This is a genomic window from Siphonobacter sp. BAB-5405 (genome assembly GCF_002872335.1).
Classification (GTDB): domain Bacteria; phylum Bacteroidota; class Bacteroidia; order Cytophagales; family Spirosomataceae; genus Siphonobacter.
In genome coordinates this window covers 57,672-115,342 of the sequence record NZ_NJAG01000044.1, presented here as the reverse complement: position 1 = coordinate 115,342, position 57,671 = coordinate 57,672, and the positions used below count along the sequence as shown (strand labels likewise).

The window sequence follows — 57,671 nt, the reverse complement described above, 5'->3', positions numbered from 1 at the left end:
CAATCGTTGCCTGAATCGTATCAAACATCTGGCCATTCAGGCGGAATACCAGCAGTATAAGTTTGCCGAAGCCAACGCCTCGGAAGCTCCGGCCCAGGCGTTGATGGCTTCCGAACTGTCCGAACGCCTGCAAGCGGCCATCGAGCGGCTTCCCGAACAATGCCGGCTCATTTTTACGATGAACCGCTTTGAAGAACTGAAGTACCAGGAAATTGCCGATCGGCTGGGTTTATCCGTAAAAACGGTCGAAAATCAGATTGGTAAGGCGTTACGGATCTTACGCGTCGAGCTGGCCGATTATCTGCCTTTGTTCATCCTGTTAGGCATTCATGCATATGATTAACTTGTACTCTAAAACACGGGCTTAAGCCATGGATAGCGATTCTCACGAACCCATTGAGGATGGGCTCATTGGCAAATACCTGGCGGGCGAAACCAATGAGGAAGAGACCCAGCGGGTTCGGCAATGGCTCAATGAACCGGATGCCGAACGGGAAATGCAGCGTTTCGAAAAAATCTGGGAAACGAGCCGAACCCTCCAAACCCGCCCGCCCGTCGATGCGGATGCGGCCTGGGAAAAATTACGAAACCGAATTCAGGAACCCGCCCCGGTAGCCGATACCCCCATACGTCGCTTCACCTCCTGGCGTACTTCCATTGCGGCGGCCGTGGTACTGCTGGTGGGCCTGGGCTGGTTATTCTGGACGCTCCAGCGAAATGCTTCCGTACCCCAACTGGCTTTTACGGCTACGGATCATTCTACGGTACATGAATTGCCGGATGGCAGCAAAGTATGGCTGAATCGTAACAGTAAGCTCGAGTACCCCGAAACCTTTGCCGACGATTCCCGCTCGGTGGTATTGACGGGAGAAGCCTTTTTCGATATTACGCCCAATAAAGAGAAACCGTTCCGTATTCAGGCCAGTCAGACGACCGTGCAGGTGGTAGGTACCTCGTTTAGCGTTCGGGCCTATGATCCGAATGTACGGGTAGCCGTGCGAACGGGGAAGGTTGTATTCAAAGCCCGCAATGCGGAAGTGACGCTTATGAAAGATCAACAGGCCACGTTTGATGCCCAGGCGGCTACGATGCAAAAAACTGAACGCCTCGACCCGAATGTGTTTACCTATCAAACGGGTAAAGCGGTTTTCGATAACGCGACACTCCGTGAAGTGATACAGATAATCAACGAGGTGTATCAGGCCGAGGTGCAGCTTGGGAACGAATCCCTTCGAAACTGCCCCACCACAATCGCGTTTGATCGTACCAAAGATACTTTGGAAAATCTTCTTCAGGCCATCGCCGACTCGCACGGACTGACCATTCGTCGCCAGGGTACGGAGTTCATTTTTGAAGGTACGGGTTGCTCGCCTTAAGCAGCCCTGCCTTCGCCTACCTTCCTTCAATCTTCTGAAAATGATTCGCCTGTTTTTCATCCTGTTGGTGGCCTGGGCCTGTACCCCGGCCCGTGGGGAAGTACCCCCGCTGGAGCGGCTCGTTTCCCTGGATGTTCACAACGAACGCCTCCCCCGGGTGCTCCAGGTGCTTAGTCAGCGGGGAAATTTCAACTTTTCGTATCACTCTGCCCTTATCTCCGAAAACCGATTGGTGACGCTGCGGGCTACGAACGTCAGTGTACGCGAAGCTCTTAATCAGCTGTTCAAAGGCACCCTTCAGTACCATTCCCGGGGTAATCACATCGTCCTACGGACCAGTCCAGAACCGGATACCGAGGAAACGCCCAAACATTTTTACCTCGAAGGATACATCACCGACGAACACACGGGCCACAAAATTACTCAGGTTTCCGTCTACGAAAAAACTACCTTCACCGCTACTCTCACCGACGCCTACGGCTTTTACCGGATCAAGCTACCCACTAGTCTTCCGCAGCTTTTACTCGAAATCCGGAAACAAGAATACGTGGGGGAAACCGTCCGGGTACGTTCCCGGCAAAGTCATACCTTGAATATACGCCTCGCTCCGTTCGTCATCACCCGTACGCTGCCGCCTTTACCCATCCGACAGTCAACCGACACCAGTACCCGGCGAACTGTTGCTACGCCACAGATTATACGGCTTAGTTCACCGGATTCCGTACCAAGATCCCGCATTTCGCTTTGGAAACGCAGTAAAAACAGATTTACCGACTGGCTGATGTCCACGAAATCGGCTATTCATGACAGTAACCTATCCGGCGACACGCTGTACCGTCAGACTCAGGTTTCGGTACTTCCTTTTGTGGGAAGCAACGCAACGCTGAGTGCCCGGGCCATCAATGATTTGTCGTACAACGTGCTGCTGGGTTATTCGCTGGGCGTGAATGAAGTAGAAATTGGGGGTTTGGGCAACGTAGTACGTGGCAATGTTCACGGGGTACAGGTAGCAGGTATGGCGAACCTGGTAGGCGAACGGGTGGAAGGTACGCAACTAGCCGGTATGGGCAACATCATCCGCCGCGATATGCGGGGTTTCCAGGGTGCGGGAATCGGAAACATCATAGGGGGCGATCTCTCAGGCGTACAACTAGCCGGAGTTGGAAACTTACTGATCGGTAGCCTGCATCACGGCGTACAACTCAGTGGCGTAGCAAACCTGATTGGGGGCGAAAGTCTGGGTACGCAGGTCGCGGGGGTGGGTAACATTCGGATAGGTCCGGCAACGGGTGTCCAATTGGCGGGTGTTCTGAATATTGCGACCAGCGACCTGAACGGATGGCAACTCAGTAGTGCGTTGAATTACAGCCGACATATCACCGGTGGCCATCAGATTGGCTTGCTGAATATGGCCGGATACGCCGAAAAGGCCCCGTATGGCCTCTTCAGCTACGTGCACCGCAATGGGTATCGGCGACTGGAAATTTCCATCAATGAAGCCAGTCGGGCCAATCTGACGTTTAAAACGGGCCATCGGGGCTTCTACAATATCCTAACCATAGGTTCCAATCTCGATGCGGAACCGCGACCCGCCTGGAGCTTTGGTTACGGCTTCGGAACAGCCGTTGATTTGAAAAAGGGTTGGATGCTCAACGTTGATTATACCACGAACTTCCGCCTGCCCGCCCAGTGGCAAAACTTTGAAGAAGGCCGCTTCCTGGGCCGATTTGAGCTGGCTGTCGAAAAGAAAATCAGCCGCGGGCTGGCCTTGGCCGTAGGACCAACGTTCAACCTGTCTTCGTTTGATGCGGACAGTCGGCATGAAATCCGGCCCACGTATAGCCTACCCGCGTTTTCGGCGTATACCCTTTTCCCGGATTTCTCCGTACAGGGATGGGTAGGATTCCACGTCGGTCTACGCATTTGCAACCGGAAGTAACGTTGCTTTCCATACGTTACTTCCGGTCAGCAGCTCAAGAGGGCCAAAAAGGATGGCAAACGCCTGCCGGATACTCTTGCTACGTCGGACATCCTTCCAGAGATCGACCCATTCGTGACCGTACTGAAATGGGCAGCCAGTGCCGCCTATAGCTGCGTATGGTTTGAGGATTCAGGGCTGAAACGGAAAACTTACGGGATTTTAGGGAATGATGCGTTCATAAACGGCTCGCCCACTTTCCGGGTCCACGCCGAACATTTCTACGTACTTGACTTTAGGTACCAACCGGGCTTTGGGATCCAGTTGTACGAAGACTTTTTGCAGACAGGCCCGCTGCCCACTAATCGTTGTCATAGCCACGGCTTTCCCCTGATGGTATTGGACCTTCAGGACCCGTTCGGGAAAAGCATTCAATCGTACCTCGTAGGATTCACCGGCAATCGGCTGGTGTGTATAGCCGTAGGCCAGTTGCCATTGGATGCGGGAGAGATCTTCCCGTTGGCCCTGCTCGGCGTAGCGAATCCAGTATACTTCGACGGGCTTACTCGGGTTCAACTTTCGGTCCGCCGATTCGTTGGCTTCGTAGACTACCGTATTGGCATCTTTACTGCGTTGCAAATAGAACAATTGCCGCGATGCCGTTTTCGCTGAGAAAGTCGCTTTGGCGGGAACGATCGTCGTGGCCTGAGCGAAACTGTGAAGAATCAAACCGAGTACGAGGAGAAAAGAAACGAATGTTTTCATGGCTTATGGATTTACGATTGAAAGGCGTTAACGAAGGATTCCGCGTTGAAACCAATCGATCGTATCACGAACGGAATCCTGAAAGGGAGTACTCATCAGTCCCAGTTCCTGCCGGGCTCGCTGACCACTGTAGTAATTGTCCTGGGTAACGAGTACGGTATTGATGTAATTAAGTCGCAGCGGATGCCCAAACAACCGTTCAGCAAAGGTCCCTAGTCGCCCCGCCGATCGCATGAGTTGGCGGGGAATGGGAATCAGGGAGCGTTTTTCGGGAAGTAGACTCGCTACGGTTTCAAAAAATACTTCGTACGGTACGTTAGTAGCAGCCAGTAAATAACTTTCCCCAATTCGACCCTTTTGAAGAGCTTGTACGGTAGCCTCCGCCGCGTCCCGTACGTCGATAAAATTCTTACCCCCACTGCCCGGAAAAAAGACGCGTCGATTGTTTAATACATAACTGATCAATGCTCCCGAGCTGGGTTTGAAATCGTAGGGTCCCAGCAAAAAGGTGGGATTCACGATGACGATAGGAACTCCTTCCGCAACCGCTTCGAGCACTTCCTGCTGAGCCTGATACTTGCTGGCAATGTAGCCCGACTGCATCAAGTCAAAAGCGAAGGGACTTTCTTCCGTAGCTGGATTCTCATACGTTCCTGGCTGATAAATAGCCGCTGTACTTACATACACCAGTCGTTGCATGGACAGGCGACGGGCTACTTCCAGAATCTGCCGTGTAGCTAAAACATTGGCGTCAAAATAAGCCTCAACGTTCGACGGATACGGCTCCGTGCGAGCAGCGGCGTGAACGATTCCCTGACAATCGTAGGCTGCTTTTTCCAGATCTGGCAACGAAGTCATCTGTCCCTGCACCCATTCTACCTGAGTGTACCAGGGTAACTGACTGATCGCTTGGGGCAGGGAACGGTACATAGCCTTTACGGCGTATCCCTGCCGTAACAAAGCCCCGGCAATATGACTGCCCAGCAGTCCCGTAGCACCCGTGAGTAAAATTTTCATGCGGAGATTTCTTTACGAAGCATGGATACCAGAAGGGGTTCTCGCCAGGACCAGGGAATCCAGCGGGCGGCCCAGTACCCTACTTTATTCAATGTACCCGGAATGATAATCGATTGGCCTCGGCGAACCTGTTTTAAAGCAATCTGGGCGACCTCTTCGACGGATAAGCAACTCAGTTGGCCCAGCCAACCATGTTTTTGTAAACGATTCAGGTTTTCCGCTGAGGTGGGCATCGGTCCCGGATGCAATACGCTGACCTGCACGCCTTTCGCACTCAGCTCCGCCCGTAAACTAAGGGAAAACGAATATATAAATGCCTTGGATGCCGGATATACGGTTTTGTAGGGAATGGGGGTAAATGCGGCCAGACTGGAAACATTGAGAATATAGGACTTGGGAAATTTCAGCAGAAAGGGTAATAGTAATCGGGTCAGGAGTGCCGTTCCCGTTACGTTCAACTGAATGATATTTTCGATCTGCTCTGACTCAGCCGTATCGAACGCTTTCGAGCCACCAATACCCGCGTTGTTAATGAGGAAATCGACCTGAAATCCGGAAGCTTCCAGCCAGCGAATAAGCTGGCGAATGTTCTCCGCCTGCATTAGATTAGTTTCGTAGGTTCGTACGGTTACACTATACGTTTCGGAAAGCATTTGGGCGAACAGAGGAAGTCCTTCCTGGGGAAGGGCGACCAGGATTAGGTCCCGGCCCTGGCTGGCTAACTCCAGGGCCAGGGCCTTCCCTAATCCTAAACTCGCTCCGGTAATCAATACATACTTTTTCATGGCTTTTATGGATGGTCTCGATTGAACGTTACTAGGACAGTTCAGTCCAGACTTCCCCCTACGATGCCCTGAAAATTTTAAATACAAAATTGCATTTGCTGTAATCTCATTGTCTCTGGTATCTAACGATCAGGCCTTTACAAATAAAACCCCACGCTGAACATTCAGCGTGGGGTTAGTACGATCACGTGACCTTATACCTGGCAAGAGCTACTCCATAGCCCGTCGCCAAAGTTTCATGAACAGGGGTGAAACGTTTGTCTTAGGCAGGTTGAGCGTGAAGCTTCATCAAACCTGCCATTTCGTTCCAAACCCGATCCCAGGAATTTTCATTCAAAAAGGTATCTACTTCTTTCCGATGCGTCATGCCTTTGTCGGTCAGAGCCTGCTCCAGGGCCGCTTCAAAGCGTTCGGCAGTATCGGCAATGTGTACCCAGTTGCGGCTTCCGTAGTTTCGGATTACGTCGTGAATCGGCGTGGAAACAACGGGTAAGCCCGATGCCAGATACTCCGGCGTTTTGGTGGGACTGATGTATCGCGTGGCCGGGCAAATCGCGAAGGGCAAAATAGCCGCATCCCAGTGAGCAAAGTACCGGGGAATTTCCTGATACGACTTCATACCCAAATAATGGACATTGGGAGCCTTCGGCAAACTCGCCGGATTGATTTTCACGACGGGTCCCAGGAAAATGAATTGCCAGTCGGGGCGACGCTGAGCCAGTTCTCTAACTAATTCAATATCGAATCGTTCGTCAATCACGCCACAAAAACCGATACGGGGGTGGGCAAATTGCCGCTGATCGTCCGGATCGGGTTGTGGTTTACGAGACTGACTGAAGTGGAGAAAATCAATACTGCTGGGGAACGCGTAGGTATGTGCGTGCTTATCGCGTTTAGCCTCGTACAAACTATGGCCGCCCGTAAATACCACGTCCGCCTGCTCAATCAACCGTTGTTCCAGATCAATCAGTTGGCGGGGAGCCCCCAGAAAGGCACTTAACTCATCCATGCAATCGTAAACCGTAAGTTCCGGTGCAACTTCGGGACTGAAAGCAAGAGCCATGGGTGTGTAGTACCAGGCTACGTAAGAAGAGATACCTTCGCTGGCGATGAATTCGTCAATCAATCGTTTTTGCTGAGCGATTACTTCCTCTGGCTTTAAGCCGTGCGGCATACAGGGTACGAGTACACAGAGCTGGGATTGTATTTCGTGTTTTTCCAGCCGAATGGGACCCTCTTTAAATACGGGTTCTTCCAGAAACCACACCTGCCATTCCTTACTGGCACGGCTTAGTAAATGTTGGGGTCGCTGGTAAACGAAATTCCAACGCAAATGGGAGAAGCACACTAAATTTTTTGGATTGACAGAGGTCGGTGGAGTAACGGTCGTACCAATAGGTTCGGTCCAGGTGGTCGTCGAAGAGGCAGTGGAAGCAACTTCTTTTTCTTGAAGTTTCATACGTTTAAAATTATTGGAATGGCTATACGCTATAGACCGTTGGTAATTGTGTAGTGTGATTTATGCATTTAGAAGAAGTACACTAAGCATAAAATCCTACTTTACGTTTACTGCCCAAGTCACTGTAAATGAGTATGCTAAAAAGTGTAGCCAGCCGCATTCAATAGGCATTTCAGACCATCAGTGACCCTTTCAAAGCCTCATAAATGAGAATGTGTAGAAAGGTTTCCTCTAGGCGGGCTACAGGGTTGATCAGTGCCTCACCCCCGCGTCCCAGTATCCTGAGTAAAAAGTACCAACGTTCGAAACGTTTGGTCTGACACTAGCGAAACATGGCTGATACTAAATGTTTTACCGAAATTTCTTTCGGGCTGTGAAGCCCGCTCCCTAAGACGGTAACATTTGGGGTGTTAATTTCTTAAAATTGAACGTATAGTCTCCTACGAAGGCTAATGGAACGAATTTTACCCCTGATAGACCTGATGAATACGAACACTAATCCTTCCGTAACGAATGAATCCGGCCCGCGTCCCGTGGTTTTGCCGGTAATCGAAGAACAGCTGAAGGTTGATACGCAGCTGGAAGAAACGGGTCGAGTAACCGTAAGTAAACGTGTGCACGAACGCGAAGAACTTGTGGAACTTCCCCTTACGCAGCAACAGGTAAAGGTAGAACGCGTACCCATCAACCAATACATTGATACGCCTCCAGCGGTACGGTACGAAGGTGAAACCATGATCGTGCCGGTCGTGAAGGAAATCCTTGTTAAACGCCTGGTACTGGTGGAAGAAGTTCGTATCACCAAAGAAGAAGTACAGACTACTACTCACCAGCCCGTCGTGCTGCGGCAGGAAGAAATTGTAATTACGCGTAGTACTGGTCCGGAAGCATAGATTTCGTATTCATCGTAAAAAAATTCCATCACAACCCAAATGTAAGAATCATGTCAAAGACTGTTATTGGCCTGTTTGATACGGCCCTGCAAGCACAAACGGCTGCTGCTCAACTCATCCAACGCGGATTTTCAGAAGAAAACGTAGATATCTCCGCTTCAGCTACGGGTAGCGTAGACGCTACGACTACCGCACACGAAAGCGATAATGACACAGGCATCGGTAATTTCTTCAAATCGCTTTTTGGTAGCGATACCGATGATGCCGACAAATATTCACACGTAGCCCGTCGGGGTTCGATTGTCACGGTACACAATGCATCGGATGTACAGGCTCGTCTGGCTTCGGATATTCTGGATGAACACGGAGCCGTGGATATCGACGAAAAAGCCAACGAATATGGCTACGTAGCCACTACGGCTACCGGTTCAACGCCCTACCCGGCTGACTATCAACCTACGGAAGATTCATTAACGGTTGATCCCTTACAGCCTCATTCAAACGCTGACATTGTGAGGGATGAATTTACTGCCGACAACCAGGCCGCTTCTGCCAAGGTCATTGAAGAGAATCTGCAGGTAGGCAAACGTAGCATTGAAACGGGTGGAGCCCGCCTCCGCAGCCGTATCGTGGAGCGACCGGTTGAAGAAAACGTCCGTCTGCGTCAGGAACGCGTGGTAGTAAACCGTACCCCCGTGGACCGTCCGGCTACTGATGCGGATTTTGCAACGTTCCAGGAAGGCCAGATCGATGTGGTTGAACACGCCGAAGTACCCGTTGTTTCGAAAGAAGCCCGGGTCGTGGAAGAAGTTACCTTAGGCAAAGAAGTGGATGAACACGTAGAAACCGTCCGTGATACGGTCCGTCATACGGAAGTAGACGTCGATACGCTGAATACGGATGAACGTGGGGTGTCTCGTAATCTTTAACAGCCTGCAAATGCAATACAGGATTAACTCAAAAAAGGCTAACCGATCGAGTTAGCCTTTTTTGGGTCTAGTGAACTTTAAACCCGAAGCATGGAAGCCATTGCCCAAACGAAAACGAGTCCGCGTACCTGGGAACAAACCGTTGCCAGTTTAACCCGACTTAGTTATTTAACCAAAGGAATTTTATACGGTTGCGTCGCTTTCTTTGCCATCCAATTTGCTCTGGGGCAACGAGGCCCGGATCCCGGACGAAAAGCCGTTTTGCAGGAATTCATCAAAACCGACGTGGGAGCCGTAGTGTTAGTCTTAATGGCCCTATCCTTAGCGGGGCATACCGTCTGGCGGATGGCTGAAATTTATTTTGATCCGTATAAGAAGGGCAAAGGTGTACTAGGGTGGATTTATCGGTTAAATTATTTCCTCAGCGGTCTTACGTATACAAGTCTGGGTATAACGGCAGTAAAACTTTTAATGGGACAGGCGGATGATCAAAATCAGAAGCAGCTTTGGGTTTCCAAGATACTAATGGTCAAGGGCGGGGACTGGCTCATTATCCTCGTGGGTGTTTTTCTGATGCTCTGGGCGGGATTACAGATGTACAAAGGCATTTCAGGCACTGTCTACAAGAGTCTAAATAAAGAGGCTTTCCCTACGTGGCTCCATGGCTTTCTTTGGGTGTGTAATCTGGTGGGCTTCCTGACCGTGGGTGGCATACTGGCCTCTACGAGCTGGTACCTGATTAAAGGGGCCTGGAAAGAAAACCCGCACTGGGTCATGAACATGGACGACCTCATCAAATCACTACAAGCTTTTCCCGGCGGGCAGTGGATTCAAATGACTACCGCCATTGGCTTAACCTGTATGGCCCTATTTATGCTGGCCATGGCCCGGTGTTTCCCCATCAAAACGACGTCTTCGCAGGCCTGCTAATTGCCCGTCTCCTGATGCGGAGCATCAACGGGTTTTGATTCAGGTGAGCCTTTTTGCCGTAGGAAGATGGACAGGACTACGATAGAAAATACCGATAGGAACTCACTCTGCCAGTTCTGAAACGATTGAAACCAGAACTCACTCGATCCCAGAAATTCACCTAAGCTCATAAAGTCGGCTTTCCCCTGTAGCTGCTGCTCTTCATTGTGGGCCTGTACCCCACCAATGGCGTGTAACACAAACGATAGTCCAAAGAGTACGAAAAAAGCCAGACTCAGGGAATTCTGATATAACTTGACTACCCAGCCCCCTTTCCGGACGGGCCAGGGTGCTCCTGCACGGGTCGGCGAAGGTTCGCGGTCTACTTCCTCCTCTTCGGTCAGGCTTTTGGATTCGGACGAGCCCTTTTGGTACAGCGATACCGTCAGCAATACGTACAAGGCCATCTGGAGAAATTCGCTTTCCCAATTTTCAAAAACCGATTCTATGCAATGGCCACTGCCGAAGTACTCACCCAGCGTAAGTGGGTTTGGCCAAAATCCTGTCGTTCATTATTTAAATCCTGCCATCCCGTAAGCAGGTGAGCCAATAAGGTAAGGAGAGTAATAAGGGCCAGGATTAACGACAATCCGTTTTCCCGAAAAAACTTTTTCATAGGTGGCTGAAGTAACAGTTTAGACTCCGCAAGAAGGCAATAAAAAAGAATGCCAATTTTTTAGCTCAACTCACGGCAAAAAAGGTGCCTTGCATTCTTAATAACCATCCCTTTTAGCCTTTCTACGTACCTGAATCTGATTCAGACGTATATTCGTGCAAAAAAAGCTCGATGAAAGGTTTATTGACCCTTGCATTTCAATTCCTCTTCTTTCTTTCCTACGCTCAACAGAATCTGGTCCCCTACGTTCGCCCCCTGATTGGTACCGAAAAAATGGGCCATACCTTTCCGGGAGCTACAGTTCCCTTCGGAGCCGTCCAGCTTAGTCCGGATACGGATACCATTTCTTACGAACGCAACGGTAAGTATAATGGTGATGTGTATCGATATTGTGCGGGCTACAAGTACGAAGACAAAACCATTGTGGGTTTCAGCCATACGCATTTCAGCGGTACGGGTCACTCGGATTTGGGCGATTTTCTGGTGATGCCTACGCAGGGACGGCTTCAGCTGAATCCCGGCGTGGCTTCCGATACCAAAACTGGTTTTCGTTCGGCCTTCTCTCACGACCATGAAGTAGCCGAGGCTGGATACTACCGGGTGAAGCTGGATGACGACAACATTCTGGCCGAATTGACCGCCACCAACCGCGTGGGCGTACATCAATATACGTTTCCAAAATCGGACGCTTCACACATCATTCTGGACATGATGGCGGGGATTTATAACTACGACGAAAAAGTAGTCTGGACTTACATTCGGGTGGTGAACGATACGCTGGTAACGGGATACCGTCAAACCAACGGCTGGGCTCGTACCCGGACCGAGTATTTCGCCATGACCTTCTCCAAGCCTTTCAAATCGTACGGTCAGCAGAACTTCGACAAGCCACAGGTATACCGGGGTTTCTGGCGGAAGTTTGATCAGAACCATAATTTCCCCGAAATCGCCGGAAAGCGTCTTCGGATGCACTTCGATTTTGATACGCAAGAAGGTGAAAAGATTAAGGTGAAAATGGCACTCTCGCCCGTTAGTCAGCAAAATGCTCTGGAAAACATGCGGGCGGAAGCGACTCACTGGAATTTTGATGGGTACAAAAAACAGGCTCAGTTGCAGTGGAATCAGGAACTGAATAAAATCCAGATCGAAGCTTCGGAAAACGAGAAAATCAATTTCTATACGTCACTGTACCACACCTTCATTAACCCGACGGTTTACATGGATGTCAATGGCCAGTACAAAGGTCTCGATCAGAATGTTCATAAAGCCGAAGGCTTCACCAACTACACGACTTTTTCTTTGTGGGATACCTATCGGGCGTTGCACCCCTTCTTCAATTTGATGCAGCCCGGTCGTAACAACGACATGGTGGCTTCAATGATGAAGCACTACGACCAAAGCACCTTAAAAATGCTGCCCGTCTGGTCGCATTACGCCAACGACAACTGGTGCATGAGCGGGTACCACAGCGTTTCGGTACTGGCCGATGCCATCATCAAAGGCGTGTACAAGGGCGATCCCATGAAAGCCCTGGAGGCCTGTATCGCTACATCTAATCACCGCGATTACGAAGGCATTGGCGTATACATCGACCGGGGATATATTCCGGCGGAACAAAACGGCACTTCCGTATCGAACACGCTGGAGTACGCCTACGACGACTGGGCCATTGCTCAGCTAGCGAAGAAACTCGGATGGACGGATGTGTACGAAACGTATCAGAAACGTGCTCAGAATTGGAAAAACGTCTTTGACAGTTCGATCCGGTTCATGCGTCCCCGGCTGGCGGATGGTTCCTTTAAAAAAGACTTTGATCTGCTCAGTACGCACGGACAGGGATTCATTGAAGGTAATAGCTGGAATTTCAGCTTCTTTGTACCCCAGGACCCGCAGGCTCTGATGCAGGCTATGGGTGGGGCGAAAATCTTCGCGGCCCGGCTCGATACGCTGTTTTCCATGCACCTGCCCGATCAGTTTTTCGCCGAAACCGAAGACATCACCCGCGAAGGAATCATTGGTGGATACATTCACGGCAATGAACCCGCTCACCACGTGGCTTATCTGTACAACTGGGCGGGCCAGCCCTGGAAGACGCAGGCCCGCGTACGGATGATTCTGAACATGCAGTACAAGCCCACATCCGACGGACTCGGCGGAAACGACGACTGCGGTCAGATGAGTGCCTGGTACCTGTTCTCGTCGATGGGTTTCTACCCCGTCGCTCCGGGATCGGATGTGTATTCGATTGGTAGCCCGCTGGTGAAAAATGCCAAAATTCAACTGGAAAACGGGCAGACCTTTACCATTGAAGCCATCAACCAGAGCGACAAACACGTATACGTAGAGAAAGTATTGCTAAACGGCAAGCCCGTTACTAACTGGCAACTTAGCCACGCGGATGTGCTGAAAGGTGGAAAACTCACCTTCTACATGTCAACGAAACCCGCTCGGAAATAATCGGAATCGGGGCTCATACGTTCATGTATGAGCCCCGATTTTTTTCTGGTGTGGCATCCGTTTATTTTTGAATCGATTATAACCTTCTTGTTACCCGTATTGCCATGTCATTAAAAGTAATTGCCTTCGATGCCGACGACACCCTCTGGGTAAACGAACCGTACTTTCAGGAAACCGAACGAAAATTCTGTGCGTTACTGGAAGATTTTCTGCCGCATCACACCGTTTCCCAGGAGCTTTTCAAAACTGAAATTGCCAATCTTGCGATCTACGGCTATGGCGTGAAAGGCTTCATGCTGGCGATGATTGAGACGGCACTGACGGTTACGGATTACAACGTCCGACCCGAAGTGATCGCCAAAGCCATTGAATACGGCAAAGAATTGTTACAAAAGCCCATCGAATTGCTGGACGGCGTGCAGCAGACGTTGTCCTTGCTCAAAGATTCCTACCGATTGGTCGTAGCCACGAAGGGGGATTTGCTGGATCAGGAACGGAAACTTAAAAAGTCCGGACTGGAGCATTTCTTTCACCACATCGAAATCATGAGTGACAAGAAGGAGGCCGATTACCTGAAACTAATCAAGCACCTGGATATTAAGCCCGAGGAGTTTATGATGATTGGCAATTCGATTAAATCGGATGTACTACCCGTGCTGAACATTGGTGGGCAAGCCATTCACGTTCCTTACCATACTACCTGGTTACACGAACAGATTGAACATAAGCTGGAACACCCTAATTTCCGAACCGCTAAGCATCTCAACGAATGCCTGGCCTGCATTACTTTACTATAATCGACTAATAAAAAAGGGCCTTCGTACGAAGGCCCTTTTTTGTGGATCGGTATTCTATTTCGTCCGTCCGCCCAACCAGAATAACCCATCCAGGATGAGCTGATTCTGAATTTCGTTTTCGAACGTGAAGGAAAGTTCTTCGTTGGTTTTGTGCTCGTAATCTAGGTCGTTATGGCCCATGTTGACGTAGAGCATTTTGTATTTCTTGTTTGTCCACACGACCGGATAATAGCCGCTTTTCCAGATTTCATTGGGTTTCGGGCCCGTTCCTAAGGGAAAGCTTTCCGGATCGATGGAGAGTAAAATCTGAATGTTTGGATTTTTCCGCAAATCATTTTTCCAGCTGTACCACTCGTTGGGCGAGGAGGTAAAGGTTTTAGGCAGGTTTTTAGTCGCCGGATGTTCCGCATTTTCTACGCGTAATACAGCCTCCGTGGGTCGCCAGGTATTGCTTTTGTATTCACCCGAACCTAAAAACTGCTGGTGGTACCAGGGCCAGTTCTGAGGGTATTTCGAGGGTGTTAGAGCAAAGGCCGAAAAGTGAAAGCCGAGCCAAGCTCCGCCTTTTTCTATGTACGTCTGAAAAGCCTTTCGCTGAGCGGGGGCTTCCGGACGGGTATCCAGGAAAATCACTACCTTATAATTAGCCAGAAAACCAGCATTAAGGTTGGCCCAGTTGCTGGTCGAATCGTACGTAAACGCGTGTTGTTTGGCTGCTTTGGCAAACCAGCGGTTGGCTTCGTGCACAAAGCTGATATGGGCAGGATCGTTTTTGGCCGTATAAAAGGCAATGACTTTAAACTGCTGAGCCTGTACCGTTAGGGTCAGTATGCTAAACAATGCAAGTAATGCGTATCGAATCATCAAACTCAGGGACTTAGGGGTGTTCATCGGGATTATATAACGACTTTTAGGGACAAGGGCTGGCGTAAACCAAGATTTGTTTAAGAAACGGTTGAGTAAGAATCATCCCGCAACCGTAATGCATATACGTTAAAAATATTCAGCTAATTTTTAGTGAAACCCCTGGCTGACAAAGTTTAGTACCTCTGGCAAAGCCGATCGCCAGTAAATCCAAGTATGGCCTCCATCACGTACTCGAAACTGATGCGGAATATTCCGATCCATCATTGCTGCGTGCAGACTCATGTTTCCTTTAATCAGATGATCGTCATCGCCACAATCTACGTAAAAGCGAACGGATTTTAGTGCGTCCGAAGATGTAGTTTCCAGGATTTTAAAAATGGAATTCTGATTCCAGTCCTTACTTAACCGTTCTTTCCCTTTTTGCTGGGTAGGATATACGTTGGTGAAGCGGCGTTTCCAGTCAGATTCGGGCATAGCCACTACCTCGGCATCCGTGAAAATCGCCGCACTCAGGGGAGCCGCCGCCGAAAAAAGATCGGTATGTTTACTCGCCAGCAGCAGGGTACCGTGCCCGCCCATTGACAAACCCGCAATGGCCCGAAACTGTTTGCTCGTACGGGTTCGATAGCTAGAATCAATGTGGGGAATCAGCTCGTTTATAAAGAAGTCTTCGTATCGATTTTTGCCATCTGCACTGTTCACGTACCAGCTTTTTCCGGCATCAGGCATTACGATGATCATGGGTGGAACCTGTCCGGAAGCCATCGCCTGACTGGCAATCGTTTCTACATCACCCATCTGCGTCCAGCCCGTTTCGTCATCGCCGAAACCGTGCAACAGGTACAAAACCGGATATTTTCGACTGCCTGCTTCGTATCCTTCGGGCAAAAACAAACTATACTGCACCGGACGGCCCAAGGTGGTACTGGACAGGGAAAGACTTTCGCGGAGCGTTCCCCGCTGAGCGTATAGTTGAATACTCAGACTAAGCAAAAGAAGAACTAATAACTTTTTCATACAGCGTATTTCTACAGAAACGCACAAAATTCGTCATTTGAACCATTTTTCCTGAATTACGTAAAAGAAAATTAATTATGGATTCCACGCATGCCTGGGATACGTCATCGATTCGGGAGAATCGCCTTACCCCTATCGGTACCAATGATGGTTTTCAGCTGACGATTGCAAGGATTTGAAGCTACTCGTTTCGTTGGACTTTATTACTGATGAAGCTTTTTCAACGAGTCCTGAGGTGCTTTATCTTTAAAATCCGTAATAGTTTTTCCGTCATACCGATACACTCCATGTATCGATCCAAACCAGATACTTCCATCCTCAGCTTCCAGAATCCCACAAAGCATTTTTTCTATGGACATGATTTCAGTTACAGTGGGATTTTGACTGGATAGGGACTTCTGATCATACCGGAGCAATTTCCAGGCCCCGACCCCATTGGGCTGTACGTCACCGGTCGTCCAGAGATTTCCTTTTCTATCTTCGATAATCGCCGAGGCACCCCGCTGATTTATTTTGGTAAAGGTGCTGCCATCATAGTGCCAAAGACCAGTGGTAACAACCAGCGTATCGCCTTTTTTCGCTTTGATGATTGTTGCCCCGAACCAAATATGACCCTGTTTATCCTCCGTGATCCCCCAAACGTTAGTAAAGGCTTTTCCTTCTTTCGTTCTGGGCACGGTAAATGTTTTTCCATCGTAAACACAGGTCTCGCCTCGGGTACCGATCCACAACTTCCCGGTTTTGTCTTGCATGATCGTCGTGATGTTGTTGTTGGGAAGCCCGTCTTTCGTGGTAAAATTTCGAAACGATTGCCCATCGGCCTGACTGGGGTCATAACGACTTACGCCTCCCCCCGTAGCGAACCAGAGGATGCCAGCTTTATCTTCATACACCGCCATAACTGCGTTATTGGCAAGCCCTTCGTCGGTGGTGAAATGCTGAAAAGATTTTCCATTAAATCGATACACCCCTGCATCGGTGGAAGCGAACCAGAGGTTTCCCTGACGATCTTCCAGGACATCCCAGAATCGGTGTGAGCCTATCTTAGTGGTGAGATTTGTAAAACGTTTTTCAACGGCCCGTTTGGGATCGTACCGAAACACACCGCCCCATGAAGCCGCAATCAAAATGGTGCCGTTTCTGCCCTTTTTTACGTTACGAACCATGGTGGCAGGTCCGAAACCCGTGACGGTGTCCTGGGTTACGGACTTGATACGGTCTATTCCTTTTTGATTTTGTCCACAGGAAATGAGAAAGACAGCGAGTAGGGATAAAGCATATACGCGGGAGTAGTACATCATTTTTTTAACTAGTAATTCGGTACGTCATTCTTGTATACCGAGCGAACAGAACCTGATTTTTGTATTCAGTTCTGTCAAACCTAGCGGGTGCGGATGTGACGAGCGTAAATCGCCTGTAAAAAAGTGTTAACGAAATGTAAAACCTGAAATTCATCCCCTATTGAGGCCTATTTTTGATTGATGAGACACGCAATCCTTACCCTGTTACTACTGCTATTTATCCGTCTGCCTGGTTACAGCGAGGGGGGAAAGATGCTGGTGACCATGCGGAAGGTCGGTCACGAAGTACTGCTGGCCTCGGGCGATTCTACTTCCTGGGTATTGCCCATTGAACAAGTGGATAATCATACGTTCTTGATCCGGTTTGAGCGTCCCTTTGCCTTCACACCCGCATCCCTGGTTGAAACCATCCAACGTCATATACCAGAACTGGATTATCTGGTAGAAGTCAGACAAGAGCAGTCAAACACCGTAGTGTATAGCTATGAAGTTCGTCAACCGTTGCATCGAAAATCGATTGCCTGTTTAAGCCGAACGCCGCCCCGAGGGGACTATAGCATCCAAATCCAGTTTGCTGACCCGCCCGTTCAGATAGCCTCAGTGACTAGTGCGATCAAGTTTGCCTGGCTTCTTCTACCAGTTTTACTGGTCGGGTTTGGTTGGCGTTTATTCAGACGGAAAAGGCCTGCTGCGGCCAAACCTGTAACACCTACGACGTTGGTCCACTTGGGGCCGCTTACCTTTTGCCGCGAAACGCAGGTGCTACGGTTGGGTGATGAACGCATTGAGCTTTCGGCCAAAGAGTCCAAACTACTGAACGTATTCGTCGGTGCTCCCAATACGGTGATTGATCGGAGCCAGCTTATGAAACAGGTTTGGGAGGACGAAGGCGTATTCGTAGGGCGTAGCCTGGATGTATTTGTATCCCGACTGCGAAAAAAGCTACAACCCGCTCCCACGGTACGCCTTGTGAATAGTCACGGCAGAGGATACAAGCTGGAAATTGACTCGCCTCATGGTTAAGTCTAGCTTTAGGCAGCTACCCGTACTAATTACCCTGGGAAATTAGATTACAGGTAAAATGGTCCGTCTCAGGAAACGTTTCTTTCGTGAGACGACTCATTTGCCAAAAGGACGAAACCATTTAACGGCCCACTAAAAACGGTTCAAGTTTTTCGGCCAGCCGTTCGTAGCCCTGTTCGTTGGGGTGTAACCCATCGGTAAACCAGGCTTCGTTGATTTTTCCATCCGCCTGCAAAAGGTTAGTGCCGGGTTGCAGGAAGCGGATATTGAGTTGGCCCGCCCGCTGGGCAAAGTGCTGGTTAAGGCGATGTATGCGTTCTTCCTGACCTCGCCGGGGTAAGATACCGATCCATACTAATTCGGCCTGCGGCTGTCGGCTTTGAATGGCTTTCATCAGAAAAACCAGTCCGTCGGTAATTTCCTCATCCGTATTTCCTTCCAGATTGTTGGTACCGATCATTACCAGTACCTGTTTGGCCTGATAACCGTCGAGTTGCCCGTGATATACCCGCCAGAGTACGTTTTCGATCCTGTCCCAGCCGAAGCCAAGGTTCTGCACTTTTCGTGGCTCCATTAGCCGATTCCAGCTCGAAGCTCCCTGTACGATTTTAGTTTTAGGCTCACCGCCCCAGAAATGCGTAATGGAGTTGCCCAGAAAAACGATTCGCGGCGGGTGAGTTTTCAGCCGGGTTATTACGTCACGGTGACGCGTTTCGAAATCGTAAAAATCCCGGGACTGACTTTTGGGAATCGTCGTAGAAAGGGTGCCCACGGGTTCGTTCAGAATGGACCGGATGATCCGTTCGTAGGCCTGGGCGTACTGCTGCATGCCCAGATCTGAAGGGTGCGTACCATCCACCATGGCATCGGGACTCAGGTTCAGGGCGGTTTTCGTGAGCAGGTACACCGAACCTTTCATCTCCGCCTTCAACTCCGCGTACGCCTCCTGCATGACGGTATTCACTTCCGTCACCAAAGCAGCCCGTACGGGATTGCTGAATCCATCGGTATACCCCGCGTGTTCGACGAGTAAAATGGGTACGGTCGGTCGTTTTTGTCGAAGCGTACGGACAGAACTGAGAATTCGCTTTTTGACTTCCGCTGGTTTTACATCGGTCGTACTAATCAGATTCGGTAGGCAGTCGAGTACGTAGAGGCGAGCATCGATTTCACTAATCAGGTTGATCAGTTCGGGTTCCAGTTTACCATTGCCGGAAAATCCCAGGTTCAGCAAGGGATGGTCGATTTGCCGTTCCAACTGGGCCGTCCAGGCCATGCCCGGTCGGGACGCACAGGCTCCCTGAGCAATCGACGTTCCGTAAACGACAATCGGTTTCTCAGGACGCAAAGCCAGGGGTGTCAGTGTTTTTCCTTCGGGGATTCCAATTTCCAGCCACTGCACCGACGTATACAACGGCAAATATAAACGATACTCCTGGCCTTTTTCACTCGTTTGCAAACTGGTGTACCGATACGAAATCGTATCACCAAAAGCGTACTTCCCGTTGCACCACCAGAAATCGCCGTGGGGACTGCGAGCGTACAGATCGACACCACTTACACCCGTGGCAGGCATGTGCGGCAAGGCCTGATTGCCTTTGATCTGGTAACGAATGGTAATCTGATCACTGTTGGATTTGAAGCGAATGAACAGTCCTGCCGATTGACGCGACAGATTCCATACGGCCGGGCGTACCTGCTTTTCAGCCCGGCCCGGCAATCGATCATAAGGTTGCTGTAGTTCCTGAGTCCAGGCTTGTCCCTCGATGACGGGAAACGCATGACGGGCGGGATTCCACCAAACCAAAGAAGACTGAGCTGCGAGACAGAGTACTTGAAAAAACAGAAAAAGAGTTAACGGCAATCCTTTCTTAAGCATATGGAAGAGGTTAGAGCCGTAAATATAAAAGGCTTTGTTCTTTCGAAGTCTTGAAAGATTGTCGTAACCTAAACAGACTCTCTTAACCTAGACTGGGTATGGTCCTCCTTAGTAGCGGGCTAGTGGCCCATGAGCCTTCCAGGCTGGAACTATCCGTAACTGCCTAGCTTAGCTCCAGGCCACCGCATGGCTCCCCCCATGGGATGGGCGAGACAGGTTATCCGTTGCCCTAATGGAATGGCCCAGCCTGGAAGGCTCACGGGCGGGCGAGATTTGTATCTTCTGACATTAGTTGTTTGTTGATGGTTTTGAGTTGGAAGTCGTTTGGCACTAGCAGATTTCTTCATGGACGACGTAAACCCAATCCCCGTCCTATTGCGAAAAGCCGCCTTCCATTCCATGGCGGTTTCCTCCGCAAAGCGTTGGCCTTGAGCAGGATGAAAAGAGCGGCGTTCGCGATATGGACTAAAAAACCAGCTTGCTCTTTATTACTAGTTACTCATTGATAGTTGATTAGAAACTTACTATCAACGAAAAAACCAGACTTCTCAGCGAGACGTAAACATTACATTACTTTAATCTCCGCTTCCTTGAACCGTACCATCAGCCGGGTAAGCAACTGACTTTTGAAGTTTGCTTCGACATAAATATTCGTGACCCAGGCCAGTATTTTCAGTTCGATGCTGTCGGCGGCGATGGCATTGACCAGCACTTCGGGCGGTATGTTTTTAAGGGAATCGTTTAGCTTGCCGATTTCGGTTTCCACAATTTTAGTCACCTTGTCCAGATCGGCGTCGGCATTTACCTTGAACGTAAGCTCCGTTTTCAGGTACGAATTACTCAGCGTCCAGTTCACCAGACGACCCGACAATAAATCACCATTGGGAATGACGACGACCGATCCCTGCGGGGTTAGCATTTTGCTGGAACGAATACCAATGTCCTGTACTTTCCCCTTCTTATCGGCCAGTTCTACGTAATCCCCAATCTGGAAGGGTTTTTCAAAAATCAGGATGATACCGGATACGAAGTTGTTCACGATATTCTGCATCCCCAGACCAATCCCGACTGAAAGAGCCCCCAGTACGACGGTCAATCGATCCATCGGAATACCCGAAGCGGTGATGGCCATCAATACCCCCAGAATCAGGATCACCAGTCGAATCAGTACCAGCTTGGAGCTTTTACGTTCGGTCTTATTATCAAACGTAACGCTCGATTCACCGAACAGTACACCGATATGCTTCTGCAACAGGTTGGCTACGTACACAATGACGCCAAACAACAGGATATTTCCCAGCGTAAAGGTCACGCTACCGAACGTCCGGGTCTTGGTCAGTATTTGCTGCAAGAGAGCGAAGACACCACCGGCAACGCCCAGATTAATGAAGAATACCAGTACCCATAGAATGATGGCAACTACCGTCATGGCCCGGCGGAAGGCCGCTCGGGAACGCGGAATGCTTACCCGGGAGAAGATCCCTTCGGAGCAGGCACTTAGCTTGATCTGTAATTCAAGGGCATCGGAAAGAATCTGAATAAATACATCCAGTCCCACCATCTGGATCAGGCCAATGACGGCCGTCATACTATACACTTTCGCCAGACTTACCCGGCCAAAAATGTTCAGGAGAATCGCCAGTACATTCAAAACCAGGTAGAGAATAACTACCGGTTTAATCAACCGCTCCTTCACCGGCGTCTGCTTGAGCTTGCGGTAAATCAGCATCCCGAGATACAGGAACGTACCATTCAATGCCAACAGGCCCAGCCGCAGGTATAGTGAATCATTCAGCAGCGTATTGACGATAATCAGCGTCATATACAGTCCTACCAGCATCAGCCAATGCTTGCGATCCTCTCCCTTGACAATGCTTCTCAAACTGATGGTCAAGCAGACCAGCAGGAAAAACTGGGTTAATTCAATGTACAGCGAGGGTGAATCTGGCTCAAACAGCGGTGGCAGGTTGAATAGTACAATGAACGTAGCCAGAATCGGTACCGGAGTGATGTGCTGAAATTTTAAGTCCCCCAGTTTTTGACGCAGTTCGAGCTTACGGGCCTTTTTAAAGTTTGAATACACCCAGATGAAGAAGGCCGCCGCCGTTAGCAAAAGCAATACGCGGTTATCCCAGGCCGAATTGAGGAAATAGCTCAGGATTTTTTTCTGGCCTTGGTAAGACGAACTGACAATTCGCTCGACGTTGGTTCTGTCCACCCGATTGGGAGCTTCCCAGAGGTAGGGCGACTCCTTGGAATACACATTTTCGCCGGAGGTTCGGAGCTGCTCCTGTACCTGGTTTTGCAGGTCCGTTACGGTCAGACTCAGAGCGGATACGTTAGCCAGTAAGCGACTAATGGTGTCGAGTTTGGCCGTGGTCCGCTCGCCCGAGCGTTGTAAGCGAATTTTCAGTTCGGTCAGCTGAGCGGTATAGAGTTGTTTTTCGGCAACATCCGTTTCCGTTACGTTGAGGAGCGAGTCTTTACTAAGCCCGATGACCTGATTGGCCCGTTTTTGCAAATCGTTACTGGCCTTGGACAAACTATTTTGCCAGGCCGTAAGCTTCGTTTGGGCGTCTTTTAAAATCAGACTGTAACTCTGTAAATCTTTGGCGTGTAACGTCGAGCCCGAGGTAGTCAGATCCGCTTTGATCGGATTAATGGTAGTTTCCGCCTGTTCGATCCCCTCCTGAATGCGATTAACGCCGTATTCTTTTTTGTTGGCCGCGTTGATTTCCGTAATCGCCGCCTGGGCTTTCTGAATTTTGAAAAGCAGCGTATCCGGAATGGCATGAACTGAATCGGCCAGTATGGGTACCTGATCCTGAGCTAACACCGGAAGTGTACTTAACAACAGGAGTAACCCTAGCCAATAACTTTTTTGTGGTTTCAGGAAAAAAAGATGCAATAACTTCATCATAAGCAATACGGTATAAATGAATGAATCTCGATGGGGTAGCTAATTGCTACCCGGAGAATAGCGTCACAGTAGCTTTTGAGTAACTACTGCACGCTGGCGGGCGATGTGTTTTCGCAAAATTATTGTTCCGGCAGAGGGGATTTACAGCTTTTCCCCAGTAATTATCGTTAGTTCCTACTTATAAAATTTGCTAAAATATTTACGTTTTAATATTTGTCTGAACCTTAAAATCGGCTCGTTATACGAGATAGACTCTAATAGCGTTTCCAGTCCTTCAAAAAAAATCCCGAAAGGCTATACCTTCGGGATGCTGCATCCAACGCTATACCCATTCTTTTACGTCAAGGCAGACGAGGTCAAGGCCCGGCTTACCTCTTTCTGATACAGGCGACCGATGGGTAATTCCAGCCCACCTACTTCCAGATGCGTGGGCGTATAGGCCTTGATCTTGTCGATAGCTACCAAGTACGAACGATGAATCCGCAGGAATTTCCGCTGGGGAAGGGTTTCCTCCAGGGCACTCATGGATTGTTTGACCACCAGCGGCTTTTCGTTTTGCGTAATCACCTTGACGTAATCTTTCAGGCTTTCGATATACAGAATATTCTTCAAAAACACTTTCACCATTTTCCGGTCAGCCCGAAAGTACAGAAAGGCATCCTGACTGGTTACACTCTGCTCTTTCTCCGCCAGGAGAGGCAGCGGTTTCTGATCCGCCCGTTCTACTTTAGCCACTGCCCGCAAGAAGCGGTCGAAGGCAATGGGTTTGAGTAAATAGTCCACCGCAGCGAGGTCGAAGGCATCCACCGCAAACTCCGGATGAGCCGTTGTAAAAATTACCTGAGGTGGATGGGGCAGACTTCGCAGCAAATCCGTGCCCAGTAGTTTGGGCATGTGAATGTCGAGAAAGAGTACATCCACGGGTTTTTCCTGCAAAATCCGAAACGCCTGGATAGCGTTCGAGCAGGATGCCACCACTTCAAAGCCATCCAGTCCTTCCAGATACGATTCCAGAATTTCCAGAGCGGGTGGTTCATCATCTACTAATAAACAGCGAGTCTTAGACATAAGGCGACTGAAGGTTAAACAGAAACGGTAGTTGCAGTTTCCATCCGGGTTACGCTCGGATGGAGTGCCAGATTAAGTATAATCAGAAAGGTATCTTCGGTTTCCACACACCGTAGTTCATGGGTGTTGGGATACAGCAAGTCCAGACGTTTGCGAACGTTTTGCAGGCCAATTCCGCCCATGCCCGTACGAACCTCCTCCGCATCAAGGCTATTGATGAGTTTAAAAAACAACTGATCATTCTGCACGTACAGGTCCAGGCTAATCCAGGCCTGATCGAGCTGGGTACTGGTACCATGTTTGAAACTATTTTCCAGAAAAGGAATGAGCAACAGCGGTGCAATGTTTTTCCCGGTATAGTCTCCACTGATTTGCAGGGAAACGTCCAGTCGATCACCGTATCGCAATTGCTCCAGCTCGATATAATGCTTTAAAAAGTGAATTTCCTTTTCCAGCGGTACTTCCTCGGCATTGCATTCATAGAGCATGTACCGAAGCAGGGACGAAAGTTTGAGAACGATTTCCGGCGAACGCGGGGAGTTTTTTAGCGTCAACGCGTAGAGATTGTTCAGCGTATTAAACAGAAAATGCGGGTGCAGCTGCGATTTGAGTAATTGTAGTTCGGCTCCGAGTTTCTCCCGTTGTACCTGCCCAAAGGCTTCCTGCTGCTTCACTAAGTTCTTCATAATGACGATGGCCGCTACGAATCCGCCAATCGTCGTACCACCCCTTACACCAGCGAGTAATCCGAGTAAAATACTGTGGTTTCGAAACGGAAACTTAATGATGGCCCGGTAATGCCGCAGCACCAGTTCGCCCACGGCAAAGGCCCCCACCGCCTGAACAATGATGATTCCAATAAAACCCACCAGAAAAAATCCAAATTGTTTCGTATAGAAAAAGCGGGGAATCAGCCAGTAAGCTAGTAGATAGGCAAATACGGCGTGCGAAAAAATGGTAAAACAAATGGCTTCGATGAGGGTCAGCAGAAATACCTGCATATCCGGTGTTTCCACGCCCCGCATGTTCACGGGTAGGTAAATCAGGGTAGAAAACAGAATCCAGCTCATCCAGAGCAGCAGGTGCCGCCGAATCCGGTCCCGGGGTTTGGTAGAAAAAATGAAGTGATAGCCGAAGGTAGATTTCATGGTCAACTAAAGATTCCTACATGCGTTTTTCGTTGCACGGGTTTCTCTGAAATTTAGCTGAATGCCAGCGGAATTCCGCCCAGTGAACCGATTTTTCTACGAACGACGGGCTTCCGTCGCTGAATGACTTTTACCGACGATCAGTACACTCCGTAGACTCAAACGCTGCTCTCTGACCTACGAAAGCAGCTACCGGACTACTTCCCCGTTTAGACCATTTTCACGCTGTTATTTTTGAACCGTCCATCAACGACTAATCCATCAGCTATCAACCTTCATTTATAATCGTCATGAAAAAGCAACTAGCCACCCTATTCTTTTTAGCCCTGCTTGGCACAGCCGCTCAAGCTCAGAAAAAGGAATCGCAGCCTAAAACGGGCTTTTGGGTAGTAGAAGACAACCTTCGTACGAAACAAGGCTCCATCGTTCGCTTCTACGCGGAAAATGGAATCCTGATTTACGAGGAAAAACTCGAAGATCTTCGGCTGAATATCAGTCGAAAAAAAGTAGTCAAACGACTCGATGCGACCTTGAGCCAGGTTCTGAATCGCTCTCGTACCCTACCCTCGCTGCCCGAATCTGAGAACTATGTAAAAGTGGCTTTCAAGAAGAATTAAGTGCATTACCTCATCATAAGCAAGCAAAAAGCTCGTTCGCTGAACGGGCTTTTTCTTTATCTGAAGCCGGTTTCACCACCGTAAAAAGCCCAGTTTCCGGCAGGAAAGCATTACGCCCCAGTTCGACTGAAAAATTTCCCCGGTATCGTACCCTACTTTGACGCTCGCTTCCAGTTTGCCCGGCAGCGGTATCTGGTGAAGTTCAAGCCCCAGCGAAACCTGCGGGTACGTATCTCCGGTATTCAGGGCATGGTAGCGGCTGATCGTCGTACGAAGTAAGGCGGTGACGCGATGAAAACAGATTCCGTACACCCCCAAATGCAGCGATTGTACGGCATTGTTGCTGACGGGTCGTTCCCGGTTAAACCAGGTATTTCTCTGCCGCACGGCTCCCGGCAAATCGCGTCCCTGAATAAAAAGCGGCGTACCGATTACAAACCGGCGATGCACCCAACCGTCCAGGTATTGCCCGTTGTAAAAATAATCGTCGTGGCCCTTGGCTCCCGTCCCACTACGGTTGAGCGAGGTAATGAATTCCAGGGTAAGCTGACGCAACTGGAAAGCCCCGCCCCTTGGTTTCGTTTTCCAGCGAACGCCAAACAGACCATCCGGAAAATTCTTGAACGACAGGCCGGACAGATCTTCGTATAAATGCTGGGTGTAGAAGAGAAACTGCCCCCCCGAACCGTTAATCTCCAGACCCGCATCCAGTGAACCCAGGTGATTGCCCACGCGATTGAGCGTATCAATACCGCTGAATTGTCCGTCGGCATTATCTTCCACCGCCGTAGGCCATACCACTTTCCCAAATGTTCTCCAGGAAAAGGGCATCCGGCCATCGTTCGCCAAAAACGTATCCTGAATATAGGGCGAGTACCCGCCCCATTGAACAAAATGATTGATGCCCCCGTACAAATGTATCCGGGCTTCGGGTTTACCCAGACGGACGAAGATGGATTTGGCGTGTAACAACACGTTTTTCATGGAATCAGTATTGGCAAACCAGCCGTGACTGATAAAGGCATTCAGGGCAACAAAATTCCGGGTAAATTTTAAGGGAGCGTACTCACGCGTACCCAGGCGAATCTGCGTTATGGGCAGAGCATTACCCGACCAGGTCACCGAACCCGATGTTAGTAAGGTATCGGTTAAGCCATTTATTTCCCGCCTCCGGCCCGCGTATAGTTCAGTATGCCCCAAACGGATGCCCGCATAGGCTTCGGGTACCAAGAGCTTCGTTTTTATACTAGCCTGTCCAACCGACTCAATGCTAATCGAATACACGGGTTTACGTGAGGCATGAACGTCTCCCCACAACCCACGCAGGCCTACTCGCAGCAATCCCGCCGGTGCGGTTAGGGGAACGGTACCAAACTGATTGGCATGAAACCAGAACGGCGTGCGGGCATTGGTAATAGCCAGTCCGTCTACACCCACGTGATAGCGAATACCCTCTACCGAAGTCGTATCGGGATAGGGCAACAGAGGCGTTTGCCCATACGTCAGAGAGGCACTTAACAGGAGGACGGTAGCGACGAATGTACGGTGTAGCATAGGAGAAAGGCGGGGAATACTGAACAGCGTTAATCATTGAATAAGGCCTATGTATGAACGGGAAAATCAATACTTGTTAAAAGCCTATAATCGTATAAATTTTCTCTGAAATTTACACGATTATAGAGAAATAGATCACCTTTTATAGAACATTTAATTTTGCTTTGATTAAACAAATTATCACTACTATATCTAGTTAATGAAACTAATAAATACAAAAAAACTCCTGTTGCCGCCACAACAGGAGTTCAAAAAATCATCAACTGAACCGCTATTCAATTGATGATTCAAAGGTAATATTCAAATTTTAAAAGTCAATAGTTAAACCTATTTTTTTGTAATATTTTTCATATTAAATCCTGTATATAAGCACATATCAGGTTATACAGAATAGTATATCCTGCACAACCTGATAAGCATAAATTAAATATAGCAAAGGCGGCTTAACGAATTACATACGTCAACAATTGCAGTGTATCCATGACCTTAAGGAATACTGATCATTTAAATTTCTGCACTTACCGGGATTAATTCCTGCGTTGATACAACGTACGTTTTTTGCTTTCTAAAGGACAAACAAAACGATTCAAAATCCTTAAGAATAGCATCTTTACTTAAATACATTTCCGCATAGGCCCGGCCATTCTTTTGGTATACCGAACGATCGCAGGTCAACGCATACGTAATGCCTTCCACTAATGCTAAGGCAGATTCGGGTTCGATCAAAATACCCATTTCATGCTTTTCAACCATCGTATATAAGGTAGTATCCGGAACGGCGGTAATCACCGCACAACCCGCTGCTGATAAAATACTGGTAAGCTTGGAAGGTAAGACCAGATCAGAAGCAGCTTTTTTCTGTAATACCAGGTGCACGTCGGCCGTAGCCAAAAGAGCCGATAGTTTTTCGTAAGGCTGCAAGGGAAAAAAACGAACATTTGTAAGGTTTAAAGCTTCAACCTGTTCAATTAATTTGGATTTACCACCCCCCCGATCCCACGACAATAAACTGAATCTCTTTTTGTTTTTGGAAAGCCTGAGCGGCACTTACAATCAGGTCAAGTCCCTGCTTTTCACCCAGATTTCCCGCGTAAAGAATCACTTTATCTTCTTCTGCTAAGCCAAACTCCTTTCGCAAAGACTCGGAGGAATCCAGCGGAGCAATTTCAACGGCATCTACCCAATTAGGTATAAGCGAAGTTTTGTCGGACCGAATGCCCTTCTTCTGGATTTTGGTGAGCATTCCGGGGCTAATGGTCGTTACCCGGTCTGCCTTCTGAAGTACGTAACGCTCCGCTTTAAAGAGCATATCCAGAAAACGCTCGTTCTTAATCATGCCCAGATCTTTTGCGGCATCGACCTGCAAATCGTGTACATGATTCACAAAAGGTACGCCCCTTACTTTCGCATACAGAAACGGAATGAAGCCTAAGTGAAACGGAGGTGCAATGCAGAAAACGAGGTCAAATTTTTTAGAAGAAAAAAAGATAGGTATCCAGTAAAACAGACTACTGATCAGAAAAGAAAATTCGTGAATGATTCGCTTCACTGACGTTACTTTTTGAGGCACATACATGGGGCAACGGTGGACGGCAGCTCCCTCAACCTTTTCCGTAAACCACAGTTTACCTTTGTGTGAAGGATGAACACTCCATTGCGGATAATACGGATGCGAAGTAATTACTTCCACTTCGTGTGCCTGTTGAGCCATCCAGGCTCCAAGCTCTCCCGTATACTTTCCAATACCCGTTAATTCGGGCGAGTAATTAATGCCAAATAGTAGTATTTTCATTGGTTAACTGTTTAGGGGGGTTAAGTCCTAGTACCTTCACTCATTACCAATTTTGTGATCTAAAACTTCAGTCAGACAACCAGGACCGACTATCGTTTGAGACATGCCATTCCAGTCGCTTTTAAACTGCGTAACAAGCGATGTTGAGCAGATTAAAATACGTTGGTAACTGGAATCAATCCATTTACATTTCCATCAGCGACGGAAATTAAATTATTCACGAGATGCATGGGACAACCGCATTTGCAGTACCTAAAACAGATAATGAAATAGCAAGAGCAGGAAAGTAGTAGCATGACTACTGGCTTCCCGGTAACGTGTGCATTGATTTTTAAAATGGATTTAAATAATGCCCACCAATAGCTTAAGCAGCTATCCAGTTTAAATACTTTACATCAGAAATATTGGCGTTTATTTGCTGATTTTTGGGCAATGATTTAAATAAAAAGGTACGCGTACTGGCATTACTTAGGGGATAGTCAAACGCAGTGCAACAGATCAGAGCAAAAGATACACTACGGACGTAAGATTGCTCTTAAAAATAGCAAATAGATAACAGCGGGTATCTTCTTACGATGGACCTTAACCGGCGGGATTAAGAAGGATTTAAAAGAAACATTGTGTACAACAAACAGACACTTATTTTCTCCTAGCAAATATAAAAATGTTTGACTCAAATCAATACAGTTTATCTAAATATTTTAAAAACATTTCTAACAATAGTTTTAAAAACCAGAAAACATTTTTTTTACTCAATACGCACAGAAATAAAATTAACGGATTAACTCATTTTACCTTTTGTTAATCCATTCAATGGTTCGTTGCGTACCCGTGAGTCTTGATACTGGCAAGGTTGGAGCCAGGGTGCGAATCAGACTCAAATCCAGGATATTGTCCGTAGTCATATTCTTCAGGCGAAAGGTAGTCATGGGAAACTTTACCTTCAGTTTCTGTAAACCATCTCCAACCTTTGCCGCAACCCGGAAGAGTGGAAAGGGGAGCGTCGGTATCCTGATTCGGACGCAACCGGCTATTTCATTCGCCCAGATAGAAATATCGTACGGATCGTAATCCCCGAGATAAACTACTTTCGTATGCACGCTCACGGGTGAAGCCGACAGAATTGACATGATCTGATAAATCGTGTTATCAATGTAACCGTAGGTTTTCTTACAGGCTCGCTGTCCGAGGTGGAAGAATTTTCTTCCCAGTACGATTTTAAAAAACAGGTCATAGGGTTCCCCGAAATACGGTCCCCAGATGGAAGTCGGTCGAATGATGGTCCAGGTATACGCTGATTTTTTTCCTTGATAATCTTTTCCGTCAGGACCTTACTCTCGCCATATACCGTATGTGGAGCATAGTCGTCGCCATGCTGTGGCTGGTATCCCGGCTGACAGACGTACATGGATGACGCAAAAATGACCCTTCGTAACTCGGGTAGCGTATCTAACACCGTGAGTAAATTTTCTACGCCATCCGTATTAGCCGAATAGTCTTTCAGGCGATTACTGCGTAAATCCGTACGAGCCGCCAGATGAATAACCAGCGTGGGCGAAAATTCCGTAATGGTTTGGTGCAGACTTTCGTAATCCCGAATATCCACGGGCAGCCAGCAGGTCCGGTGACTTTCCTTCTTCGGAGGGGCTACATCCAGATTCAATACGGGCAGATTCTGATTCAGTAAGGCATCTATCAAATTGGTTCCGATGAATCCGGAACCTCCGGTGACTAAGATCTTTGCCATGGGCAAATACGTTAGAGTAAAACAGCGTGAGAATGAAGGCGATCTTTGATGATTCGGGCGGGCGACCCTACACAAACCTTTCCTTCAGGAATACTTTTGAATACGGAACTTCTGGCTCCCACAACGGTGCCTTTTCCAATCGTTACACCTGGAGCAACGTACACATCGTTGGTCAGCCAGCACTGGTCTTCAATGCGAACGGATTCCGCGAAAATGTCGAACGTCAGGTTCTGGTAGTCGTGCCCCCCCGTGTTGAGATAGACTTTATGAGCAATGGCTACGTGCCTGCCAATGCTGATTTTTCCGAGATTGTACAGGGTGCAATCGTCTCCTACCCAGCTGTAATCGCCGATTTCGAGGTTCCAGGGATAGGTAATCTTGACGGTTGATCGCACCAGAACTTTTGACCCGATTTTAGCTCCAAACAACCTGAGCAGAAAGCGACGCCAGCCGTATAGCACCTGAGGGGACCAGGCGAAAAGGGTTCCCTGTATGATCCACCACAACTGTATTGTTAGTTTGGAACGGCCACGAAAGCTTTCCGGTACCGTAAATCGGTTTAAGTGTTGATACTCCATGATGCCAGGGATTGGGAATAAGAAAGACTAATGCAGCAGAGCCATCATTTTTTGAGTGGTCTGTTGAACGCTGAACTCACGGTGATAGGTCGTTCTGGAGCCCTCATTCATTTGCTGCTTTTGCGAACCGCTTAGTTGGGCCCACTGGCTCAGCATTTCCTGTACGCCGGCCTGCGTATCCAGACAAATCATTCCACCGCCACCGCTGACGATTTCCCGCCAAATGTTCACCTGATCACTGATTAACACGGGTTTACCACAGGCCATGGCCTCAATGACGGCAATGCCGAAGTTTTCCTGATGGCTGGGCAGCACGAAGGCTTCGCACCCGTAGAACGCCCCCCATTTCGCCTGACCGCTCAGCATTCCGGTGAAAATGATGTCCGGATCATGCTTCGCCAGATCCTGAACCCGTTGTCCGAAAGGCGTTTCCAGACCGGGCCCTGCAATCACGAGTTTCGGGAACCTGGGTTCTCGGCTTTTGACCTGAGTATAGGCTTTGATCAGTACATCAACGCCCTTCTTTTCGTGTACCCGACTGATGAACAGGAGATACGGCTGGTTGCGTAATTGCGGACATTTCTTCAGAAACGTTTCCTTCATCAGGGAATTGAACAATGGCGGCTGTTTTACGCCTAATCCCGACACCTGCTCCTTTACCGGAGCGTAGGGCTGAAACGTGGTTTGGGCCAGTAGCTTTTCCGTTTCGCAGGTAAACAACAGTCCGTCGGCCTGGTTGATTAGCCGCTTCTCGATGAGTTTCCAGAAAACCCAGTTGCGTAAGGCCTTGATCTTGCGACCCTTGGCCCGTTGAAAGTACGGATCCAACATGCCGTGGGGCATGACAAAAAGCTTCACCCCTTTATTTTTCAGCGAATGCCAGGCTGCATAAGCGGCGTAAGTGTGGTACTGCCACAAACCATGTACGATGGCTACATCGTAATAATCCAGGTGAGCCTTTAACCAGGGTAACAAACGGGCACTGTACTTCCAGGGCGATTGTCCCGGCCCCAGAGCCAGAAAGTTTTCATTGCTCAGAAAAGGCGATTCCGGAGCATCCAGTGAAATGACGGTACTCTGAATATTTTCCTGCGACAATCCTTCCATAATCGTCCGGACGGCCTGACTTACGCCACCCGTGGCGGGGTCCATCGTTGCCGTAATGTGGAGTATTTTCATGCGGTTTGAAGATCCGTTTGCGGAAGGGTAGTCTGCGTACGGGCCAGAATTCCCTCGTAGATGTGTTCTATTTCGATAATGGCCTGACGGGCATTGAAGCGATGTACCTGGGCAAGCCCCAGCTCCCGACGGGCGGTTTTGGCCGTTGCCGATGCATTCAGTACTGATTCCAGCGTTTGCCCTGCTTCTGCGGCCCAGGCTTGCTGAGCTATCGTCTCGGCGGGCATGCGGGGAATGAGTACGGCGGCGTCACCTGCTACCTCGGTCATCGGAGCTTCGTTGGTGGTAAAAACCGGGCAACCGCAAGCCATCGCTTCAGCAATGGGCCAGCCAAAACCCTCAGCCAGGGACGGAAACAGGAAAGCACTGGCTCCGGCGTAAGCGTAACTGACGAAACGATCCGTAAGCTGCGAAACAAAGTGAATGTCCTGCTGATAATCATTCGCCTGCCACATAACCTGTAATTCGGCCGAAGGAGCGTCGCCAATCAGTAGCAACGGCAGGACTTGATGACTCTGCTTTCGCCAGGCTTCGTACATTTTCAGTACCCCTTTCCGGTTTTTGTACCATTGATTACCTCCTACGTGCAGCAGGTAGCCGTTGGCAAGATTTATCTGTATTTTTTCCTGTAGCTCCTCCCGCGAAAGCTCTACGTCCCGTACCTGATAGACCGGATTCAAGCCGTTATAGACGACTTCCGAAGTCTGGGGGCGAAAACCCAGAAAGCGGTGTAAATCCAGGCGTGTTTTTTCCGAAATGGATAGAAAGTGCGTGCCTTTCCGGTAACCCTGACGAATCAGGGCCTGGTACCTCCGGCCCGTGAAACCCGTCGGATTTTCGGGAATTTCACCCACCGCACTACGTTGAGCCGTAAAGTCGTGGCAATGGATCAGGTGGGGCTGTCTGGCAACCAGGGGAACCCAGGGGCCAAGAGCATTGTCGGTAAAGATATACAGGCTATCGGGTGGCTGTTGTCTGATCCGACGCTTGACCTGCCGGGGAAAAAGGATATACTGATCGATGTAGCCCAGCCATTTTTTCAATGTCCGGGGAACGGGCAACCTATACCAGTAAGGCTGGGGGGCCCATACGGTTACTTCGTGGCCGCGAGCTTTCATACTCTCACTGAGCCATTTGGCGTAGCGAGGCATGCTTTGGGAGTCCAGAAAGGGGGGGTGCGTAAAGAAAACCAGGTTCATACTCAAGCGTTCACCGTTTTTTTGGCTGGAACTTGCAGGCCAGCCGATTTAGCTGGTGCTTTTCGAAAGGCGGCCAGGGTAAGCCCTCCCGATAAAATACTGAATCCTAAAGCGGTAGGCTGGGCCCACTGTCCCTGGATGACGTTTAGGAATGCAAAACTGAGTAACATCCAGGGTAAGAAATTTTCGGTATCGATAGCCCGGAAGGCTAACCAGGTGAGTTTACCCGCTACGTACAACCGGAGAAATACACAACTCAAACCCAGCAGAATACCCATTTCGCCGATGAGTCGGCCCCATTCGCCTTCGGCAATCAGAAAATTAACCTTTCCGGTCATGAGCATGGCTCCGGCGTTGGTACCCATCCCGACACCAAAACCCCAGAAAGGCAGGCCTTCCGAATCGGCAATGGCCCCCGCCATTCCTCCCAAAAAGCGATCGATCAGCGTACCCTTTACCCCACCTTCCATGTCGCTGGCAAATTCAATACGTTCCGTAAAGGCCTCGGTGGCCGTCTGGAAAAACGAGGTCGTACTCAGGCCGACCAGTATCAGAAAGCAGCCGCCCAAAGCCAGGGCCATTTTTCCCGCAAAACGGGGTTTCCGGGCTACAATCGCCATCGCAAAAACCGCTGAAAGCAGTATAGAAAATAGCAGCGATCGACTGATCGACAGCGGAATAGCAGCCAGCAAACAAGCGGAAGCTACCAGCAGCAGTACCCGGTTGACGCGGGAGGGACTTTCCAGCCAGAAGAAAAAGACATAGGCCGCAACCAGACTAAAAAAATTGGTTAGACCCGTGGTAAAGGAAAACGTCCCCGGTGGGCGAAAAAAACCCATGGCTCCGCTAAAACCACCGCCCTCCATGTCGCCCCCTACCCCTCGGTTTACCAAGGCCGACTGAGGGCTGTAAAACTGCATAGCCATGAGTACGGTCATGGGCGGCGTAATCCAGAGCAACACGCGTCCGATTTTTATCACATCTTCCCGGGTCAGCACACGGCCCATGATAAACAGGATCGGAAAATGAATCAGCAGAATCCGACTGCCGTATAAGGCCACCGTTAAATTGGAATGGCCAAATAAAATGGCCGTAATCAACGCCACCAGACTAATGGCCAGGGCGACAATCGTATATACATTGCTTTTAAACAGATCCGCCTGATAGGCCGAGTAGATGAGCCAGATACTCACCGGATCCCGAATGATCAGCAGAGGCGTTGCTAAACCGGGCAACACCCATTTCCGAAGGGCTCCTTCAAAAATCAGTAACAGCAAATACAGGTAGATACCCCATTTGAGGCGTCTTAGAGCCTGACTTTTCATGCCCAGGGTGTACGCCTTCCGGGAAGGGCGTACCCATGCAGTAGCGGTTGGCAATGCAGTACGCATGACTTAGCTGTTGAGGGTCTGAATAGCGGTAGCTAATTCCTGTCCGTATCGCTGCCAGGGACGCAGACGGGCCGCGTCACGGGCGGCTTTTCCGACCTGCTGAATCCGTTCCGGATGAAGCAGGAGCTGATCAATCGCTTCGATCAGGGCCTGAGTAACCCCTGCCTGAATCAGCCAGCCGTTTTCGCCCGATTGAATCAGATCCGGTCCGGCGGTGCGATCCGTCGTGATGACCGGAGTTCCCTGCGACATGGCCTCCGTAATCACCAGTCCAAAGCCTTCAAACAGCGACGGAAAGATGAGCACATCCTGCGTTTTCATCAGAGCCAGAATATCGGGGTGTGACAGCGTAGGAATCCAGCGATGTCGGGTCAGAGCTTGGTTTAAAGCTTCACAATCCGGTACGGCTTTCCTGCCAACCACGGTCAGCTCCACCCGATCGCCAAAGGTTTCAACCGCTTCAAAGAGATTGGCCACGCCTTTGCGTTGGGACAGCCCTCCCACGAACAGCAGCTTCAACGGACGATTGGCGGCCGAACGGTACGAGCGTTCTTTCACAATGGGTGGAAATCCGTAAGGAATGACCTGTACCGGTGCCAGTTTCCCGGGAAAGTCCTGGAGGGTTTTTGCCGTAAACGAACTCGCTACGAAAACCTGGTCCGCCAGGCGAAGCTCTTCATCTTTCTGGGCCAGCTTTTCATCGGAGTCAATAAAACCCGTCAGCGTAGCCGCCCACTCCGGACGCGTCAGTAACTCCGTCCCCAGCAGTCGGCGAGCCGCCCGCCAGTAACCAATCGGCAAATCATACAGGCAACTGATTTTACGCTTACGGGCTTCACGAAAAGAGTTAGCCGCCCCATCTTCGTAGGCGTAGATGCCCTGAATATCCGATCCGGCTGTCGCTTTGAGGCGTGAAGCAATGTGTTTGTCCAGATTCTGATAAACGCCATCCACTGAAAATACACCTTTCTCGTGTCGTACCAAATGGTTCAGACCCAGCTTGCCCGACACCAGACGACCTACCTCCCGCCAGGGCCAGAGGTGCGTATACGGTTGCAAAGCGGTTTCATAGCCCCGACGGCGAATGTCGGCCAGCGGTTTCATGTCGCTCAGGCGATCCAGGAATGTATTCGGAAAAACAGCCAGAGCCGTATGGAATTCGTGGAGCATTTCGGCGTCCAGTAAGCCTTTGGCCGCGGCTCGCACAAACTCGTTACCTGTGGGGTGATTCAGTAAAATTTTCATCGAAAATGGGGAATCCGGGGCTTAGTTGTACTGATTGACCGCTTTCAAAAGCTCTTTTCGACCGCGTAGGTTTTCTTTGAATTTTTCGCTGCGGGTTTTACTACGGGTAAGGATGTTCAGCAATAGAATTTCCAGATTGATCCGGGTTTTGAGCAAGTCTTTATTTAAAAGCGGAGCGTGGATGATTCCATGCCTACGCAGCAGTTTCCAGCGACTTTCGTGGTACATCTGCACCCGCTTGGAATTGACTTTATACGAATTTCCGCCCTTGTGCACCATGATGATTTCATGCGTGAAGTACAGTTTCCAGGCAGATTTGTAAATGCGTAAGTTCAGGTCAATATCCGACTCCAGTACAGGAAAGTCACGATCGTTGAAATAACTCATTTCTTCCAGACAGGCCTTTCGGAAACTGACGGCACAGGAAAACGGCATTTTCGCTTTATTTTTCCAAAAACGTAAAAAGCTTAATTTGGATTGAAGAAGCTGTCCGGCAATGAGGCCAATGGCTGATGGCTCATAATGATAATTCCCGGTGCTGTTACCCAGATCATCCACGGTTCCAAAACCGATGCAGCCAATGCTTCGGTCCTGGCGATACATGGACAGAAGTGTTTCCACAAAAGGGCCCGTGGGATACGCATCCGAGTCGAGGAGCACGATGATTTCCGAAGAAGCCCAGCGAAGCCCCTGGTTCACCGTACCCGCGTAGCCCAGATTATTAATGTTCCGCATCAGTCGCACCGTTGATGCATCAATCGCAAAGGGACAGGGCTCGGGCGAACAATCATCCACCAGAATGATCTCTTTAATGAAAGTGCTATCAAACCATAGCAGAGCATCTATATTTCGTTTGACCAGATTCCACTGGCCGTACACCGGGATGACAATGGATACTTTTTCCATACGTATTGCTTGAGTGAGGGTAAGATTTTAACCGCTTTCAATGGGATTGAGGACAAACCAAACTAAGTACGTTAAGAAGCTCTGGCGGCGGCTTTAATTAATTCGAGGTATTTGTTGATGACCAGAGGGCTTTGGTGTTCTTCCAGATGCTGTACAGCATTTCGACGTAATTGCTGTTGTAGTTCTGTGTTAGTCCAGAGCTGCCGGATTGAAGCAACCAGCGAATGCACATCGCCCCGTTTAAAGATCACCCCAGCAGTACCCACGGCCTCGGGCAAGCCCCCACCGTCGGCCACAATGGGAATACAGCCGCAAGCCATTCCTTCCAGTACCACCATACCAAACGGCTCTTCCCACACCGAAGGCACCAGTAAAAAGCGGTGTTCATTGAGCTGGCTTACCAGTCTTTCGCCCTGTAAGGAGCCAATGAAGTGGACCTGAGCGGCCACTTTTAAATCACAGGCCAGTGTTTGTAAGGCATGCCGTTCGGGACCATCGCCGATGATCGTTAGCGTACTCGAAGCCATCTCGGAGGATTGGGTACGCAGCAGATGAAACGCCTGAATGGCCAGATCGACACCTTTATCAGAAACCAGACGCCCCAGAAACACAAAATCTTTAGTTTTTGCACGGCCCGGTAATTGCCGAAAAAGCTTTTCGTTGTAGGCATTCTCTACTACGGCAGCTTCGGGGAAACAACCTTTCCGAACGGCATCACTACAGGCGATGACCTGCCGGGCTTTCCGCAGCCAGAATTGTTTCATCCGGCTTTGTAGCGTTTCCTGTGGCGTTTGATGCAGCCAGGTATGCAAGGCAATCACGGAAGGCCGGTTGGTCAGTAAGTTAGGCCAGGCTAATCGCAGACAGGGATTGTTTTCGAAAACCACATCCGCCCAGAAATACTCTTTAATCAATTCCTTTACTCCGGGGTTACGCGTGATGATAAACGGGTACTCCTTGGTACTTTCGCCGACCGTCCAGGTTAGTAACCGAATGTCATATCCCTGCTCGACAAATGCCGTTGCCAGCATTTCGGATACGGTTTCGATGCCGCCAATATCCGGGTCGAATCGGTGCGAAAGAATGAGAATCTTTTTCATTGATGCAGGTCTGTACGTAGCTTCCAGGGTAACGGTTTATACCAATTGAGAAGTCGTTGATTTGCGGGTCGCAAATTCAATCTCTATGCCGTAGATGCGTGAGGCAATATCTGAAAAGGAACTATTGAAAGAACCATAGATTTTCCGGGTATTCGCCAGACAGTATAGATCAACCAACGCATCTTTGATTCCTTGGGAAGAATTACGGGAAAAATCTTTTTCATACGTCATGATTCGCTTTCCGTACTTCTGTTTTAATTGAAGCTCCGTCGTATGATCATCCGTTGACAAGTAAAAAGTCGTTTCAGAGGAACGAGCTATTTCCTGATCGATTAATATAAAAAAAGATTCTAATGGACTATTGGCAATGGCGTCTCTATGATCGGACCTACGAATGTGTAATCCAATCGTATTTGCGGAATACCGACTTACCCGTTCATCGATTCGTTGTTGCAGTTCTTCTATCGGTCGAAACAATTGATAGACGTCGTCCTTTTCACCAAACTCGCCGCAGGTTTTTATGTAAATATTTTTGTAGCGGGCTACATTTTCAAAAATCGCAGCTTCACTCTCTTTGTGAACTTCGTTTCCCAGCGGATTGAACTTGATACAATAATCTATACCCAGCAAAGAATTAATTACAGCAGCAGAAACCTTCTTTAACGCATTGCTTTGCTGAGTAGCTTTAATCCATGCGTAAAAGCCAGGCTTGTTAATTACGTTAAGGCCCGGCAAAGGCATGAACAAATCTTCGTACGGACAGTTTAATTCTGCTACCTGCTGCCAGGCGATGGTTACCTCTTTATTGAGTTTTGAATTTAATCGAATACACGAAGCAATCACTCGCATTCGATTAGCTAATCCAAAACTAGGCTCAACGATAATCATCCGTGTTCGCTTTAATTTTTGAAATTGATTGTTAATTAATAAAACCGGCTAATAGCAGTAATCTTTTGAAGCCTCGGGGTGATAAAATTCGTAAACCATACCAGGGACTGAATAGTATCGAAGCGGCTTCTTTTTTTGACGAAGTATAGATAGCCTGAGTGATCGCGATGGGGGCCCGTTCTGTTAATCGCTGCCTTTTGATTTTTGTTGCTCGCTCCGTATGATTCGGAGCATTTTTAAGAATCAAATACGTCTGATAGGCCGCATCATCGGTACGTGAGCCAGACATCGAATTGGCCGCTACCCGATATTTACTTGTGTAGGTGTCGATGTAATACATGTTATACCCTTCTACACCTAAACGGTACCCAAATTCATATTCACACCCATTACCGATGTCGGTCCGCCATTTGGTCTTTTTTATAATCGCGGACTTAATCATGTATCCATTATTAGGAATTTGCTGACTTAATCCTGCTTCATAAGCGGTTAATACACTCCCTTTATAAAGCGTACTTCGGAAATAAGAGTGATTGAAATTCTCAGAATTATCAAACTCAATATGGCCTGATTCATTGATTACGTACTGCTTTCCATAAGCAATGTCAATAGCGGGATTTTCAGAAAAAGCCTGCGTCATGATTTCCAGGGCTCCCGGAAGGAGTAAATCATCGTCGTGCAACAATACCGTTTTTTCTCCCTCTACGGCATCAAACAGCATGTTCACGTTACGAGCCTGCTTTAGAGCAGGCTGATTATGAATATAATGTATCGGGATATTCGACGTTAGCTGTAGCTGTTCGATGGATTGTTTTGTTACATCATCCGGCGAATCATCTCCGATGATAATTTCGAAGGGTGGGTACGTTTGACAGAGGCACGACTGAATGGCTTCGACCACCAAATCAGGTCGTTTATACGTAGTAATTATAATGGAAACCTTAAACATAGCCTTATGGATTAACGACTCATACTGCCTGGATTAACCAATGATTTTCGGGGCCATGGAGTTTGGCCTCACCAGGAATCTGTTCGCTTTCGCAAAAACTTTAGAAGTCATATAATTGAAGTAAGACACGGGACTACTTCGAATCTTGTGGTAGTTTATCAATTCTGTTTCTACCTTTTTTTCAAACAATAATCCACAGCGACGCCTGGATAAGACAGGCCCCTGATTGAAAATATTTGATAAAAATCGAATCAAAGACTGATCTTCCAGGTAATCAGGAATGCGATTATTTATGAACAATGGCTCATTCAGCATGGTTAAATAATCCTTTTCATTTTTCTCCAACTGATCGATATGCCTGATCACTTCGCTAAAATTTTCAAAGTCGTGGCAATTAATAAAAGACTTAGGGTTCAGTTCCTTACTAATACATTTGTTACCCCAATAAATCGGTACAGTTCCAGCCAGTTTAGCATCAAGTATTTTCTCAGTAGTATACCCATTGCTGGATACATTCTCGAAAGCGATGCTATACTTGAATTGTGACATATAGGCAAGCTTGTCGTCTACCAGATAGCCCACATTGTTTTTGTATCTCCCCGCGGATTCGACGGGTTTGTACGTCTGTAACGCATCAAAAAAATTCCCCCGTTCGGAAGAAGCCGAAGCGTTGGAATAAATAAAATTGCAAAATTTTCGATTGACCAAATCTTTCGATTGTAGTAAAGGCAGGTTTAATACTTCGTTAAATTTGGGCCATATTTTATAGATGGGTAAACGGTGATATCGATCTTCAAAACTCATCCAGTCAAAACCAAAGGCGTAATCGCATATATTAAAATTAGGCCTTACATTCTCTCCGGTATAAAATATCTTAACACAGTCGTATTTTAAATAATCATCTCCAAACATGGAATAAAACACAAAATCAGGCTGTTCCGAATCTTCAATTTCGTAAGCTGATTCAATTAATGCTTTGAAGTACAAAAAATCGTGTGATTTTTTGCTATAAAAATCCGTAAATTTTAATTTAATTTTCTTCTTCATATCCTTATGATTTACTATACTTTACCGAACTAGATTTTATGAATTCTGTACAGGCAATAAGCTAGCAGGCTAGCTGTTTGAACAGAAAGCACGACCGTGTTAAATTGCAATACTCCGGTTAGTGTAGAAACATCAAAAATCCACATTGACAGGACCGTAGTACTTACACTAATCAGAATATAACCAATCGGGTTAATAATCCATCCACGGCTTACATTAAGAGAAAAAAAGCATCCTAATACGAAAGAAAGGCAGCTATTAAAAACACTGAGTATCATTTCTTCTTCAAGACCCTGATACTGTTCTCCCAAAATCCATAACAACTCCGTCGAGAAAAACCATATCATCAGCATCATCCCCAGTACGAGTACATTCGTCCCAATCAGTGTTGAAATAGCATAGGTGAATAGTTGGGGTTTTTGAGCGGGTAATCGGGCAAACCGTGGGGTAAACAGCGTAGAAAATAGTGTGGAAAATAAACTGATCACCATGCCTATTCGCCCGATAGCCCCCAAACTGGCTAAAGCCATGGTTGTACCAAAAATAGAGGTTAACCAGATCGTCAACTGACCGGATAAACAGAAGTAGATATTTTCGGGCAGGACCCTTTTAATGGTTTTAAACATCTGCTGACGCACAATCGGATCCGGCTTCTGATTTTCATCCGCCATGGCGTAAGCAATTTTTCGCAATTTCTGATTTCCGTATACCCGGGGAAGTCCATTGGCAAGCATGGCTACGTAGGTCCAGGGGCAGAGTATCAAAGCCACCACAGCTAGCACTAACCGATTGATACTGACCAAGGTCTGATTTCTTTGCAGGGGAACAATCTGTTGGGTCAGTTTAGGTACTACTTCCAGAATCGTATCCGATAATCCCGCCATAAACGCGGGTATCAACGCCATCAAAATAAGCCCGGTATTCAGGGGCGATGCTCCATGTTGCAGCAGTAGCATCGCTAACAAAGGAGCTACTACCAGAAAACTAACTACGGCTAGTTTTTTTCGAAGCTCCAGCCCTGTAGCGAGTACGACACCCAGCTTCTGGCGATCCTGCCAAACTTTCCCTCCCTGAGCCATGACTGAATTGCCGATTCCACAATCCGCAAGAATCATCATCGTCCCAAGCATGGTATTGGCCAGTGTATAGAAGGCATATTCCTGCGGCGTTAGTATGCGGATAATAAACAACCCGCATACCAGACCCATGCCCTGAATGACCGCCTGACTTAACCCCGTAATAGAAATTAACTTAATCCATTCCTGGACTTTACTGTGCGGAAGGTTTGCTCTTAACTTTTCGACGGTTACGTTCACTAGAATGCTTTTTACGTTTCCTGGAATGGATCAAGTTGAGGGAATTATCCGATCATGTGTTCAAACTGCATCTTGCCTGAGATCCGGAAGACTTCCACATCTTTCTCGACCATCTCCCTGACCAGCATTGCCAGATCATACTTCGGCTCCCAGCCCAGCTTCGTCTTCGACTTGGTCGGATCGCCAATCAAAAGTTCTACCTCCGTCGGACGGAAATACGCCGGATCTACTGCGACCACACACTGGCCTTCTTCGAGCTGAAAGTCTGGATGAGAGCAGCTTACTACATAGGCCTTTTCTTCTACGCCCTCTCCTTCAAAGGCTACCTCTACCCCGATTTCGGCAAAGGCCAGCTTCACAAACTCCCGCACCCGCGTGGTCACCCCCGTGGCAATCACATAATCCTCCGGCGTCTCCTGCTGCAGAATCCGCCACATGGCATCCACGTAGTCCTTGGCATGACCCCAGTCCCGCTCCGCGTTCAGATTACCCAGATACAGCGTGCTCTGAAGTCCTAAGCCAATCGCCGCCACCGCCCGCGTGATCTTCCGCGTCACGAACGTTTCTCCCCGCAGGGGCGACTCGTGGTTAAACAGAATGCCGTTGCAGGCAAACATGCCGTAGGCCTCCCGGTAGTTGACCGTGATCCAGTAACCGTACAACTTGGCTACCGCATAGGGCGAGCGGGGGTAGAAGGGCGTGGTCTCCGACTGGGGTACGGCCTGTACCAGGCCGTACAGCTCCGAGGTCGAAGCCTGATAAATTTTGGTTTTCTTTTCCAGACCCAGAATCCGAACTGCTTCCAGAATCCGCAGCGTACCGATGCCATCGGCGTTGGCCGTGTACTCGGGCGTATCGAAGCTCACCTTGACGTGCGACATGGCCGCCAGGTTGTAAATCTCGTCGGGCTGCGTTTCCTGGATGATGCGAATCAGGTTCGTTGAATCGGTCATGTCTCCGTAGTGCAGCTTGAAGCGAACGTTGGCTTCGTGGGGATCCTGATACAGGTGATCGATCCGCTCGGTATTGATGAGACTCGCCCGACGCTTCACGCCATGCACCAGGTAGCCTTTTTCGAGTAACAATTCCGACAGATATGCTCCGTCCTGGCCGTTTACGCCCGTAATTAATGCCGTTTTCATTCAGAAGGTTTAAATTGTAGACAATGTTGAGTGGGTTTCTGCTGGTGGGTGTACCAGCTACAAGTTTCAGGTTTCAACGATTCCAAACCTGCGTAATCATCGAGCAGCAGGACGTATTACCACGCTTTTTTATCTCCCTTGATCATTTTTTCGACGGTCCACCAGCAAATCTTGACGTCCAGAACGGTAGAGCGTTTCCTGATGTACCACTGATCCATTCTCAGGCGGTTTTTCATTTCCCGCAATCCTACTTCTCCACGTAGGCCCCGGGTCTGAGCCAGCCCCGTAATACCCGGCCTTACCAGGTATCGATGACTGAAATTGGGTACAATCGTCCAGTACTCCGCGTCGTGTTCGAGGGCATGCGGCCGGGGTCCCACAATACTCATATCGCCCAGTATGACATTCAGAAACTGAGGCATTTCGTCCAGATTTGTTTTCCGGAGAAACTGTCCAATGGGCGTAATACGGGGATCATTCCGAGTCGCCTGCTTAAAACTGGAATCCTTTACGTATTTCATCGTACGAAACTTGAAGCAGCGAAAGGGTTTTCCCCGCCGCCCCGTACGCCACTGTACGAAGAATATGGGTCCAGGTGAACTTAGCTTGATCAAAACGCCGATCAGGGGGATCATCCAGAATAGCACCAGTACGGTGACTAAACTGGCCATACATACATCAAAAACTCGCTTACCAGCGATGGGTTTTCTTACTTTCTTGGATGGTTCCGTGGTTTGTGAATAGGTGATTCGCAAAACATCTTCCGTAATTTCCATGGTGTGGTTATCCTGTTTCGATTAACATTCGGATGATATGACTTCAATAACATCACCACCTGTCCCGACGTGGGATAGGGCTAATCATAAAGCAAGTTTTGCACACGTTAATTGACTAACTTCTGGCGGTAAGTCAGTACACGTAGGTTACTGGTCAGGGCTTCCCCACCTTTCATTCGTTATCCTTCGAGAGGGCTCTGCGAAAAAATAACGTTCAATAATATACGTTTAAAATGCATCTCTGTTTTTCGCCTTGTCAACCACGTTCTAACAATGCCCGTGGTACCGGTTAAGTATACCGTCTGGTCTTTCGATTCAACGGTATACTTGATTCACCCAACCATTTATTTTACCTGTTTGCATTAAAATTTTCATGAATACTGCCGTAGCGGTGGTTCGTACTCACGGTAGGATTGATACGCTCCCAGCTGTTAGGCCTTTTCGGGATCTTCGCCGTAATAACCGTAGCTGTAATTATAATAGTAGGAATCGTTCTTGCTCTGCCCTACGCCATTCAGAATAATGTTGAGGTTATGAAACCGTTGTTCTTTGTACAGCGTGTCCACCATCTTCAGGTAATTCTTGGGCGTCACATCGTGGCGAACCATGTAGAGCGTCGAATCGGCAAAAGGAGCAATCAGTTGGGCATCCGAAACCAGCCCAATCGGCGGTGAGTCAACCAGTACGTGCGTAAAGCGTTGCCGCAGTTCAGAGAACAGTTGCTCCAGACGTTTCCGGCTGAGTAATTCGGAGGGATTGGGTGGTACCGGACCACTCGGCATGATATAGTAGTTGTCGTAGCCAGGAATCGGGTGAAGGGCTTCGTCCAGCGTGGCATCGCCAATCAGGTAGTTGCTGATTCCGACTTTACTACTCATTCCCAGGGTTTTACGCAATTGGGGCTTCCGAAGGTCCATTTCCAGAATAACCGTTGGGCAATCGACCAGGGCGAGGCTAGCCCCTAAATTGAGTGAAAGGAATGTTTTCCCTTCTCCCCCAATGCTTGAAGTAAAGAGCAGTACCTGACTTTCCGTATTAGGTTTTACAAACTGAAGGTTCGTGCGGATCGTGCGGATTTGCTCAGCAATCACCGACCGATCGCCCATGACCAGTTTGTCAGCCTCCTTGCTCTTCATCACTTCTCCCAAAATGGGAGCCTGCGTAATCGTTTCGATGTCCAGCCGACGCGTAACCCGATTGTTGAGCGAATCTTTCGCCGTGATTACGCCCATGGGAATCAGCAAGCCTACGACTGCGAAAAGCAGGTAAATGGTTCTGCCCACGGGTTTGATAGGAAACTTGCCACTACGGGCCGTATCCACAATCCGGCTATCGGCGATGGTAGAGGCATACGAAACTGCCGTTTCTTCCCGCTTCTGTAATAAAAAGGAATAAAGGTTATTTTTAATGGCTTGTTGCCGGGAAATGTCCAGTAAAAGGCGTTCTTTCTTGGGAATACTCCGAATCACCCGTTCCATTTTCCGATTGGCTACCAGCAATTGCTGCTGGGAGGTTTCGAGCATGGTCTTGGCCGTTTGTACGTTGTCGCGAATGTTGGCCTTGGTATTTCGAATCTGACTTTCAAGGATTTGCAGATTGGGGTTCAGAGGCGAAGAAGTTTGTAACAGGCTTTCGCGTTTAAATTCCATGTCGCTTACCTGCGAGATCAGGGCCAATAGTACCGGATCACTTAAACCCAGGGTGGACGGAGCCACTTCACGATCCTGTGAACGGGAGTTAATATACCGTTCAATATCCTTGACGGTACCGAGCTGGATATTAACCTGATTCAGCTGGGCGTCGTTGCTTCCTACGCGTTGCAGGAAATTTTCTGCTTCGGTACTGAGGTCTGTAATGCTGTTGCGGGTTTTGTACACCTCTACGTCTTTTTCCACCGTTTGAAGCTCGCCCGAAACCAGTTGCAGGCGTTCGTCCAGGAATCGCAGGGTATTGGCAGCCGTTTTGTTTTTATCTTCAATGGCGGCGGCATTGTAGTGCTCCATCATGCTGTTGAGAATCGCCTTGGCCTTCGCTGGTACGGCATCGTCCAGGGTTAATTCAATCACGGTAGATTGCTTGCTTTTCGTCTCCACGGACAGGCTGCCCAGGTAAGCTTCTACCATTTCATCGCGGTGTACTACCTGTACCAGCAGCGGAGCCGTACCCGTGGTCAGGGGTGCGGCACTGTTGATGCGTAAACGGCCATAGGGCGTCCAGACACTCTTGTTTACGGGATAATTTACCTCATCAATCCGGACATGGTCAGCATCCGGAAAGTTGAGAGTCAATACTTTATGGTATAATTCGGGATAAGCCTGTTCAACTATTACCTGTACAGGCTCGTTTCCGTATATTTCACGTTTGCCAAAGTTCGAATCCAAAAAATAGCGTACATCGAGACGTAAATCACCTACGACTTTATCCATTAGCATGTACGATTTCAATATTTCTATCTCATTATCGACCAGCTTTTGCTGTCCGAAAATGTCAAACTCTTTCATCAATTCACTGGAAGTTGCCCCTTTCTGCTCATCTTTTACGAGCATACTGGCCTTGGCCCGGTACACGGGTTGCTGATAAAGTAAATAAATGTAAGCTACTACCAAAGCCAGCATGACCGACAGGATAAACCAGGGCCAGTTCCGGAGGTACTTCGTTAGGTTCGCCTTCAGGTTGGACTGATCCGGTTCAATTACCAGCGAATTATCTTCTAAGTAATAGTTACTCATTTTTGTAGGGGTTGCGAGTAAAACATCTGATCGCACACGGTATACATGAGCCTCGCGTCATCTACTCGTCAGAGTACATGAAAAGGCTACTTTTGAACATACACAACCGTAGCGGCAGCTGCTTGGAAAACAACGAGTTGAAATGAGATTACCGGAAGCACCCGAGGCGGAAGGGTACGTAAGGACACACTGGGGTAAACCGGCTCTGGAGTGACGGCACAGAACTGGCTAAATCAGCTAGCTTAGGCTAAACCAATCTACCGTTGGGATATGATTTTACGAGAGAATGAGTGCTTGTATATACACAGCATCATTGATTCGTTTGGAATATCTTTTGCAAAGCAGTACAGACCGGGGGATTAGGTCAGATACATACCTTGGAAATGATAAAATCCAACGAAAAAGTCAACATATAGGAACAGAGGGCACTTTCGTATATGTTTTTGTTTTCTTGATGCAAGACTCAGGCAATGGAAGAATTACGGCAAACGGAGTGGTCCGCTATAATCCGAAGAGTCAGGCTTATGTTTTGGGGACAAGTAATCTGAAAGTTGCATTTTGGCGGGAACAGAAGCTTTCAGGAAATAAGACCGACAGGATAAATTGCTAATCATGCAGCTTTGCTGATTTTACCCTTTATCTGTTAACAAACCCTGGATTGGCAAAATTAGACAGGTATGCTAATACTAAAACAGTTGAAATTTGGGTAAAACTTAAATTATTCTAGGTTCAGCATTCTTTGGCGGGCACTAACTATCGGTTAATTCATTTCAAAGAAATAGGATTTTTTTTTATCAGGCAACTATGTAAACCATTTTTTTAGAAATATTATTAATCAGTTAAAACGAGTTTTTAAAATATTCTTTTGATATGATAAGTATTTATGAAATGTTGTTAAAAAAGTGAATAGTTAACTACAATAAAAATAGCCGGTTTGCTTGCAGGCCAATTCTACTTAAAACATGTTTGAAGTGAGTACTAAATTCCAATAAAAAGCGAATAGTTAAAATTACATCTACTAAAAATCCCATATTTGAAACAGAGCTGCGTTTCGAATTACTCATTGGCAACTCTTTCATTAGCGTCTGCAATTTTTTTTTGATTTTTCCTGCATTTCCTCACTTTTCTTGATTTTTGATACTCGTCAGCCAGCCTGCCGTCGGGCTTCGGATTCTTACGTAAAGGTTATACTTTTGTGGATCACCGGTTTTCAATCTTTCGTTCATTCGACTACGGCCCTCTTCCTGATCCATGACTCCTGCCCTCCTCCATGAAATGCAAGCGATCATCGAAGAACTCCGGGTTAAAACGTATACGAAGCAAACCTCCCAGGATTCTTCGTTGCGAAAACGGGCTTTCAACATTTTCTGGAAGGAAGGTTTTCTGGAAAAACACGGTAACCAGCTCTATAGCCTGACGGAAGCCGGTTATGAATTACTAATTAGGCAAGGTTTGGATTGCTGGCTTCGTCGGGAAGAAAATGTAAGCTGGCAGCAGAGATTCTGGCGAAAACTTACCAGAGGCTGGTGAACGCCTACGGCTATAAACCTACATAACTGGCCGGAACCTACCTTCATAGGAGAAGTCCTGCCAGTTACGTATATGCGAACGGAATTATCTATTGGTATAACCTTTAACGACTCTTCTGTAACTGATGCAACTGCTCCCGAATGTACATTCCCGCTGGTGTCAGGTGTTCCTTGGTCCATTTTCCATTCGCTGGGGCACCGGGTTGCAGAATGGCCGTGGTTTCTTTCTTGTCGGTGATATTCCAGTTTACCCAGCTTAGTCGGTGCTTTTCCATCCAGTTGAGCCAGATTCGGTTTTGCTCACGGTCAAACTTCCCATCACCCGAAGCCTCGCCGACGCCCCACTCCGTTACCATTAGAGCAAGGCCCTGCTTCATCGCCTTTTCCGCCTTAGCCCGCAAGCCATCCTGGTGGTACGGTTCGCTGGCGTAAAAGTGGAAGGAATACGCCAGATTCGTTTGGCCTTTGATCGGGTCAGCCGCGGCCACATCCACGTCCTGATCCCAGTGGGGGCTACCTACGATGATCAGGTTCTTTGGATCGTAGGTACGGATTTCCCGAATCACTTCCTCCGAGTAGGCCTTGATTACTGGCCAGGTCTGTCGCTCCGGTTCATTCCAGATTTCATAGATCACCTGTGGATTCCCCGCGTACCGCTGAGCCATCGCCCGAAAGAAAGCCTTGGATTCCTGCACATGCTGTTCGGCGTTATGGTCGTGCCAGTCAATCAATATATACACCCCATTTTTGATCGCCTGATCCACGACGCGGGTAATCAGGGCCATTTGTGCTTCCGGCTGTTGCAAATAGCCCGAATCGGGTTGTACCGCCATGGAAGCCCGCAACAGGGTGGTTTGAAAATCCTTACATAAATGATCTACGACGTCCGTCGTGTAGTACTTCCTTCCCCCCCAGACACTCCAGGAAAAACTAATTCCCCGCAATTGGGGCGGCTGGCCATTTTTATCGACAATCTGATTACCTACCACCCGAAGGGCTCCGTGCTTTTGCACGGGGGTTTGACTAAATAGAGAACTGCTTAATCCAAGCCAAAGCATGCCGGCCAGACCAATACGATTGAATACGTGCATACGTTACAAAATAAACCCTCATGCTCACTTTTCAGGAAAAGCAGCAGGAGGGCAAATGGGAAGAAACCTTACTTAACCAGAATCAGATCATCGAAATAGAACGTCTCGTCCTGCTTATCGGGGCCTTTGATCCGGAAGCCAATCTGCTTGAGCGTTTTACCCGCCGACCAGAAGTCCATATCCGATAGTTTGATTTTGAAGTACGTCCAGGTGTTGGCTTTCACGTCGATCTTGTTTTTCTCGATGTATTCCCCAAAACCTACGGAGGCGGCATCCGTCGTCAGGTACAGCGTGTAGTCGGCGGAAGCTCCCTTGATCCAACCCGAAACGTAGGTGTACGCAGACGAGTACGCCAGTCCCGGCATCGAAAACCCGATCAGGTGCCAGTTGCCCTTCTGGAAGTTTTTACCCACCGAGGCCGTTCCCGACTTGAATTCTTTCGTACTGATCGCTGCCGCATCCCCCCAGGAGGCATCGGTTACCCCCGTCGCGTACGCATCAAGGAAAATCGGATACGCCTGCTCCACGTTGACAAATTCCTGAGTGGTCTTCATCAGGCCCGTGGTATTGGTAATATCCAGCGTGGCCCGGCCCACGGTTGTCGTGGGCATTTCGAGCACGAGTTTCTTCTTCTCTTTGGATACGATTTTAGCTACGGTCGAGGTACCCGAAAGTTTCACTGCCGTGACGTCTTCGAGGTTATTCCCCGTCAGCGTTACCGTCGATCCTTTGGTGAAATTATAATTGGAAACGTCCGTAATCGTCGGGTACGCCAGCACGCGGAAGGGTACGGATACGGTTCGGCCTTCGCTGTTCGTAAACGTAATATTCTGTACCCCACCCGCCGCTTCATCGGGTACGCGGAAAATGAGAGCATTTTCTGTATTCAGCGTCGGCTGAAAACCCGCCGCTACACTTTGCTTTTCGAATACAATCGCCCGCATATCACCCAGTCCGGTTCCTTTTAGCGTCACTACTGAACCGCCCGAGGCGGAGTCAGGGGTAATGGCGGAAGCTACGGGGTTACCGGGTTTGATCTGCGGTCTTCCATCGGTATCTTCGGTGCAGGCATTCAGTACGAAGCCCGCTCCCAGCATCAGTAGGGGCAAAGTCGCCCGGGTAAAAAAAGTAGGTATGTTCATCGCTTAGGTTCCTTCCAGATTATTTGTAATAGGGTACGGGATCTTTGGCCAACTCGGGGTCCTGGATAATCTCGCCCGCCGGAATGGGCAGGTACATTTTATCCTCGGTAAACGTGGTAATGTAATTGGCTCCCGTGGCCGTACCCCGGTTCTGCTTCTGAATCATGGCTTTCGCCTTGGCAAAACCCTGCCGCTGGATGTCGTACCAGTAATCGCCTTCGAAGGCAAATTCCACGCGGCGTTCGTGCAGAATATCGTCAATGGTAAACGATGTTCGGGGTGACAGTCCCGCCCGGGCCCGTACCTTGTTCAGGGCCGCCAGAGCTTTCGCGTCAGTCGTGGAGGCAGCTCCGGCCAGCGTAGCTTCCGCGTAAATGAGCAGAATGTCGGCGTAGCGAAGCAGTACTACGTTGTTACCGGAGTTCTGACCCAGTACGGCATCGCTACCAAAGCTTTTGCCCGGACCCGCGAAGTATTTAGCGATATTCGAACGGGTGGCGTTCAGGTTACCGCCTTCATCCGCCGATACCAGGGTATCGTACTTAAATCCGTTCGCCATGAACGCGTTATACTTGGGAGCATTCACGCGTTGCGGTTTCCAGTTCGGGTTCGTCCAGCCGTGTTCCATCACCGACCACTTCCGGCGTAAATCACCAAACTCGTATTCTTTCAATAGATCCAGCGAAGGAACGTACATTTCCCAGGCGTCAGCCTCAGCCGTACGTAGGTTCGCCGCACCCCGGTCAGGGTTTTTCAGGTTGCCCGTACCCCAGGGATCGCCCGAAAGCTGGTGCTGGATGCTGAACAGACATTCCTCGTTGTTATTCATGCTGCTCTTGGTGAACATCCCGTTGTAATCGCTCACCAGATTGTACTTACCCGAATTCATCACCTCCTCGGCCTTGGCTTTTGCATTGGCGTAGTCCTTCTGGTAGAGGTACAGTTTCGACAGCATGCCTTTGGCCGAATACTTGGTCAGGCGGCCCGGTACATCGGACTCGGGCAAGCCGGCTTCGGCCAGCTTCAATTCCTCCAGAGCAAAGCGGAGTACGTCGGATTGCAGGTAGCGGGGAATATTGAAGTTTCCCGACAGAGCCGTTTCTCCCGGATCGGTAATGATGGGGGCATGTCCCCAGGTACGGGCAATGTAGAAATACACCGTTCCACGAATGAAATGGCACTCGGCAATGGCCGGATCGAGGTAGGCGGCTCCACCACCGGCGGCTTTTTTCTCCTCGAACGTTTTGATCATTACGTTCGAGTAACCGATGATTTTGTAAAACGCTCCCCAGGCCGCTCCAATGCGTTCGGACGCCGAAGACAGCGTGAAGTTGAGGTATTCCACGTCGGTGTACGTGAACATGTTACCGCTCATGACGTCGCCAATGGCATCCTGAGCCCGGCTTTCGTAGTTCCGCCAGGGCAGACCGCTGTAGAGGGTACTCGTGGCTCCCCGTACTTCTTCGGCGTTGTTGTAGTAATTGCCCGTCGTCGTTCCCGATAAAGAAGGACGATCGATGAATTCTTTGTTGCAGGCCGTCAGCAGCGAGGCCGCTAAACCGCAGTATAGAAAGGTACGCTTCATTGCTTGATCAGGTAAGGATTGGCTTAGAATTGCAGGTTCGCTCCCAGGGTAAAGGTCCGGGGGTTGGGATAATGGCCCATATCCACATTCATGAGCTTGATGCTATTATTAAAGGCTCCGATTTCCGGATCGTAGCCAGAATAGCGGGTAAAGGTTTTCAGGTTTTGCACCGAACCGTAAATCCGCAGGTTGCTTACTTTGATTTTACTCAGGAAAGCGGTCGGCAACCGATACCCCAGCGTAATGTTCTGAATCCGGGCGTATGAAGCATCTTCCACGTAGCGATCCGACATGGCGATGTTGTTTTTGTTCGTCACCGTGAAGCGAGGTAAGGAACCGTTCGGGTTGCTTTCCGTGTAGCGATCATTCACCGTACGCATCTGATTCGACCAGGCACTGTTCAAACCTTCCAGTTGCCAGCGAAGGAAGTTGAAGGCTTTTGCTCCCTGACTTCCCTGCAGGAAAATCGACAGATCGATTCCCTTGTACGTGAATGAGTTAGTCAAACCCCAGGTGAACTTGGGCAGCGGACTACCAATGAAAGTCATATCGCCCGCGTCGATTTTCTTGTCGCCGTTGATATCCTTAAAGCGAATGTCACCCAGCCAGGTTTCGTTCTGGTTCACCTTGTAGCCAAACTGCGGCAGGCTGTTATCCAGATCAGACTGGTTACGGAACAGTCCATCCGTTACCAAACCCCAGAAGGAACCCACAGGGCGTCCGGGCGTGGTATGCGTCACGAGGTAGTTGTTATAGTATACCTTTCCGTCGAGGGCCGAAGCGGCACTGGCGGCCTTGTCGTAAGTGTTGGTAAACTGCGTCAGTACGGCGTTGGTTTTCCAGGTAAAATTGTCGTTGCGGATGTTGGTTGAGGTAATGCCCAGATCCACGCCCGTATTCGTCATTTGTCCGGCATTACCCAGCGGAGCTTTCAGGTCATCCCACTGATCCCCTACACCAATCAGGTTCGGACCCGTCAGGAAGATAATCATGTCGGACGTTACCTTTTTATAGGCATCGATGGTTGCGTCGATGCGGCCGTTCAGGAAGCCGATGTCCAGACCCACGTTGGTCGTTTTCACCGATTCCCATTTCAGGTTCGGGTTCGGAATTCCGTTGATCATGTTGGACGTACCAAAGCCCACGGGTCCGGAGAAAAACTGTACCGCTCCCACGTAGGCGGGGTTTGGAGCTCCACCGGGGAAGTTCTGATTACCCACGGCTCCGTAACCGACCCGCAGTTTCAGGTGATTGACGACTTTGGCCATGGCTCCTTTGGCGAAGGATTCGTTCGAGATGGTCCAGCCCGCCGATACGCCCGGGAAATTCCCCCAGCGATTGTTCGGACCGAAGTTAGAGGAACCGTCTGCCCGGAAACTGGCCGAGATGGAGTACCGGTCACCGTAGGTATMAKTCGCCGGCGAAGTACGATTCCATCGCCCAGTGTCCCTTACCGCCGCCTAAACCCCAGGTCGTCTGGTCGGAACTGCCCGTATTGAGGTCAAAAATATCGGCCTGTAAATCCACTTTTGAACCCGAAATAGACTGGTAATACGACGACTGAGCCTGATGACCGACCGTCAGCTGAATACCATGTTTGCCAATGTATTTGTTGTAATTCAGGTAATTGGTGAGGGAGTAATAGTAGCTGTCCGAACGCGAATCGATGAGTTTGCTGCGGAAGGAAGTACCGCCCACGTTACCCGCTTTCTGAAACGCCACGTTGTTATCCTGACCGAGCGAGTAGGATACTTCATTCCGTAAACTCAAATCTTTCATCAACTGAATTTCCGCGTACAGGCTACCGAAAACCGTGTTGGTCGTTTTGGTATTGCCCCGGAACTGGCTGTTGCCGACCAGGTTGGCGTTGTTGTACTGCACCCCGCCAATGGTTTGACCACCACCCCAGCTACCGTCCAGGTTTTTCACCGGAATTAGCGGGCTGGTCGAAGCTCCCCACCAGATGGTACCTTCGGCGGCATCGGCTAGCGACACGTTCTGAATACTCCGCGAAACGTTGGCACTTAAGCCGACTTTAGCCCAGCTTTTTAACTGATTGTCCAGACTGAAACGGGTGGAATATCGCTTGAAGTCCGAACCTAGCAGGATGCCTTTGTTGTCGAAATAGTTTAGCGAAAAGTAGTACGTCGTTTTTTCGCGACCGCCCGAGAAGCTCAGCTGATGGTTCTGAATCTTACCCCGCTGAAACATGGCTTCCTGCCAATCCGTACCTTTGCCGAGAATGGAAGGATCGCGAAATTCGTCGGAAACGGGATTGCCGATGATGGGCAGTACCTCATTCTGATACCGGGCAAAATCTCGCAAATCCATCAGATCCAGCCGTTTGGCCACTTCGGATACGCCAGTGTACATTTCGTAGTTGATTTTTCCCTCGCCCGACTTTCCTTTTTTCGTGGTTACCAGAATAACGCCGTTAGCCGCCTGGGAGCCGTAAATGGCCTGAGCGGAGGCATCTTTCAGTACGTCAATGGATTCAATATCGTTGGGGTTCAGCATGGCCATGACGCTATTACCCGTCTGACCGTCACCGCCCCCCAGCCCGGCATAACCAGAACTGGCGGATGTATTTCCGTTTACGAAGGGAACGCCGTCGATCACGAATAGGGGGTCATTACTGTTGATGGACGTGACGCCACGTACCTTCACCGATACGCCGCCACCGGGCTGGCCGCCGTTGCTGGTTACCGTAACCCCGGCCGCTTTTCCCTGCAGGAGCTGATCGACACCCGCCGCTGGAATGTCTTTCAACTCCGTAGCTTTAATGGTCGTGATGGAAGAGGTAACGTCCGAGCGTTTGGCCGTTCCGTAACCGATAACAACGACTTCATCAAAATTGCGGTCGTTGGACTGGAGGGTGATGCTGAGGTCGGTTTTCGTCCCCAGCTCTATGTCCTGGTTTTGCATGCCTACGTACGAAACCGTTAAGGCCTTGGCATCTGCGGGTACATTGATCGTGAAGCGACCATTCACATCGGTGGTGGTACCCAGTTGCAGACCCTTGACGTAGACGGAAGCTCCGGGCAGCGTGGTACCCTGAACATCCGAAACGACGCCGCGGATGGTTCGCTGCTGAGCGAAGGCACTCAGACAAGCCCCTATCCAGAGAAATAGAAACAATACTTGTTTGATCATGAGAAATTGAATTAGGAAAGCGACTGTAGTAGAGAGTTTAGAGCGTATGCGTCCAGCATACCCGTAGAGGACAGGTACGAGAAGTGTTTCGGAACACCCGAATACACGCACAAAAGCCCGGAAATCAGTTAGCTAACGCAGGAGTAGGTAGACATGGAAAACGGGGTTAGAGGGGTAGAAATGGGTGCATATGTTTTTTTTGAGATAGATATTTTTCTTTTACGTGCGTTTTTCATCCCGCTAAGAGGGCTAGTCATTTAGTCCGTATGCATTGCGGGGCCCAATTTTAAGCCGTCCATGAAGTTATTCAACTGACTTTTAACGATTTACAACTACTAACTAACAATCATAAACTAATGACTTCTGTCAGAAGATGAAAACCCTTCCCGCCTGTGAGCAGCGGAACGACCTACGACAGCCGCAACGCGGTGGCCCAGCGTAGGCTGTCGTTAGGCGTGGAGATGCTCACAGGCTAACGAACAGCGTGTTAACAGGACCAAACCCAGTCTAGGTGAATAACGCAAGTCTTAAAAGAACAAGCTTTCACAAAGCATTGGTTAATGCCTAGGGGACCAAACCTAGTCTGGACATACAATTACAACCTAAGTTGCACTTGATTTAAGCGGTAGCGAAATCATAACTGACGTTCCTTTCCCCGCTTCGCTCTGCCACATCACCTGCCCACCGAGGTAATCTATACGTGATTGAATATTGGTGATGCCGTTACCCGTTCGGGAGGGTTCCGCAAACCCGCGTCCATCGTCGTCCACACTGATCAGAGCCGTGTCTTCGCTGATCATCATCTGCAAGGTAATGGTACTCGCATCGGCGTGTTTTAGAGCATTGTTCATCAATTCCTGAATCACCCGGTACAGCATCACCGAAGCTTCATCGCTCAAGACGGGGGTTTCACCATAGTGCTCAAAAATTACATTCGTTTGATTGACCAGATTCAGCTTTTGCGTTAAATCTTCCAATGCCGGAATCAATCCAAAGGTTGATAAGGCATAGGGGCGTAAATCGTTGGAAATCAATCGTGTCTCTGTACACGCTTCATCCAGAAACTGGTTCAGCGGCTCCCGTACTGACGCGGGCAAGGCTTCCTGATGAGCCTCCACAAACAGCTTGATCCGCGAAAGCTGAATTCCCAGTCCGTCGTGCAGATCGCGGGCAATGCGGCTCCGTTCGCCCTCCTGCCCCTCCATCATGGCCCGTAGCGATTTCAGTTCCAGCTCCCGAATTTGCTGCTGGGCAATCACGGCCTGTTGCTGGGCAATAAGTTTTTGCTGACGTCGCATATAAATTAGCGTCCCCACGCCCACAATACTGATAAACAGTCCGATCACCAGCATGGAATTGATCGTACGCTGATGCTGACTTTGCTCCTTGACCAACGCCTTTTCCACCGCTAGCGTCTTAATCTGACTATCCAACTCCTGCAAGCGAATGCTTTTTGTCTGCTCCGAATAATAGAACTCCTGGGTGTAGGCCAGTGATTGCAATAAGGATTCGTACGCCTCCTTATACGTATCCTGATGGGCATAACTTTCCGCAGCGTGTCGCGTCAGCTCCCGCAACATGGAAACATTATTTACGGAATCAGCAATGCGATAACTTTTCTGATAATACTGAATGGCCGCCTTCGGTCGATCTTTAAACTGTTCGGTAATGCCCAGGTAAAAAAGGTTCAGGGCAATCAGCCAGCTAATGTTCTGCTCCCGGGCCATCTTCAGGCTGCGGGTTGCAAAGTACCGGGCCGAGTCGGGTTGTTTGGTTCGGGAATACGTCGTAGCCAGTAAGTTCAGGGCATAG

At 48.9% G+C, this 57,671-nt stretch carries 45 protein-coding genes and 2 pseudogenes (2 of these 47 cut by a window edge); 11 read left to right on the top strand and 36 right to left on the bottom strand.

Annotation, left to right across the window (positions count from 1 at the left end; translation table 11 throughout):
- The 3 genes in view from BWI97_RS22500 to BWI97_RS22490 are tightly spaced (at most 40 nt apart) and all read left to right on the top strand, a layout consistent with a single transcriptional unit that may run on beyond the window.
- Window positions 1-343 carry the 3' portion of an RNA polymerase sigma-70 factor gene (locus BWI97_RS22500; RefSeq protein ID WP_102202895.1) on the top strand. Its footprint begins 272 nt before the window's first position, so the window shows 343 of its 615 coding nt (coding positions 273-615); its start codon lies off the left edge, out of view; the stop codon is at window positions 341-343.
- Between the two features lie 28 nt (window positions 344-371).
- On the top strand, window positions 372-1,376 hold the full coding sequence (locus BWI97_RS22495; RefSeq protein ID WP_102202894.1) for a FecR domain-containing protein: 1,005 nt from the start codon (window positions 372-374) through the stop codon (window positions 1,374-1,376).
- Between the two features lie 40 nt (window positions 1,377-1,416).
- Window positions 1,417-3,315 (top strand): STN and carboxypeptidase regulatory-like domain-containing protein, encoded by a 1,899-nt coding sequence (locus BWI97_RS22490; RefSeq protein WP_102202893.1) that lies wholly within the window; start codon window positions 1,417-1,419, stop codon window positions 3,313-3,315.
- Between the two features lie 201 nt (window positions 3,316-3,516).
- Here BWI97_RS22490 and BWI97_RS22485 read toward each other — a convergent pair whose 3' ends face one another.
- From BWI97_RS22485 to BWI97_RS22470, 4 genes are all read right to left on the bottom strand, one after another.
- Window positions 3,517-4,059 carry a DUF4833 domain-containing protein gene (locus tag BWI97_RS22485; RefSeq protein ID WP_094811583.1) on the bottom strand — a complete coding sequence of 181 codons (543 nt, stop codon included), beginning with the start codon at window positions 4,057-4,059 and terminating at the stop codon, window positions 3,517-3,519.
- A gap of 27 nt (window positions 4,060-4,086) precedes the next feature.
- On the bottom strand, window positions 4,087-5,076 hold the full coding sequence (locus BWI97_RS22480; protein WP_102202892.1) for an NAD-dependent epimerase/dehydratase family protein: 990 nt from the start codon (window positions 5,074-5,076) through the stop codon (window positions 4,087-4,089).
- Window positions 5,073-5,861, bottom strand: a complete 789-nt coding sequence (locus BWI97_RS22475) for an SDR family oxidoreductase (RefSeq protein ID WP_102202891.1) — start codon at window positions 5,859-5,861, stop codon at window positions 5,073-5,075. Before BWI97_RS22475 ends, BWI97_RS22480 begins: the two co-directional genes overlap by 4 nt.
- A gap of 262 nt (window positions 5,862-6,123) precedes the next feature.
- The gene (locus tag BWI97_RS22470; protein ID WP_102202890.1) at window positions 6,124-7,320 is read right to left on the bottom strand and encodes a glycosyltransferase; all 1,197 of its coding nucleotides are present in this window, start codon (window positions 7,318-7,320) and stop codon (window positions 6,124-6,126) included.
- A gap of 482 nt (window positions 7,321-7,802) precedes the next feature.
- Between BWI97_RS22470 and BWI97_RS22465 the strand changes: the two genes are divergently transcribed.
- The 3 genes from BWI97_RS22465 to BWI97_RS22455 all read left to right on the top strand — a co-directional run bounded on the left by BWI97_RS22465 (window position 7,803) and on the right by BWI97_RS22455 (window position 10,072).
- On the top strand, window positions 7,803-8,213 hold the full coding sequence (locus BWI97_RS22465; RefSeq protein ID WP_102202950.1) for a YsnF/AvaK domain-containing protein: 411 nt from the start codon (window positions 7,803-7,805) through the stop codon (window positions 8,211-8,213).
- Window positions 8,214-8,263: 50 nt separating this feature from the next.
- Window positions 8,264-9,142: a YsnF/AvaK domain-containing protein gene (locus BWI97_RS22460; protein ID WP_094811575.1), complete on the top strand. Its 879-nt coding sequence runs from the start codon at window positions 8,264-8,266 to the stop codon at window positions 9,140-9,142.
- A 90-nt stretch (window positions 9,143-9,232) separates the two neighbouring features.
- Entirely contained in the window at window positions 9,233-10,072 is an 840-nt protein-coding gene (locus tag BWI97_RS22455; protein ID WP_102202889.1) for a DUF1206 domain-containing protein, read from the top strand.
- On the opposite strand, the pseudogene BWI97_RS22450 reads toward BWI97_RS22455, so the two are convergent.
- Window positions 10,069-10,727: pseudogene (locus BWI97_RS22450) on the bottom strand (DUF6766 family protein). The gene BWI97_RS22455 and the pseudogene BWI97_RS22450 sit on opposite strands and share 4 nt — an antisense overlap.
- Window positions 10,728-10,898: 171 nt before the next feature.
- Here BWI97_RS22450 and BWI97_RS22445 point away from each other — a divergent pair.
- Entirely contained in the window at window positions 10,899-13,184 is a 2,286-nt protein-coding gene (locus BWI97_RS22445) for a GH92 family glycosyl hydrolase (RefSeq protein WP_102202888.1), read from the top strand.
- Window positions 13,185-13,288: 104 nt separating this feature from the next.
- On the top strand, window positions 13,289-13,981 hold the full coding sequence (locus BWI97_RS22440) for an HAD family hydrolase (RefSeq protein WP_102202887.1): 693 nt from the start codon (window positions 13,289-13,291) through the stop codon (window positions 13,979-13,981).
- Between the two features lie 54 nt (window positions 13,982-14,035).
- Here the strand turns inward: BWI97_RS22440 and BWI97_RS22435 are convergent, their stop codons facing one another.
- The 3 genes from BWI97_RS22435 to BWI97_RS22425 all read right to left on the bottom strand — a co-directional run bounded on the left by BWI97_RS22435 (window position 14,036) and on the right by BWI97_RS22425 (window position 17,166).
- Window positions 14,036-14,845 (bottom strand): ThuA domain-containing protein, encoded by an 810-nt coding sequence (locus BWI97_RS22435; protein ID WP_369826643.1) that lies wholly within the window; start codon window positions 14,843-14,845, stop codon window positions 14,036-14,038.
- Window positions 14,846-14,995: 150 nt separating this feature from the next.
- Complete coding sequence (locus BWI97_RS22430) at window positions 14,996-15,865, bottom strand: esterase family protein (protein WP_102202885.1); 870 nt, start codon at window positions 15,863-15,865, stop codon at window positions 14,996-14,998.
- A 203-nt stretch (window positions 15,866-16,068) separates the two neighbouring features.
- Window positions 16,069-17,166, bottom strand: coding sequence for a two-component regulator propeller domain-containing protein (locus BWI97_RS22425; RefSeq protein WP_233207960.1), 1,098 nt, complete (start codon window positions 17,164-17,166; stop codon window positions 16,069-16,071).
- 180 nt (window positions 17,167-17,346) lie between these two features.
- Here BWI97_RS22425 and BWI97_RS22420 point away from each other — a divergent pair, with 180 nt between their 5' ends.
- On the top strand, window positions 17,347-18,189 hold the full coding sequence (locus tag BWI97_RS22420) for a winged helix-turn-helix domain-containing protein (protein WP_102202884.1): 843 nt from the start codon (window positions 17,347-17,349) through the stop codon (window positions 18,187-18,189).
- A 121-nt stretch (window positions 18,190-18,310) separates the two neighbouring features.
- Here BWI97_RS22420 and BWI97_RS22415 read toward each other — a convergent pair whose 3' ends face one another.
- From BWI97_RS22415 to BWI97_RS22400, 4 genes are all read right to left on the bottom strand, one after another.
- Window positions 18,311-20,068, bottom strand: coding sequence for an SGNH/GDSL hydrolase family protein (locus tag BWI97_RS22415; protein WP_102202883.1), 1,758 nt, complete (start codon window positions 20,066-20,068; stop codon window positions 18,311-18,313).
- Window positions 20,069-20,633: 565 nt separating this feature from the next.
- On the bottom strand, window positions 20,634-22,988 hold the full coding sequence (locus tag BWI97_RS22410; protein WP_233207959.1) for a mechanosensitive ion channel domain-containing protein: 2,355 nt from the start codon (window positions 22,986-22,988) through the stop codon (window positions 20,634-20,636).
- Between the two features lie 336 nt (window positions 22,989-23,324).
- Window positions 23,325-24,056, bottom strand: coding sequence for a LytTR family DNA-binding domain-containing protein (locus BWI97_RS22405; RefSeq protein ID WP_102202882.1), 732 nt, complete (start codon window positions 24,054-24,056; stop codon window positions 23,325-23,327).
- A 14-nt stretch (window positions 24,057-24,070) separates the two neighbouring features.
- Entirely contained in the window at window positions 24,071-25,204 is a 1,134-nt protein-coding gene (locus BWI97_RS22400; protein WP_102202881.1) for a sensor histidine kinase, read from the bottom strand.
- A gap of 290 nt (window positions 25,205-25,494) precedes the next feature.
- Here BWI97_RS22400 and BWI97_RS22395 point away from each other — a divergent pair, with 290 nt between their 5' ends.
- Window positions 25,495-25,821 (top strand): hypothetical protein, encoded by a 327-nt coding sequence (locus BWI97_RS22395; RefSeq protein ID WP_094810211.1) that lies wholly within the window; start codon window positions 25,495-25,497, stop codon window positions 25,819-25,821.
- Between the two features lie 72 nt (window positions 25,822-25,893).
- On the opposite strand, the gene BWI97_RS22390 is transcribed toward BWI97_RS22395, so the two are convergent.
- From BWI97_RS22390 to BWI97_RS22310, 19 genes are all read right to left on the bottom strand, one after another.
- Entirely contained in the window at window positions 25,894-27,375 is a 1,482-nt protein-coding gene (locus tag BWI97_RS22390; protein WP_102202880.1) for a capsule assembly Wzi family protein, read from the bottom strand.
- Between the two features lie 504 nt (window positions 27,376-27,879).
- On the bottom strand, window positions 27,880-28,422 hold the full coding sequence (locus BWI97_RS28465) for a glycosyltransferase (protein WP_233207958.1): 543 nt from the start codon (window positions 28,420-28,422) through the stop codon (window positions 27,880-27,882).
- On the bottom strand, window positions 28,355-29,167 hold the full coding sequence (locus BWI97_RS28460) for a WcaI family glycosyltransferase (RefSeq protein WP_233207957.1): 813 nt from the start codon (window positions 29,165-29,167) through the stop codon (window positions 28,355-28,357). The genes BWI97_RS28465 and BWI97_RS28460 overlap by 68 nt, the downstream gene beginning before the upstream one ends.
- Before the next feature lie 791 nt (window positions 29,168-29,958).
- Entirely contained in the window at window positions 29,959-30,297 is a 339-nt protein-coding gene (locus tag BWI97_RS28090) for a hypothetical protein (protein WP_199182063.1), read from the bottom strand.
- Window positions 30,270-30,914: an NAD(P)-dependent oxidoreductase gene (locus BWI97_RS22380; RefSeq protein WP_199182062.1), complete on the bottom strand. Its 645-nt coding sequence runs from the start codon at window positions 30,912-30,914 to the stop codon at window positions 30,270-30,272. Before BWI97_RS22380 ends, BWI97_RS28090 begins: the two co-directional genes overlap by 28 nt.
- A gap of 11 nt (window positions 30,915-30,925) precedes the next feature.
- Window positions 30,926-31,492 carry a WcaF family extracellular polysaccharide biosynthesis acetyltransferase gene (locus BWI97_RS22375; protein ID WP_176454172.1) on the bottom strand — a complete coding sequence of 189 codons (567 nt, stop codon included), beginning with the start codon at window positions 31,490-31,492 and terminating at the stop codon, window positions 30,926-30,928.
- A gap of 27 nt (window positions 31,493-31,519) precedes the next feature.
- Window positions 31,520-32,671: a glycosyltransferase gene (locus BWI97_RS22370; RefSeq protein WP_102202879.1), complete on the bottom strand. Its 1,152-nt coding sequence runs from the start codon at window positions 32,669-32,671 to the stop codon at window positions 31,520-31,522.
- Window positions 32,668-33,870, bottom strand: a complete 1,203-nt coding sequence (locus tag BWI97_RS22365; protein WP_102202878.1) for a glycosyltransferase family 1 protein — start codon at window positions 33,868-33,870, stop codon at window positions 32,668-32,670. Before BWI97_RS22365 ends, BWI97_RS22370 begins: the two co-directional genes overlap by 4 nt.
- A 2-nt stretch (window positions 33,871-33,872) precedes the next feature.
- Window positions 33,873-35,261 carry a hypothetical protein gene (locus BWI97_RS22360; protein ID WP_233207956.1) on the bottom strand — a complete coding sequence of 463 codons (1,389 nt, stop codon included), beginning with the start codon at window positions 35,259-35,261 and terminating at the stop codon, window positions 33,873-33,875.
- Window positions 35,262-35,264: 3 nt separating this feature from the next.
- Window positions 35,265-36,506, bottom strand: coding sequence for a glycosyltransferase family 4 protein (locus tag BWI97_RS22355; protein WP_102202877.1), 1,242 nt, complete (start codon window positions 36,504-36,506; stop codon window positions 35,265-35,267).
- A gap of 21 nt (window positions 36,507-36,527) precedes the next feature.
- Window positions 36,528-37,412, bottom strand: a complete 885-nt coding sequence (locus BWI97_RS22350; RefSeq protein ID WP_094810193.1) for a glycosyltransferase family 2 protein — start codon at window positions 37,410-37,412, stop codon at window positions 36,528-36,530.
- Between the two features lie 71 nt (window positions 37,413-37,483).
- Entirely contained in the window at window positions 37,484-38,512 is a 1,029-nt protein-coding gene (locus BWI97_RS22345) for a glycosyltransferase family 4 protein (protein WP_102202876.1), read from the bottom strand.
- Between the two features lie 36 nt (window positions 38,513-38,548).
- Window positions 38,549-39,361: a hypothetical protein gene (locus BWI97_RS22340; RefSeq protein WP_102202875.1), complete on the bottom strand. Its 813-nt coding sequence runs from the start codon at window positions 39,359-39,361 to the stop codon at window positions 38,549-38,551.
- A gap of 70 nt (window positions 39,362-39,431) precedes the next feature.
- Complete coding sequence (locus BWI97_RS22335) at window positions 39,432-40,349, bottom strand: glycosyltransferase family 2 protein (RefSeq protein WP_102202874.1); 918 nt, start codon at window positions 40,347-40,349, stop codon at window positions 39,432-39,434.
- Window positions 40,350-40,382: 33 nt separating this feature from the next.
- Window positions 40,383-41,396, bottom strand: a complete 1,014-nt coding sequence (locus BWI97_RS22330; RefSeq protein ID WP_102202873.1) for a glycosyltransferase family 10 domain-containing protein — start codon at window positions 41,394-41,396, stop codon at window positions 40,383-40,385.
- Window positions 41,397-41,425: 29 nt separating this feature from the next.
- Window positions 41,426-42,712: a lipopolysaccharide biosynthesis protein gene (locus BWI97_RS22325; RefSeq protein ID WP_102202872.1), complete on the bottom strand. Its 1,287-nt coding sequence runs from the start codon at window positions 42,710-42,712 to the stop codon at window positions 41,426-41,428.
- Between the two features lie 44 nt (window positions 42,713-42,756).
- Entirely contained in the window at window positions 42,757-43,854 is a 1,098-nt protein-coding gene (gene gmd / locus BWI97_RS22320) for a GDP-mannose 4,6-dehydratase (protein WP_102202871.1), read from the bottom strand.
- A gap of 116 nt (window positions 43,855-43,970) precedes the next feature.
- Window positions 43,971-44,630 carry a sugar transferase gene (locus BWI97_RS22315; protein ID WP_102202870.1) on the bottom strand — a complete coding sequence of 220 codons (660 nt, stop codon included), beginning with the start codon at window positions 44,628-44,630 and terminating at the stop codon, window positions 43,971-43,973.
- Between the two features lie 431 nt (window positions 44,631-45,061).
- Window positions 45,062-47,359, bottom strand: a complete 2,298-nt coding sequence (locus BWI97_RS22310) for a tyrosine-protein kinase (RefSeq protein ID WP_102202869.1) — start codon at window positions 47,357-47,359, stop codon at window positions 45,062-45,064.
- Between the two features lie 1,251 nt (window positions 47,360-48,610).
- On the opposite strand from BWI97_RS22310, the gene BWI97_RS22300 reads away from it, so the two are divergent.
- Window positions 48,611-48,889: a hypothetical protein gene (locus BWI97_RS22300; protein WP_141217544.1), complete on the top strand. Its 279-nt coding sequence runs from the start codon at window positions 48,611-48,613 to the stop codon at window positions 48,887-48,889.
- Window positions 48,890-48,992: 103 nt separating this feature from the next.
- Here BWI97_RS22300 and BWI97_RS22295 read toward each other — a convergent pair whose 3' ends face one another.
- The 5 genes and pseudogenes from BWI97_RS22295 to BWI97_RS22275 all read right to left on the bottom strand — a co-directional run.
- Window positions 48,993-49,979: a glycoside hydrolase family 5 protein gene (locus BWI97_RS22295; RefSeq protein ID WP_233207955.1), complete on the bottom strand. Its 987-nt coding sequence runs from the start codon at window positions 49,977-49,979 to the stop codon at window positions 48,993-48,995.
- A gap of 68 nt (window positions 49,980-50,047) precedes the next feature.
- Window positions 50,048-51,121 (bottom strand): IPT/TIG domain-containing protein, encoded by a 1,074-nt coding sequence (locus BWI97_RS22290; RefSeq protein ID WP_102202868.1) that lies wholly within the window; start codon window positions 51,119-51,121, stop codon window positions 50,048-50,050.
- Between the two features lie 19 nt (window positions 51,122-51,140).
- The gene (locus BWI97_RS22285) at window positions 51,141-52,706 is read right to left on the bottom strand and encodes a RagB/SusD family nutrient uptake outer membrane protein (protein ID WP_102202867.1); all 1,566 of its coding nucleotides are present in this window, start codon (window positions 52,704-52,706) and stop codon (window positions 51,141-51,143) included.
- 23 nt (window positions 52,707-52,729) lie between these two features.
- Window positions 52,730-55,859 (bottom strand): annotated as a pseudogene (locus BWI97_RS22280) (SusC/RagA family TonB-linked outer membrane protein).
- Between the two features lie 602 nt (window positions 55,860-56,461).
- Window positions 56,462-57,671: the 3' portion of a sensor histidine kinase gene (locus BWI97_RS22275; RefSeq protein WP_102202866.1), read on the bottom strand. The gene runs 521 nt beyond the window's last position; only the last 1,210 of its 1,731 coding nucleotides appear in the window; its start codon lies beyond the right edge, outside the window; the stop codon is at window positions 56,462-56,464.

Excerpts from the sequence above, each read along its gene's own strand:
- BWI97_RS22495 (WP_102202894.1), top strand. The coding sequence starts at position 372 with ATGGATAGCGATTCTCACGAACCCATTGAGGATGGGCTCATTGGCAAA.
- BWI97_RS22490 (WP_102202893.1), top strand. The coding sequence starts at position 1,417 with ATGATTCGCCTGTTTTTCATCCTGTTGGTGGCCTGGGCCTGTACCCCG.
- BWI97_RS22485 (WP_094811583.1), bottom strand. The coding sequence starts at position 4,059 with ATGAAAACATTCGTTTCTTTTCTCCTCGTACTCGGTTTGATTCTTCAC.
- BWI97_RS22480 (WP_102202892.1), bottom strand. The coding sequence starts at position 5,076 with ATGAAAATTTTACTCACGGGTGCTACGGGACTGCTGGGCAGTCATATT.
- BWI97_RS22475 (WP_102202891.1), bottom strand. The coding sequence starts at position 5,861 with ATGAAAAAGTATGTATTGATTACCGGAGCGAGTTTAGGATTAGGGAAG.
- BWI97_RS22470 (WP_102202890.1), bottom strand. The coding sequence starts at position 7,320 with ATGAAACTTCAAGAAAAAGAAGTTGCTTCCACTGCCTCTTCGACGACC.
- BWI97_RS22465 (WP_102202950.1), top strand. The coding sequence starts at position 7,803 with ATGAATACGAACACTAATCCTTCCGTAACGAATGAATCCGGCCCGCGT.
- BWI97_RS22460 (WP_094811575.1), top strand. The coding sequence starts at position 8,264 with ATGTCAAAGACTGTTATTGGCCTGTTTGATACGGCCCTGCAAGCACAA.
- BWI97_RS22455 (WP_102202889.1), top strand. The coding sequence starts at position 9,233 with ATGGAAGCCATTGCCCAAACGAAAACGAGTCCGCGTACCTGGGAACAA.
- BWI97_RS22445 (WP_102202888.1), top strand. The coding sequence starts at position 10,899 with ATGAAAGGTTTATTGACCCTTGCATTTCAATTCCTCTTCTTTCTTTCC.
- BWI97_RS22440 (WP_102202887.1), top strand. The coding sequence starts at position 13,289 with ATGTCATTAAAAGTAATTGCCTTCGATGCCGACGACACCCTCTGGGTA.
- BWI97_RS22435 (WP_369826643.1), bottom strand. The coding sequence starts at position 14,845 with ATGATTCGATACGCATTACTTGCATTGTTTAGCATACTGACCCTAACG.
- BWI97_RS22430 (WP_102202885.1), bottom strand. The coding sequence starts at position 15,865 with ATGAAAAAGTTATTAGTTCTTCTTTTGCTTAGTCTGAGTATTCAACTA.
- BWI97_RS22425 (WP_233207960.1), bottom strand. The coding sequence starts at position 17,166 with ATGATGTACTACTCCCGCGTATATGCTTTATCCCTACTCGCTGTCTTT.
- BWI97_RS22420 (WP_102202884.1), top strand. The coding sequence starts at position 17,347 with ATGAGACACGCAATCCTTACCCTGTTACTACTGCTATTTATCCGTCTG.
- BWI97_RS22415 (WP_102202883.1), bottom strand. The coding sequence starts at position 20,068 with ATGCTTAAGAAAGGATTGCCGTTAACTCTTTTTCTGTTTTTTCAAGTA.
- BWI97_RS22410 (WP_233207959.1), bottom strand. The coding sequence starts at position 22,988 with ATGATGAAGTTATTGCATCTTTTTTTCCTGAAACCACAAAAAAGTTAT.
- BWI97_RS22405 (WP_102202882.1), bottom strand. The coding sequence starts at position 24,056 with ATGTCTAAGACTCGCTGTTTATTAGTAGATGATGAACCACCCGCTCTG.
- BWI97_RS22400 (WP_102202881.1), bottom strand. The coding sequence starts at position 25,204 with ATGAAATCTACCTTCGGCTATCACTTCATTTTTTCTACCAAACCCCGG.
- BWI97_RS22395 (WP_094810211.1), top strand. The coding sequence starts at position 25,495 with ATGAAAAAGCAACTAGCCACCCTATTCTTTTTAGCCCTGCTTGGCACA.
- BWI97_RS22390 (WP_102202880.1), bottom strand. The coding sequence starts at position 27,375 with ATGCTACACCGTACATTCGTCGCTACCGTCCTCCTGTTAAGTGCCTCT.
- BWI97_RS28460 (WP_233207957.1), bottom strand. The coding sequence starts at position 29,167 with ATGAAAATACTACTATTTGGCATTAATTACTCGCCCGAATTAACGGGT.
- BWI97_RS28090 (WP_199182063.1), bottom strand. The coding sequence starts at position 30,297 with ATGTCAATTCTGTCGGCTTCACCCGTGAGCGTGCATACGAAAGTAGTT.
- BWI97_RS22380 (WP_199182062.1), bottom strand. The coding sequence starts at position 30,914 with ATGGCAAAGATCTTAGTCACCGGAGGTTCCGGATTCATCGGAACCAAT.
- BWI97_RS22375 (WP_176454172.1), bottom strand. The coding sequence starts at position 31,492 with ATGGAGTATCAACACTTAAACCGATTTACGGTACCGGAAAGCTTTCGT.
- BWI97_RS22370 (WP_102202879.1), bottom strand. The coding sequence starts at position 32,671 with ATGAAAATACTCCACATTACGGCAACGATGGACCCCGCCACGGGTGGC.
- BWI97_RS22365 (WP_102202878.1), bottom strand. The coding sequence starts at position 33,870 with ATGAACCTGGTTTTCTTTACGCACCCCCCCTTTCTGGACTCCCAAAGC.
- BWI97_RS22360 (WP_233207956.1), bottom strand. The coding sequence starts at position 35,261 with ATGCGTACTGCATTGCCAACCGCTACTGCATGGGTACGCCCTTCCCGG.
- BWI97_RS22355 (WP_102202877.1), bottom strand. The coding sequence starts at position 36,506 with ATGAAAATTTTACTGAATCACCCCACAGGTAACGAGTTTGTGCGAGCC.
- BWI97_RS22350 (WP_094810193.1), bottom strand. The coding sequence starts at position 37,412 with ATGGAAAAAGTATCCATTGTCATCCCGGTGTACGGCCAGTGGAATCTG.
- BWI97_RS22345 (WP_102202876.1), bottom strand. The coding sequence starts at position 38,512 with ATGAAAAAGATTCTCATTCTTTCGCACCGATTCGACCCGGATATTGGC.
- BWI97_RS22340 (WP_102202875.1), bottom strand. The coding sequence starts at position 39,361 with ATGCGAGTGATTGCTTCGTGTATTCGATTAAATTCAAAACTCAATAAA.
- BWI97_RS22335 (WP_102202874.1), bottom strand. The coding sequence starts at position 40,349 with ATGTTTAAGGTTTCCATTATAATTACTACGTATAAACGACCTGATTTG.
- BWI97_RS22330 (WP_102202873.1), bottom strand. The coding sequence starts at position 41,396 with ATGAAGAAGAAAATTAAATTAAAATTTACGGATTTTTATAGCAAAAAA.
- gmd (WP_102202871.1), bottom strand. The coding sequence starts at position 43,854 with ATGAAAACGGCATTAATTACGGGCGTAAACGGCCAGGACGGAGCATAT.
- BWI97_RS22315 (WP_102202870.1), bottom strand. The coding sequence starts at position 44,630 with ATGGAAATTACGGAAGATGTTTTGCGAATCACCTATTCACAAACCACG.
- BWI97_RS22310 (WP_102202869.1), bottom strand. The coding sequence starts at position 47,359 with ATGAGTAACTATTACTTAGAAGATAATTCGCTGGTAATTGAACCGGAT.
- BWI97_RS22300 (WP_141217544.1), top strand. The coding sequence starts at position 48,611 with ATGACTCCTGCCCTCCTCCATGAAATGCAAGCGATCATCGAAGAACTC.
- BWI97_RS22295 (WP_233207955.1), bottom strand. The coding sequence starts at position 49,979 with ATGCACGTATTCAATCGTATTGGTCTGGCCGGCATGCTTTGGCTTGGA.
- BWI97_RS22290 (WP_102202868.1), bottom strand. The coding sequence starts at position 51,121 with ATGAACATACCTACTTTTTTTACCCGGGCGACTTTGCCCCTACTGATG.
- BWI97_RS22285 (WP_102202867.1), bottom strand. The coding sequence starts at position 52,706 with ATGAAGCGTACCTTTCTATACTGCGGTTTAGCGGCCTCGCTGCTGACG.